The 57671-nt window shown below is 41.9% G+C and carries 48 protein-coding genes (2 of these 48 cut by a window edge); 18 read left to right on the forward strand and 30 right to left on the reverse strand.

Annotated features, from left to right (window positions below):
- The 8 genes from yaaA to bla all read left to right on the forward strand — a co-directional run.
- Nucleotides 1-17 carry the 3' end of a peroxide stress protein YaaA gene (yaaA, locus tag BM386_RS13485; RefSeq protein ID WP_091695175.1) on the forward strand. 736 nt of this gene lie to the left of the window's left edge, so 17 of the gene's 753 nt are visible here — the last part of the coding sequence; its start codon lies beyond the left edge, outside the window; its stop codon occupies nt 15-17.
- A gap of 102 nt (nt 18-119) precedes the next feature.
- The gene (locus BM386_RS13490) at nt 120-3614 is read left to right on the forward strand and encodes a T9SS type B sorting domain-containing protein (protein ID WP_091695178.1); all 3495 of its coding nucleotides are present in this window, start codon (nt 120-122) and stop codon (nt 3612-3614) included.
- 140 nt (nt 3615-3754) lie between these two features.
- Complete coding sequence (locus tag BM386_RS13495; RefSeq protein WP_091695180.1) at nt 3755-6484, forward strand: hypothetical protein; 2730 nt, start codon at nt 3755-3757, stop codon at nt 6482-6484.
- Nucleotides 6485-6598: 114 nt separating this feature from the next.
- Nucleotides 6599-7825: an MFS transporter gene (locus BM386_RS13500; protein WP_091695489.1), complete on the forward strand. Its 1227-nt coding sequence runs from the start codon at nt 6599-6601 to the stop codon at nt 7823-7825.
- A 145-nt stretch (nt 7826-7970) separates the two neighbouring features.
- Complete coding sequence (locus BM386_RS13505; RefSeq protein WP_091695183.1) at nt 7971-10976, forward strand: PVC-type heme-binding CxxCH protein; 3006 nt, start codon at nt 7971-7973, stop codon at nt 10974-10976.
- A gap of 163 nt (nt 10977-11139) precedes the next feature.
- Entirely contained in the window at nt 11140-11439 is a 300-nt protein-coding gene (locus tag BM386_RS13510) for a nucleotidyltransferase family protein (protein WP_244545527.1), read from the forward strand.
- Nucleotides 11429-11767, forward strand: a complete 339-nt coding sequence (locus BM386_RS13515; RefSeq protein WP_091695188.1) for a HepT-like ribonuclease domain-containing protein — start codon at nt 11429-11431, stop codon at nt 11765-11767. The genes BM386_RS13510 and BM386_RS13515 overlap by 11 nt, the downstream gene beginning before the upstream one ends.
- An 18-nt stretch (nt 11768-11785) precedes the next feature.
- The gene (gene bla / locus BM386_RS13520) at nt 11786-12532 is read left to right on the forward strand and encodes a subclass B1 metallo-beta-lactamase (protein ID WP_091695191.1); all 747 of its coding nucleotides are present in this window, start codon (nt 11786-11788) and stop codon (nt 12530-12532) included.
- Between the two features lie 257 nt (nt 12533-12789).
- Here the strand turns inward: bla and BM386_RS13525 are convergent, their stop codons facing one another.
- The 5 genes from BM386_RS13525 to BM386_RS13545 all read right to left on the reverse strand — a co-directional run bounded on the left by BM386_RS13525 (nt 12790) and on the right by BM386_RS13545 (nt 21002).
- On the reverse strand, nt 12790-14355 hold the full coding sequence (locus tag BM386_RS13525) for a calcineurin-like phosphoesterase C-terminal domain-containing protein (RefSeq protein ID WP_244545528.1): 1566 nt from the start codon (nt 14353-14355) through the stop codon (nt 12790-12792).
- Nucleotides 14356-14363: 8 nt separating this feature from the next.
- The gene (locus tag BM386_RS13530) at nt 14364-15800 is read right to left on the reverse strand and encodes a SusD/RagB family nutrient-binding outer membrane lipoprotein (protein WP_244545529.1); all 1437 of its coding nucleotides are present in this window, start codon (nt 15798-15800) and stop codon (nt 14364-14366) included.
- 12 nt (nt 15801-15812) lie between these two features.
- The gene (locus tag BM386_RS13535) at nt 15813-19298 is read right to left on the reverse strand and encodes a SusC/RagA family TonB-linked outer membrane protein (RefSeq protein ID WP_091695197.1); all 3486 of its coding nucleotides are present in this window, start codon (nt 19296-19298) and stop codon (nt 15813-15815) included.
- Nucleotides 19299-19384: 86 nt separating this feature from the next.
- Nucleotides 19385-20356, reverse strand: a complete 972-nt coding sequence (locus BM386_RS13540) for a FecR family protein (protein WP_091695200.1) — start codon at nt 20354-20356, stop codon at nt 19385-19387.
- A gap of 118 nt (nt 20357-20474) precedes the next feature.
- Complete coding sequence (locus BM386_RS13545) at nt 20475-21002, reverse strand: sigma-70 family RNA polymerase sigma factor (RefSeq protein WP_091695202.1); 528 nt, start codon at nt 21000-21002, stop codon at nt 20475-20477.
- A gap of 174 nt (nt 21003-21176) precedes the next feature.
- On the opposite strand from BM386_RS13545, the gene BM386_RS13550 reads away from it, so the two are divergent.
- From BM386_RS13550 to BM386_RS13570, 5 genes are all read left to right on the forward strand, one after another.
- A complete protein-coding gene (locus BM386_RS13550) occupies nt 21177-22388 on the forward strand; it encodes a hypothetical protein (protein WP_091695205.1) in 1212 nt (403 codons plus the stop codon).
- 131 nt (nt 22389-22519) lie between these two features.
- Nucleotides 22520-23242, forward strand: coding sequence for a 3-ketoacyl-ACP reductase (locus BM386_RS13555; RefSeq protein WP_091695208.1), 723 nt, complete (start codon nt 22520-22522; stop codon nt 23240-23242).
- A gap of 68 nt (nt 23243-23310) precedes the next feature.
- On the forward strand, nt 23311-24216 hold the full coding sequence (locus tag BM386_RS13560) for an NAD(P)/FAD-dependent oxidoreductase (protein WP_091695211.1): 906 nt from the start codon (nt 23311-23313) through the stop codon (nt 24214-24216).
- 214 nt (nt 24217-24430) lie between these two features.
- Nucleotides 24431-25723, forward strand: a complete 1293-nt coding sequence (locus BM386_RS13565) for a parallel beta-helix domain-containing protein (RefSeq protein WP_091695213.1) — start codon at nt 24431-24433, stop codon at nt 25721-25723.
- Entirely contained in the window at nt 25723-26814 is a 1092-nt protein-coding gene (locus BM386_RS13570; RefSeq protein ID WP_091695216.1) for an SO2930 family diheme c-type cytochrome, read from the forward strand. The genes BM386_RS13565 and BM386_RS13570 overlap by 1 nt, the downstream gene beginning before the upstream one ends.
- A gap of 439 nt (nt 26815-27253) precedes the next feature.
- Here BM386_RS13570 and BM386_RS13575 read toward each other — a convergent pair whose 3' ends face one another.
- The 9 genes from BM386_RS13575 to BM386_RS13615 all read right to left on the reverse strand — a co-directional run bounded on the left by BM386_RS13575 (nt 27254) and on the right by BM386_RS13615 (nt 36306).
- Entirely contained in the window at nt 27254-27847 is a 594-nt protein-coding gene (locus tag BM386_RS13575; protein ID WP_091695218.1) for a porin family protein, read from the reverse strand.
- A gap of 59 nt (nt 27848-27906) precedes the next feature.
- Nucleotides 27907-28989, reverse strand: a complete 1083-nt coding sequence (locus tag BM386_RS13580) for an alanine racemase (RefSeq protein WP_091695221.1) — start codon at nt 28987-28989, stop codon at nt 27907-27909.
- A 1-nt stretch (nt 28990) separates the two neighbouring features.
- The gene (locus BM386_RS13585; protein WP_091695222.1) at nt 28991-29431 is read right to left on the reverse strand and encodes a GNAT family N-acetyltransferase; all 441 of its coding nucleotides are present in this window, start codon (nt 29429-29431) and stop codon (nt 28991-28993) included.
- Nucleotides 29428-30864: a sodium:solute symporter family protein gene (locus BM386_RS13590; RefSeq protein WP_091695224.1), complete on the reverse strand. Its 1437-nt coding sequence runs from the start codon at nt 30862-30864 to the stop codon at nt 29428-29430. The genes BM386_RS13585 and BM386_RS13590 overlap by 4 nt, the downstream gene beginning before the upstream one ends.
- Before the next feature lie 284 nt (nt 30865-31148).
- Nucleotides 31149-31739 (reverse strand): HD domain-containing protein, encoded by a 591-nt coding sequence (locus BM386_RS13595; protein WP_091695226.1) that lies wholly within the window; start codon nt 31737-31739, stop codon nt 31149-31151.
- Between the two features lie 232 nt (nt 31740-31971).
- A complete protein-coding gene (locus BM386_RS13600) occupies nt 31972-32535 on the reverse strand; it encodes a hypothetical protein (protein WP_139235914.1) in 564 nt (187 codons plus the stop codon).
- 273 nt (nt 32536-32808) lie between these two features.
- Nucleotides 32809-33558 (reverse strand): succinate dehydrogenase/fumarate reductase iron-sulfur subunit, encoded by a 750-nt coding sequence (locus tag BM386_RS13605; RefSeq protein WP_091695231.1) that lies wholly within the window; start codon nt 33556-33558, stop codon nt 32809-32811.
- Between the two features lie 119 nt (nt 33559-33677).
- On the reverse strand, nt 33678-35612 hold the full coding sequence (locus BM386_RS13610) for a fumarate reductase/succinate dehydrogenase flavoprotein subunit (RefSeq protein ID WP_091695234.1): 1935 nt from the start codon (nt 35610-35612) through the stop codon (nt 33678-33680).
- A gap of 13 nt (nt 35613-35625) precedes the next feature.
- Entirely contained in the window at nt 35626-36306 is a 681-nt protein-coding gene (locus BM386_RS13615; RefSeq protein WP_091695237.1) for a succinate dehydrogenase cytochrome b subunit, read from the reverse strand.
- 298 nt (nt 36307-36604) lie between these two features.
- Here BM386_RS13615 and BM386_RS13620 point away from each other — a divergent pair, with 298 nt between their 5' ends.
- From BM386_RS13620 to fabD, 3 genes are all read left to right on the forward strand, one after another.
- A complete protein-coding gene (locus BM386_RS13620) occupies nt 36605-39382 on the forward strand; it encodes a T9SS type B sorting domain-containing protein (RefSeq protein WP_091695492.1) in 2778 nt (925 codons plus the stop codon).
- On the forward strand, nt 39379-39816 hold the full coding sequence (locus BM386_RS13625) for a thiol-disulfide oxidoreductase DCC family protein (RefSeq protein ID WP_091695240.1): 438 nt from the start codon (nt 39379-39381) through the stop codon (nt 39814-39816). The genes BM386_RS13620 and BM386_RS13625 overlap by 4 nt, the downstream gene beginning before the upstream one ends.
- Nucleotides 39817-39889: 73 nt before the next feature.
- The gene (gene fabD / locus BM386_RS13630; RefSeq protein ID WP_091695242.1) at nt 39890-40765 is read left to right on the forward strand and encodes an ACP S-malonyltransferase; all 876 of its coding nucleotides are present in this window, start codon (nt 39890-39892) and stop codon (nt 40763-40765) included.
- Nucleotides 40766-40972: 207 nt separating this feature from the next.
- Here fabD and folK read toward each other — a convergent pair whose 3' ends face one another.
- Nucleotides 40973-41455: a 2-amino-4-hydroxy-6-hydroxymethyldihydropteridine diphosphokinase gene (folK, locus tag BM386_RS13635; protein WP_091695244.1), complete on the reverse strand. Its 483-nt coding sequence runs from the start codon at nt 41453-41455 to the stop codon at nt 40973-40975.
- Between the two features lie 71 nt (nt 41456-41526).
- Here folK and sppA point away from each other — a divergent pair, with 71 nt between their 5' ends.
- Nucleotides 41527-43293, forward strand: coding sequence for a signal peptide peptidase SppA (gene sppA / locus BM386_RS13640; protein ID WP_091695247.1), 1767 nt, complete (start codon nt 41527-41529; stop codon nt 43291-43293).
- Between the two features lie 24 nt (nt 43294-43317).
- On the opposite strand, the gene BM386_RS13645 is transcribed toward sppA, so the two are convergent.
- A complete protein-coding gene (locus BM386_RS13645) occupies nt 43318-44211 on the reverse strand; it encodes a flavin reductase family protein (RefSeq protein WP_091695250.1) in 894 nt (297 codons plus the stop codon).
- Between the two features lie 158 nt (nt 44212-44369).
- Between BM386_RS13645 and BM386_RS13650 the strand changes: the two genes are divergently transcribed.
- Nucleotides 44370-45227: an endonuclease/exonuclease/phosphatase family protein gene (locus BM386_RS13650; RefSeq protein ID WP_091695252.1), complete on the forward strand. Its 858-nt coding sequence runs from the start codon at nt 44370-44372 to the stop codon at nt 45225-45227.
- Between the two features lie 19 nt (nt 45228-45246).
- Here the strand turns inward: BM386_RS13650 and BM386_RS13655 are convergent, their stop codons facing one another.
- The 14 genes from BM386_RS13655 to BM386_RS13720 form a co-directional block, all read right to left on the reverse strand.
- Entirely contained in the window at nt 45247-46035 is a 789-nt protein-coding gene (locus BM386_RS13655; RefSeq protein ID WP_091695255.1) for a DUF1828 domain-containing protein, read from the reverse strand.
- A gap of 2 nt (nt 46036-46037) precedes the next feature.
- On the reverse strand, nt 46038-46520 hold the full coding sequence (locus tag BM386_RS13660) for a hypothetical protein (RefSeq protein WP_091695257.1): 483 nt from the start codon (nt 46518-46520) through the stop codon (nt 46038-46040).
- A gap of 161 nt (nt 46521-46681) precedes the next feature.
- The gene (locus BM386_RS13665; protein ID WP_091695260.1) at nt 46682-47881 is read right to left on the reverse strand and encodes a phosphoglycerate kinase; all 1200 of its coding nucleotides are present in this window, start codon (nt 47879-47881) and stop codon (nt 46682-46684) included.
- Nucleotides 47882-48003: 122 nt separating this feature from the next.
- Nucleotides 48004-48969: an L-threonylcarbamoyladenylate synthase gene (locus BM386_RS13670; RefSeq protein WP_091695263.1), complete on the reverse strand. Its 966-nt coding sequence runs from the start codon at nt 48967-48969 to the stop codon at nt 48004-48006.
- Nucleotide 48970: 1 nt separating this feature from the next.
- A complete protein-coding gene (locus BM386_RS13675) occupies nt 48971-49684 on the reverse strand; it encodes a tetratricopeptide repeat protein (protein WP_280141012.1) in 714 nt (237 codons plus the stop codon).
- Between the two features lie 41 nt (nt 49685-49725).
- On the reverse strand, nt 49726-50163 hold the full coding sequence (locus BM386_RS13680; protein ID WP_091695266.1) for an acyl-CoA thioesterase: 438 nt from the start codon (nt 50161-50163) through the stop codon (nt 49726-49728).
- Nucleotides 50163-50714 (reverse strand): NUDIX hydrolase, encoded by a 552-nt coding sequence (locus BM386_RS13685; protein ID WP_091695268.1) that lies wholly within the window; start codon nt 50712-50714, stop codon nt 50163-50165. The genes BM386_RS13680 and BM386_RS13685 overlap by 1 nt, the downstream gene beginning before the upstream one ends.
- On the reverse strand, nt 50701-51309 hold the full coding sequence (locus BM386_RS13690; protein WP_091695270.1) for a hypothetical protein: 609 nt from the start codon (nt 51307-51309) through the stop codon (nt 50701-50703). The genes BM386_RS13685 and BM386_RS13690 overlap by 14 nt, the downstream gene beginning before the upstream one ends.
- Nucleotides 51302-53224, reverse strand: coding sequence for a RecQ family ATP-dependent DNA helicase (locus BM386_RS13695; RefSeq protein WP_091695272.1), 1923 nt, complete (start codon nt 53222-53224; stop codon nt 51302-51304). Before BM386_RS13695 ends, BM386_RS13690 begins: the two co-directional genes overlap by 8 nt.
- On the reverse strand, nt 53225-53998 hold the full coding sequence (locus BM386_RS13700; protein WP_091695275.1) for an enoyl-CoA hydratase/isomerase family protein: 774 nt from the start codon (nt 53996-53998) through the stop codon (nt 53225-53227).
- 62 nt (nt 53999-54060) lie between these two features.
- A complete protein-coding gene (locus BM386_RS13705) occupies nt 54061-55995 on the reverse strand; it encodes a ComEC/Rec2 family competence protein (protein ID WP_091695277.1) in 1935 nt (644 codons plus the stop codon).
- Between the two features lie 458 nt (nt 55996-56453).
- Nucleotides 56454-57026: a DUF3575 domain-containing protein gene (locus BM386_RS13710; protein WP_091695280.1), complete on the reverse strand. Its 573-nt coding sequence runs from the start codon at nt 57024-57026 to the stop codon at nt 56454-56456.
- Between the two features lie 35 nt (nt 57027-57061).
- On the reverse strand, nt 57062-57496 hold the full coding sequence (locus tag BM386_RS13715; protein ID WP_091695283.1) for a GNAT family N-acetyltransferase: 435 nt from the start codon (nt 57494-57496) through the stop codon (nt 57062-57064).
- On the reverse strand, nt 57465-57671 hold the 3' portion of the coding sequence (locus BM386_RS13720) for a PhoH family protein (RefSeq protein ID WP_091695286.1). The gene runs 783 nt beyond the window's last position; only the last 207 of its 990 coding nucleotides appear in the window; the start codon falls outside the window, past its right edge; the stop codon is at nt 57465-57467. The genes BM386_RS13715 and BM386_RS13720 overlap by 32 nt, the downstream gene beginning before the upstream one ends.

A 57671-nucleotide genomic window follows, 5' to 3' on the forward strand; every position in this document is an offset into this window, starting at 1 on the left:
GGATATTTGTACGGTAATCACTCAACCACCTTTATCACAAAGTGTTGTAGCCATTCTTGGTTTTTCACCTATATAAAATTGTAACTTAGGGGTTGTAAAAAAAATTTTATAACCCTACTTTGATCCCAACACGCCTAAAAACTGTAGTATTTACCTTTATTTCCCTTTGGGTTATATTTTTTGCTTATGCTTCATTGGAGAAGCTGGATAAAAGAAATTTCCCATACTATTTTAAAGAACAAGCCCAAGTTGATCCTGAATTGACAGGTCCTGATAGGTTATGTAACGTTTTTGGCAGTGTGGTAGGGACATTCTCAGGAGGAGGAGATCCTGCTACTGATGTTTACAAATGGACTATTCTAGCACCGGATGGAAGTGTGTTATTCACACGACCTCAGGGATCCTTTCCAACAATCGAATACACATTTGAGCTCTTAGGAACACATAAAGTAATGCTTCAGGTTAGTCGTGGAGGTATAATCATTGCGGATTTAGAAAAAGAAGTAGCGATTATAAAAGGCCCTGAGTTTACATTGGCAGGTAGCTACAAAGTTTGTCCCGGACAGGCAATAGAACTACAAGCCATCGCTCCATCGAGTTCTAATTTTTCGAACTATATTTTTGAATGGAAAGATGAAAATGATCAAGTCGTAGGCACAGCCAATACGCTCAGTGTAACTACCCCAGGTTCCTATTCTGTTAAATTTTACTTTCCAGATGGTGAAGGCAATCCGGTGTGCAACAATACGCTGAATACACGTGTAGAAATTTTAGAATCTATTTCTATTGTAGAAAGTTCCTCCACAGTTTGCAGAGATGGGAGTATTACTTTCACTGCTGAGCCATTAAGTGTAGGGCGGTGGTTTCTGACAATTCCAGGCGAGTCAACCCCTGTTGATCTGGGAAATTCATCTTCTGTGACCCTTTTGCCAACTAGAGATTTACCGACTTTTGGGGAGTACAGTATTGAGCTTATCATTGAAAACTCACAAAATCCATCCTGCAGTCCAAAGGCTTTCAGCACATTCAGCTACAAAGAGCAGCCTGTAATAGCTGTATCTTCAGTCATTAGTTCAAGTGGTTGCTTCAATCCGGATGGAGGGTTGGAGCTTATTGCAGAAACTGATTTGGACTTGGTGAGAGTTGGTACTTCCGGATCCATTTACGGTCCATTCCTAGCCGGGGAAACGATAACTATCACTAATCTCAAATCCGGTGGCTACACGCTATACTCCTATCTTAACGGCTGCCAAAATACCTTGGGAGCGGTAGTTCCACTGAATGACCCGCCTTCTGTTTTAGAGTTTGAAATAGAAAATATCACTCCAGAATCTTGTACTACAACTGGGAAAATAAAAGGTTCATTCGATGTAAAACTCGAAAACGGACTAACAGAAGGCTCATTTCGGGTCATCAATGAAAGAGGTGAAGTAGCTATTAAAGATGCCTTACCCACTGCCAACCCATTCAAAATAGAATTGGGTGGAGGTAAATATTTCTTTGAAATTTTGGACAAAGACAGTTGCAATCTGCCAACAAGGGAATTGATTGAGATTCCAAGCAAGCCTCAGGTTTCCTTCTTTATTCCAGACTCTCTCACGATTTGTGGTTCTTTTGACCTGCTTCCAGAAACCTCAGAAAGCCTGCTTTTCACATTGACAGATCCTTCTGGGAATGTTAGCTCAGCTAGTACGGGAGAACCTTTCACACTTACCGAGGCAGGCGAATACAGTCTGGTCGGGATACTGCCCGATCAGGATGATATTTGCCCATCCGAAAGAAAGCTAATTTTAAGTACTACAGCGCCTATTCCATTTGAACCAAGACTTAAGAGTGAAGATTGTGTGATTGGTAATCGAGTCTTTGAAGCAGACATCGATGGATATGATCCTAATTTGGCAGAATTTTTCTGGAGAAATGCAGTAGGAGATACGATAGGCACAGGACAAAACCTATTTTTATCCCCTACTACTATTGGTACGTTTTCCTTGGAAGTGCAACCCAAAAACTCTGAAAGCTGCCCTATTTCTCCAAAAGAATTCATAGTCGAAGAACCTGTGCTATTTGTAGATGCCTCGATAGTTACCACCAAATTATGTGAATTTGGCCCGGAAGCGATAGTGGAATTAATCACCACATCTCCAGAAGCAGTCACTGACATCCGCTGGAGGCGATTTGATGAAGCCGGGGAAATAGTCCCTTTACCTGAATTCGATAATCAAACGATCATCAACACAAGAATTGGTGGAACCTACGAGGCTTCTGCTTATAGCATCATACCTCAAATCAATAAAAACTGCGAGCTTGGAAGAGCTACTTTTCAGTTGGACCTAACTCCTGACAAAGTGCAGTTTGACATACCTGAGGAACTGGCTATTTGTGATTACCACGAAATAACTCCCCAAACTAATCAAGCGTTAGAGTTCTTTCTCACAACTCCATCAGGGGCTGTTATTGAAAAAACCTCAGGTCAATCTTTCACCCTTGAAGAAGCTGGAGTCTATACATTTCTTGCATTCGACAGCAATAGCCCGACTGCATTTTGTCCTGAGCAAAAAGAGCTAGTAGTCACCTTAGCCGATGCTGTGGATTTCCAGCCAGTTTTGTCTGAAGAGTTTTGCGATGGAAGCAGGAGATATCAGGCATCTATTTCCAATTATGAGGTAGAAGATGTGGAAATCACCTGGAAGGATCAAAGTGGCAATGAAATCGGAAATAATGAGTTTTTAACGATTAGCACACCGGGGAACTACAGTCTAGAGGTGCAGCCAGCGAATGTCATACCTTGTCACATCACACCAATTTCATTTGAAGTTTTGCCTCCGGTATTGGAAGTTGATGTGAGTTTGTTCGCTGAGCCTCTGTGCCCAGATTCCCCTTCTGCTACTATTCGGGCGGAGGCAGATTTCAGTCTAGTCACCTCGATAGAATGGTGGTTTACCTCGCCTACAGGAGAACAGTCTGAGTTAGTTGAAAATCGTAACAAGGAAGAAATTTTAGCTATCAATGAAGGAACCTATGAGGTACGCTTGCTGAACCAAATCCCTTGTTTACTGGGACTTGACCAAGTACTGATTCTTAGAAGTACAGATCCAGTTCGTCCAGAAGTGAATGATAACTATCAAGTATGTCCAAAATATGAAATTGGCCCTACGATTAATCCCGGAAACTTTGCCAGCTATGAATGGTACATGGGAGATCAACTGGTTTCTACCAATCCAATATATAAACCAATAGCTGTGGGGAATTATCAGCTAATCGTATATAGTAACGAAGGCTGTGCATACCAGGCAGAATTCACAACAGAAGAAGAGTGTGAACTAAGGGTAATTTATCCTAATGCCATTCAGCATGGAAATCCGGATAAGGAATTTTTACTTTATACAAATTACCTGATCGACGAATTGGATCTGGTGATTCTGAATAAGTGGGGACAGGTAATCTTCCAATGTTCTCAAACCAATCTAATATCAGAAGAGTCAACATGTGCCTGGGATGGAACCTACAATGGAAAAGCAATACCTAATGGTAATTATGCCGTACGTCTCAACTTTAAGAATTATGAAAAGAACATTTCCAAGTCCGAGTTTGGCTCGATTTTGATCATAGAATAGCTAAGAAACCTAGACTTGAAATCGGATTGGAACATTTTTTGAACCAAGCGGGGAGATATTACTAGTTAGGTGACAAGTCTATCTAACTTTATGCACACCCTAATTTGATTCCCTTGAAGTCCAATAACCAATTTTCTACAATGAAGATTGGGATGATTCTGGTTTTGATTTTACTTAATTTGACTCCACTTGTTTTGGTTGGAGAAGAAGTAGCGAAGCCAAATAAACCCGAACTCTCCTATTTAAAAAATATTGCCGCAGGAATAGCTGGTCCTACTGAATTATGCATTGTACTCGGCATAGCTACCGGCGAATACAGCATCACAGCACCCACTTCAGCGGAATACACCTGGGTATTACAAGACCCTAACGGCAATTCATTTACCATTGCTAAAGGCGGTGCCAACAGTGTAGGAACGATTCAGGTCAGATATACAGTCACTGGTACATACCAACTCATTCTAGAAGAGCGATCCAGTCCAAATGCTAGCCCAAACACCTCTACTATTACTGTAGAAGTGAACGAAGGGCCAGCAATTGTGCTTAAGCCTGATTATCTCCTTTGTGGGGAAAATATCCCCACTCTTCAAGCTCTGGACTCCACAAATCCAGAGTTAGGCAGATATGAATTCACTTGGGCGCGGGACGAGGAGTTTACTACTATAGTAAAGCAAGGCGTAGGGGCTGCCGGAAATGAACTTACACCAACTGAAGAAGGATATTATTACGTAATGCTCAGACCAACCCTAGCAAACTCAGCTTGTATAGCAACCTCAACAACCTATGTTGGCCCTCCAGTAGATTTTGAGTTTGTGCAGAATAAAGAAGAAATCTGCGAGGGAGAGTCTGTCAAGATAGAACTGGATACACCTATCAGCGGAGAATGGTGGTATAGAAAACAAGGTGAATCTACCAAAATAACTTTAGGCAATACCTATTCAGTTACATTGGGAAGCAGCCAATTTACTGAGCCGGGGATCTACGAAGTAGGGTTCATTGGCAGTGATCAAAATTCTTCTTGCACCTCAGAAAGAATCACGACAGTCAGACAAAAGGAAGGGCCTAAGTTAGAAACAGCAGATCTAGTGCAGCCTTCAAGCTGCGGGGCAAGTGATGGTTCTTTCCAGATCACTGCGGAGAATGACCTGATATCATTAAGAATTGTTGAACTAAACCTGGATTTAGGCCCTCAAGCAGCCGGGACAGAATTAACCATTCCCAACCTTGAGCCAGGTGTTTATACCATCGAAGCAGCAACTAGTGAGTGTGGTGGATATTTTTTCCATGCGCTCAATCTGCCAGCAGCACCCGACGAAACCGATATAGTAACTTTTAAGGAAGAATGCGTGCTGAATGGGATAAATCTGGGCAGGGTGGAAATCACCTTCCCTAATGGAAATGTCAGCGGTGACTACCGGATTTTATCCGGCAACAGTGGAATCTCCACGACAGGGACTTTGACAAATGAAGATTTCATCGCTGAAGATCTTCCCGGTGGGATTTATTATTTTGACTTTGAGTATTCAGATGATTCCTGTCATCCGCTCATTGAGACATTTACCATAGACCGAAGAAGAGATGTTCCTTTCTCTTTGCCAGAAGTAATAGAGCTTTGTGATACCTACGATCTTTCGCTGAAAAGCAGTTTAAATCTCAACTTCGAACTGACACGACCCGATGGAACGGTGACTTCCGCTACTACAGGAGAGTCTTTCTTACTCTCAGAGGAAGGTGAATATAGTTTATATATTGAGCCTGTAGATCTCACTGGAGACTACTGCCCTGTGATTCGAGAATTCTCGGTAAACAAGCTGGATTATCAAATTGAATTTGGCTATGAAATCATTGATGAAAACTGCCTGGGAGATCAAATATGGGGAGCAGTAATGGAGAACCTTGATATCGAAGACGCAATATTCAGATGGTATAATGGCGCAGGAGAAATAGTGGGTCGTTCCCAAGAATTTCGCCCGATCAACTATGGGGAAGTTTATCAGCTCACGGTGCAGCCCAAAGCAACTGCTGCCTGTAACATCACCCCTTTGGATATCCAATTCAATCAGCCGATTTTGAGTGTTCCTGCGGCGCTTACTTATGAGGAGGAATGCGAGTTGTTTATAGTTAATCTAGAGGTTCTGGAAAATGAAGAGCTAGTTAAATGGATCGAATGGACTCTCTTTTTGGAAGATGGCAGCAGGGTGGAACTTGATGAAGGAACCGATTTATACGAAATAACTGACGACAGAATCGGGGTGTACGAAGCAATACTATACCGGGACAAAGAATCCGATGGAAGATGTGAAGTCGCACGGGTAAATATTTCAATTGAAGAAAGGACAATCACGCCTCCTCCAACCCTTGAGGAATCTTATCCATTTTGCTCCAAGGGAAACGGAATCCCTCCGATTGCTCCAGGTAAATACGAAAGTTACTCCTGGCGGTATTTAAATGGAGATGTGGTAGTAGGTACTGATTCTACCTTTTATCCTGCGCAGGCTGGCAACTATGAATTAACCGTGCTCACAGCAGAAGGCTGTATCTATGAAGAGGAGTTCCGGGTGTATGATGTTTGTGAGATAGACTATGTTTTTCCAAATGCCATGATATTGGATGACCCAGACCGGGACTTTAGAGTGACCGTTAGTGAAGGAGTTACCGAAGCCGAATTGTATGTGATTAACTCCACTGGAGAATTAATTCACCAAGCCGAAGTATCTGATATAAGTTATCATACTCCTATACTGATCTGGGATGGGACAGTTGGCGGAAACCGGGTACCACAGGGCACCTATGCCATAGTTCTAATTATGAGAAACCCAGACTACGGTCTCAATGAAAAAGTAACAGGATCCTTCTTGGTTTTGGAATAAAGGGCATTTCCAATGAACATTTTTTATTAGTGGGAAAGTGGAATGCAATATTTTCCCTATTTTTCCACCTTTAGAAATCTATTGTTCACAACCCAAAATTCAAAAACCTATCATATGACACAAACAATCAACAGAAGTGCGCTCTTCAATGGAAGCTGTTTTGCGCTAATTACCACAGGCTTATCTTTTTCCATTAGAGCTGGGATTCTATCTCAGCTGGGCGCGGAATTCAATCTTTCTGGAGAGCAACTTGGACTTATTAATTCCATGTGGTTCTTTGGTTTTCCAATCTCTATGATCATTGGAGGTATTTTCTACCATTCAATTGGCCCAAAGAACATCATGAAGATTGCATTTGTGATGCATACGCTTGGAGTTTTACTTACCATTTTCGCAGGTGGATATGTTGGGTTGCTAATTTCTATGCTTTGTATCGGGCTTGGAACAGGCTGTACTGAAGCTGCTTGTAACCCAATGATTGCTGACATGTATTCTGGAGTAAAAGTAGATAAGATGCTTAACCGGTTTCATATGTGGTTTCCTGGTGGGATAGTGATGGGAGCTTTGATTTCGAAATTTATGACAATCATGGAACTTGGATGGCAAGCCCAAATGGCAGTAATTATGATTCCTGCCATTACCTATTTTATTTTGTTCTACGGTAAGAAATTCCCAGAATCAAAAGTTGATGAGGCGACTTCCCTTGGTAGCAACCTAAAAGCCATGTTTTCTCCACTCTATTTATTCCTGATTGTGTGCATGGCCTTGACAGCTATTTCTGAGTTTGGACCTGGACAGTGGGTTGAAGTAATTCTGGGAAGTAGTGGAGCAGATCCAATGATTATCCTAGCGCTGACCGCTGGTTTAGTAACAATTTTAAGGTTCTTCGCTGGTCCAGTTGTAGGATCTTTAGGTCAAACAGGAGTCTTATTAGGAGGTGCGGTATTTACTGCTTTAGGAATTTACCTATTTAGTGTTGTCACAGGGCCGATTGCCTATTTAGCTGCAATAATCTATGCCTTAGGGTATGCTTACTTCTGGCCAGTCATGGTAGGTGCGGTAGCCAAGAGAGTTCCCTTAAGTAGTGCGTTAGGCATGTCTGTAATCGGAGCAGTTGGAATGTTTTCTTCTGGGATATTTCAACCTATAATTGGTAATTGGATTGATAATTCAACTATTGACAACACCGCAAAAGGTCTAACAGGTGAAGCCTTACAGCTTGCAACTGGACAAGATACACTTCAGAAAATGATGATATTCCCAATCATTTTGATTGTTTTATTTACCATATTTTACTTCTGGCAAAAAGGAAAGAACTATTCAGGAGCATCCGCTCACTAAACTTAAAAAAAGCAGCTTTCGGGCTGCTTTTTTTTGGCTTCAATTCTTTTATGTGAATTCTCTAATGTGAGGAATCCAGTTCATATTTAGATACTTTTCCTTAATTTGAATCTCATATCTTGAAACCCTATTAACCTCTTACCTTATGTTTAAGAAATTTACTGTGATAAGTCTGCTGGGACTTTTACTTTTTTCCTGCGAGAAAAAACAAACAGCACTTACAGATGAAGAATACTCCAAGCTCACTGACGAGCAAAAAAGATTACCTGAACACGCAGTAGACGGAATTGTAGTGGCAGACGATCGCTTAGAACTAACCCTTTTCGCCTCAGAACCTATGATGTCCAATCCTACCAACATGGACATTGATGATCGAGGAAGAGTCTGGATAGCTGAAGCATATAATTATCGCACTACTCTTAATCCAAGGAACCCCACTCGTGCCGAAGGTGATAGAATCCTGATCATGGAAGACACCGACGGTGATGGGGTCGCAGATGAATCTAAAGTTTTTTATCAAGGAAATGATATCAATGCTGCTTTGGGAATTGCTGTGCTTGGTGACAAAGTGTATGTTTCTGTAAGCCCTTATGTCTATGTTTTCACAGATGCTGATAGAGACGACGTTCCTGAGAAAAAAGAGATTCTATTTGAAGGAGTAGGCGGTGAGCAACATGACCATGGTATGCACTCTTTCAACTTTGGCCCCGACGGAAAATTGTATTTCAATTATGGTAATGAAGGCAAGGGAATTCATTATGCAGATGGTTCTCCAATTCTGGATCCTCTGGGCAGACCTGTAAATAGCGAAACTCAGCCCTATCGTGAAGGAATGGTTTTTCGTATGAATCCCGACGGATCAGACGTGGAAGTGCTTGGTTGGAACTTTAGAAACAACTACGAAGTCGCCACCGACAGCTACGGTAGAATGTGGCAATCCGATAATGATGACGATGGTAACCGAAGTACTCGGATCAACTACGTGATGGATTACGGAAACTACGGTTTCAAAGACGAAATGACTGGAGCCGATTGGAGAGCCAGAAGAATCAATATGGAAGACTCCGTGTATCAACAGCACTGGCACCTGAATGACCCGGGCGTGGTACCTAATTTACTTCAAACCTATGCCGGTTCACCAACAGGAATCTTGGTATATGAAGGCAAACTACTTCCTGAAGAATATCAAAACCAAGTAATCCACTCAGATGCAGGACCAAATATTGTAAGAGCATATCCAACAGTTCCTTCAGGTGCAGGATTCGATGCAAAAATCATCAATCTCTTAGACGGAAATCCTAGAGACAATTGGTTTAGACCTTCGGATGTCACCGTTGCTCCTGACGGCTCTTTATTTATTTCCGATTGGTATGACCCAGGCGTAGGCGGCCATGCCATGGGAGATTTGGACAAAGGAAGAATCTACAGGCTTGCACCTAAAGACACTGATTATGAAGTAAGCAAGCCAGATTATACAAGCATTTCTTCTCTAATTAATTTACTCCAAAGTCCAAATCGGGCGACACACTTCAAAGCTTTTATGGCTTTGGTAGAAAAAGGTGAGGAAGCCAAAGATGCACTAGAAACATTATATGCAGAAGGTGAAAGTAGAATGAAGGCAAGAGCTTTCTGGGTTCTTACCAAACTGCCAAACGGCAACGATTACATTAAAACCGCGGCATCAGATTCAGATGAAAACATCAGAGTAGCAGCTTTGCGTGCTTACAGAAATAATAAAATGAGCGATATCTCCTTCTTATTGGAAATGGCAAGCGATGAATCCGCGCAAGTACGCAGGGAGGTAGCCTTAGCTATTCGATACAAGTCAAGTCCTGAAGTGTGGCAGAAGCTCACCGAAGGATATGAGAGTGGCGATCGCTGGTATTTGGAGGCTTTAGGAATTGCAGCTGAAGGATTTTGGGATGATTACTTACCCAACTACCTAAAGGCAGTTGGTTCTGGATGGATGGAAAGCCAGGAGGCAAAAGATATTGTTTGGAGATCCCGTGCCTCGAATACAGCAGAGTTACTAGGTAAAATAATCCTTTCACAACCAGGCCGAAACAATCAACCCTACTATCGTGCGCTAGACTTCCAATCTCCACAAGCAAAAAACCAAACGCTAAAATCACTTTTGGCAAATGCTCCTGAGGAAGATCAATTAATCATTTTGAGACAGATCAGCTTTGATCCTCAAAATCCAGACAATCAAATCCTAAGCCTTGCCAGACAAACTGCCGGCAGCATCGCGGATGACAGAGACTTTATGGATATTGTCAGCAAATATAATTTGACAGACCAGAAAGACCGATTAGAAAAATTGGTTTACCAATCAGATAGCAGACAGCATTCGCAGATGGCGGCAAACATTTACGCCTCTATTTATGGCATGACAGCTATCCAAGCATCTTTTGCTGATACAGACCAAGCCAATGCCATCAACTCAATTGAGAAGTTCGGCACTATTGATAACGAAGAAATGGCAAAAGCACTTTCGGAAATTTACCTGGATGAAACCAAGCCATTGGAAATAAGAACTGCAGCAGCGGAAGCTGCAAGAGGCTACAATTCTGAACCTTACCTTTGGGAGCTCGCCAAAGCAGATAAAATCCCTGCAGACTTGCTTCCTATTGTAAAGAAAATCCTTCTTTCCTCCTGGAATGGAAATATTAGAGCTGAAGCAAATGAGAAATTCGGAAACGACACCGCCTCCAGCGTGGACCTTCCAAAGCTGTTGACACAGCAGGGAGATGTTGAAAAGGGACTTCTACTTGCAGACAATTATTGTCTTTCCTGCCACAAAATCGGTGAGAAAGGGATTGACTTTGGACCTGGGCTCACTGAAATCGGAGACAAACTTTCTAAAGAAGGGCTTTTCAATGCCATCTTAAACCCTTCCGAAGGCATGGGGTTTGGCTATGAAACCCAATTGGTAAAAATGAAAGACGGCACGCAATTTACCTGCATTGTCAATTCCAAAACAGAAAATGATTTGGTGGTGAAACTAGTTGGAACTGCTGAACAAAAGATTTACAAGCTGGCAGACGTTGAGAGCGTCACGCAGTTAGATGAATCACTTATGCCAAAATTCCCGCTTTCAGAGACTGAACTCGTTGATTTGGTTAGTTACTTGGAAACGCTCAGGAAATAATATTTGAGTTATTTCTCTCCCAAATCCCAGCTTGTGAAAATAGGCTGGGATTTTGTTTGAAGTGCTTTTATACTAAAACCAAATTTGACAAAAACTAAAGGTCTGTAAAAACGTCTTAAAAGTTTGATTGGAATTATTATAACTTTGAAAAGCTATGATCCCAATGATTAAAAAGAAACTCCAGCAAATTGAAACTTTGTGTAAGCAGCACAAAGTGGATTCATTTGCCCTTTTTGGATCAGCTGCAAGCGGGGAATTTGATCACTCTAGTGACTTAGATTTTCTAGTGAAATTTTCCAACACTATCGAAATTCTAGATTACGCGGACAACTACTTTGATTTTTTGGGGAATTTAGAAAAGCTCTTTGATATGCCAATTGATTTGGTCTCAGAAAAATCGCTGAAAAACCCAATTCTTATCCAGGAAATAAACAAGTCAAAAATCCGGCTTTATGAATGCTAAGGATTTAAAATACATTTTGGATATTCAAAGTATCATTGAAGAATTAGAGATTATCAAAAACCGAGTAAGCAATAACTTCATTAACTACAAAAATGATTTTATTGTGAAAAGAGCAGTAGAACGGGATCTGGAGATCATAGGGGAAGCTGTCAGAAAACTTACTGAGCAAAATCCAAACATGGCGTTATCTTCCATTAAAAAAATAATAGGACTAAGGAATATGATAAGTCATGCATATGATTCTATTGATAATGAACTGATTTGGGCAATTATTCAAAAGGACATACCTATTTTAAATGACAAAATTAAAAAATTAAGAGATAACTAAAACATAGATAAAACTCTGATGAAGCGCTTTTTTACACACACATTTTTTTTGCTTTTACTCTCAGTGACTCTGGCATATTCTCAACACAATGACTTAATCTACAATTCCGAAACCCTCCAAATTCAGCAAATCAGCCCAAACACATTCGTCCATGTTAGTTATTTGAATACTGATGATTTTGGAAAAGTGGCCTGCAATGGAATGATCGTTATCAATGAGGGCGAGGCCTTGGTTTTTGACACACCGGCAAATGATGAAGCAAGCCTGGAATTAATCAATTGGATAGAAAAAGATCATAAAGCAAAGGTCAAAGGAGTAGTTGCAACTCATTTTCACTGGGATTGTCTGGGTGGATTGAATGAGTTTCATGCTAAAGGAATACCATCGTATGCTTCCTCCAAAACCATTGACTTGGCAAAAGCTGCTGGCTATCCCCTTCCTGAAATTGGTTTCAAAAAGAAAATGAGCCTTAAAGCAGGTGATCTAAAAGTGACAAATCAATTCTTTGGAGAAGGACATACGAAAGACAACTTCGTGGCCTATGTCCCGTCAGACAAAGTCATTTTCGGAGGATGTATGATCAAAGCGCTAGGTGCCGGAAATGGAAACCTCGAAGATGCCAATGTAGCCGAATGGTCTACGACAGTGAGAAAGGTGAAATCAGCTTTTCCAAAGGCTGAACTAGTAATCCCGGGTCATGGGGAAATTGGAGGAACAGAGTTGTTGGATTATACGGCGGAGATGTTTGAGAAGCAGGGCAAATAACTTTAAAAATATGAATACCCGCAATCTGGCCAGTAGCAGAAATTTCTATGCTAACCCGGTCAGAAGACCGAAGACGTCCCGATGGCTATCGGGAGACAGAAGCGGCCAAATTGATAGTGTTAAGTAAACTCAATTTCACTTAAGCTTAATTCCTACCTGTGTGCTCTGTCTAATTCTCTTTGAACTCAGCGGTTAAAATAGTAAAAAAGCCCTCACAGATATCCGCAAGGGCTTTCCAATTTCAAACCATAATTAATTTACTTTCCTTCTACTATTCTTAAGGTTGTTTTACCAGTATGAAGCTGTCCAAATCTATCTGTTGCCTGAATGTGAATCACATGTTCACCAGCTTCTAAACCCGCAGGAATACCTCCACGCCAGAGATGCTTACTTGCTGCAGGATTGGAAGGCCTGCGACCGTCAATCAACTCCTCTGTCACATCCCACTGATACAAATCAACCAAATACGCAGGATCGTAGTCTTCGACCTTAGTTGCCTTTTTCCATTCTCCATCATCCACTTTGATCAGCACCTCGTCTCCTTCGCTTCCCATGAAGAAGTTTACAAAGATGCCTGCGGTAGTCCGCTTGTCCTTTTCTAGCACTTTCGGCGCAAAAATCTCCATCTGATAGTCGCTTGACTTTCCTGCTACTTGATAGCGGATTTTATACTGATTTCCTTCGAAATGAATCAACGCATAGCCTTTCGGCGTACCATCTCGCATGGTGGACACGGGGATTCCCTTTTCATCCAACGTACCTTTATACCAGTCGCCGGAGGTCGTTCCTACATTGTAATGATGATGCGGCTTATCCTGTCTCCACCCATCCTTTTTGTAAAACAAATCCTGCTTCTGCAAATGGGTATGGGCAGAAAGTGAAAGTGTATTTGGGAAATCAGCCAACAAATCAAATAACTCCTGACGATCCTCGTCCCGGAAAGAATCCCCCTCTTCAGCCAATGGAATGTGCATAGAAATTACGATCAGGTGATCCTTCGGCACAAACTTCAAATCGTTTTTGAAGAAGTCCATTTGATCGGCTCGCAAACCTCCCCAGTATCCTTGCTGATCCCGAGGATCTGGCCATAAGATGTCATCAATAACGATAAAGTGCACCTTACCCACATTGTACGCATAAGCACTGGGACCAAAATGGGCTTCGAATGCCTCGTCGGCAAACTCATCATTTTCCACATCATAATTCTGATCGTGGTTACCCATAACGTTGTACCAAGGGAGACCAACTTTCGCCACAGCTTTGGCATATGGAGTGAATAAACTCAAATCATCTCCTACCAAATCTCCCAAAGAAAGACCGAAAGCTACATCCTGAATTCCCTCCACTTCGCTGACAATCCCTCGATCGAAGAAGTCAACCTCCTCCAATGTATAAGGCTGGGGATCTCCGAAGATCAAGGCCGTAAAATCATCAGCTTCTTCCACTGCAGTCATAGCAAAGTTGATTTCTTTAGGAAGCTCCCCTGTGGGAGCAGAGCCTGCAAATTTTAATTCAGGTGAACCACTTGGCTTGTGGATATAGTAAAACTGCGGCTTGTTCAATGAATCCAACGGCACAGTATAACCTGTGGGTTTGATCACAAACAACAATTGTCCGTCTTTCAGTCCTATCTCATAATAGCCCTTTTCATCAGTCTGGACTACTTCTTGGCCGTTCGAAACACTAACCCCCGAAAGTCCGGCTTCCCTACGTTGCTTTTTGCCGTTTCCGTTAACATCGTGATAGACATAGCCTTTGGCCAGTTCTTGCGAAAAAGCAGTCAGACTTGTTAATCCCAAGGCTAGGATCAGGCCTGTTTTCATTAATTTACTCATTTTTCCCACCATACTTTTGTATTGATATCGTCAGCACCCATTCTGGCTACCGCTGCATTGTAATTATCCGGATTATTAACTTGAACACTTACTGGGTAGCGAAATCTCACCGGCACTTGTTGGTTGTTTAGCATTCCCTCATTTTTTGGAAGTACAGGGTATCCCGTTCTACGGTATTCGAACCACTGCTGATAGTCATTAAAGTACAATCCAATGTACTTTTGAAGCATAATTCGCTCCAGCGTACCATCGTAAGCAGCTTCAGGATTAGCAAAATACTCCTCAGTCATTTCTACTCCCCACTGTTCCATGGCTGCTTTTACGCCATTTTCATAATGCATAGCCGCCTCTGATTCTATCACTCCCCGTTGAGCTAATTCAGCTTTGATAAATTCCACTTCAGCATAAGTCAAAAGCAAAGAGATCATCGGAGCTTCTACCAACATGCGGTTGTGATTGCTCGGGATAAACTGAAACTGATTTTCATTTCCATCAAATCCACTAGGTATTCCCTTATACCCTATCGCTGTCGTTCCATCAACGCTCCTTGCCTCTGTCATAAACCTTTCTCTTCGAGGGTCTTCCAAGGAATTCAGCTGATCTACAAAAAACTCAGAAATAGAACGGAACGTAGTGAAGTCAATCGCCCTTCCCCAAGGAGAAAGATTTGGTGTCACGCCGGTAATCTGAAGAATCGCCGACTCCGCAGTGTTTTCAAAAACAGGATACTGCTCAGGATTATTGATCATGGAAGCCATTTTCGCAAAAGAGTTCATTTCAGCTCTTCCCGAAACTCTAAGCAATAATCGTAAATGCAGGGAGTTGGTAAACTTTCTCCATTTTTCTACATCATTGTGAAAAAGGATATCATCTCCGTAGATCATCGCTTGCGTGTCGTCATATAATGTATTCGCACGTTCCAAATCCTGGAAAATCTGGGAGTAAACTTCCTCCTGTGTATCGAAGACTGGTTGGAAAATCCCATCCTCTGCCCTGCTCGCCTCTGTCATAGGAATATCGCCAAAGCTATCTGTCAATTGACTCAAGCTGTACGCTCTCAACGTCAATGCGATAGCCTCATAGTTTACATCTGAATTTTCCACAGCAGATGTTTCCATCTCCTTGATATTGATCAGCCATCTGTAATAGGTACTCCAGGTAGAATTCCCCGCACCCTCGGAGATATCATAGCGGTGAACACCCCCATTGGCACTAGGAAAAGGTAATGCTACCTGCATAACCTGAAAGGTCCAGGCATCCGCTCTGTCAGTTCCAAAACTTGCTATCCCATAGATAGTGGGATTAAGCAAAGTTCCCGGACTAATCTGGTCAATTCTGTTTGGATCCGTGTTGATTTCTTCAAAATCATCCGTGCAGGAAACTGAAGCCCAAGCCAATGTTCCCAGCAAAAGTGTTGCGATATATTTGTTCATACTGTTCATCGATTAAAATTTAAGGGTAAGATTCACGCCCATATTTCTTGTGGTTGGCAACTGCCCCATTTCCACGCCCGGAAGTAAGGTACCTCCATTCAAAGCGGCAGTTTCCGGATCAAACATTGGGAACTTTGTCCACATTGCCAGATCTCGCCCATAGAGTGCTATGGACGCTTGACGAATACTGGTTTTCTGTAAAAATTTGACCGGAACACCATACTCCAATCTCATTTCCCGAAGTTTAATAAAGGAAGCGTCAAAGGAATTGGACTCTACGTTTGCTCTTCGATAATAATCAGCATAGTAGCTGGCCAGATTGACCTCGGTGGTGTTTGGAGAAAAAGTCCCATCTCCATTATCCACCACACCTTCACCCACGATAAATCCATCTTCTCTTCCCTTCAAGGTATGCGTAAGCTTTCCTTGCTCAGACATTTTATGGTGTGTCTGGGAATAAACTATCCCTCCATACTGACCGTCAAAAAGCACACTCATCCGAAGGTTTTTATAGACGAATTCATTCCTAAAACCGCCCTTCCATTTCGCATAAGCATTACCTTGGTATTCGATTTCAGCAGGTCTAGCAGGAAGTCCATTGCTGCCATATACAATTTCTCCTTCAGGCGATCTCACAAAACCAAACCCGTAAATATCACCGGTAGTCCCGCCCACTTTTGCAATAATGGTCGCGTTGCCCCCAGTTCCAATCACCTGACTTCCATCCACTTCATCAGGAAGAGAAAGAACTTCATTCTCGTTTTTAGCCCAGGTGATGAAAGAATTCCACTGGAAATTGTTCGTTTTCAAAGGACTGCCGTTCAGCACTAGTTCTATGCCTCGGTTCTGTACCCTTCCTGCATTCAAGATGGCACTGGAATATCCGGTGGTGATATCCACAGGAACCTGAAGAATCTGATTCTTAGTTTCAGAGATATAGAAATTGATGTCAAAACCCAGCCTTCTGTTGAAGAAAATCATCTCCAGCCCTGTTTCGAAACTTGTGGTAATCTCAGGTTTGAAGTTAGTATTGTAAAGAGTAGAAGGCACAGAAGCAGAGCCGGGAAATTCACTTTGACCGTAGTATTTCGAAGTACGGTAAGGATCAGTATCATTTCCCACTTGAGCCCCTGATACTCTTAACTTGGCAAAGGAAATCGGTTCTGGCAAGGTGAAAATATCAGAAAGCACAAAACTGGTACTTACCGATGGGTAGAAGAAGCTGTTGTTTTGAGTAGGTAGCGTACTTGACCAGTCATTTCTTCCGGTGATGTCCACAAATATTTTTTCATCAAAATCTAAGGTCATCAAGCCGTAAATTGAGTTGATCACGCGATTGTTACTGTTCGTGGAGAGCACTGGATTGTTTATACCGTTAGCAAGTTTGTAAACACCAGGAATCACCAAGCCGTCCACATAGGCAGACATCATGCGGTATTTTCTCGACATGTGGTTTCCTCCCACACTTGCTCTTAAGGAGATTTTCTCCGCTAATTTCCCGGTATAGGTGAAAAGGAAATCTGAGTTCTGCTCGTAATTAGTGATGTTTTGCTCTTTGTAATATCCTCTTTGGAAATTAGCCGTGCTGTAGGGTCTCTGTTGCGCACGCTCTTCCTGACTCATCGCCAAACTGGTGCGAAGCATCAATTCAAAATGATCATTGAAGGTATAATTGGCCGATAGATTACCAAACATTGAATTGTTGTTCACCGAATTGGTCATCTCATAAGCGATCAAATAAGGATTGTCTATGAAGGAGCTAAACGGGTGAATTTGATCTACATTTTCCTGACCTTCTTTCCAGATTGGTCTGTACCATTCTAGGTCGATACTCGGATTTTGGAAAATCATGAAATAAGCAATGGACTGGTTGTTATAGCCAGTTGCAGGAAGGTTGTCTGAGCTCTTGTTAGTATAGTTTACTTTAGCATTTAGCTTCAGCTTTTTGCTGATTTGCTGGGAAGCGGAAAGTGCGGCTACCAAGCGATCAAAACCTGTGTTCGGCATGATCCACTCATTTTTTGTCTGTGTGATAGATGCTCTCAGGGAACCTCCTTCGTTAGCTCCTTCCAGTGACACAGAGTTTACCATATTGAAGCCAGTTCTCCAGAAACCTGTCACATTATCTTCATAAGGTCTCCAAAGCTGGCGCTCTGCAGACTGACCTTCTAGCGTAGGATCATATTGGAAATAGGATTGCCCATCAAACTTTGGCCCGAATGCGCTACTGGTACCACCTGTATTGGATCCATCTTCAGAAACTCCATAGCTATAAAATAGATCCCCTTCTTCATTAAAAGCTCTGCCTGTTCCTTGACCATATTCGTATTGTCTGTCCGGCCACTTGAGTGCATTTTGGAAGCTGAAATTAGAATTGATAGTTACACCCAATCCTTTAGTCCTTTGAGAACCGCTTTTGGTAGTCACGATCAAAGCTCCATTAGCTGCCCGACTTCCGTAAAGTGCAGTGGCACTTGCTCCCTTCAGCACGTTGATTGACTCGATATCATCCGGATTCAAATCGGCAATACCATTTCCAAAATCGATTGGAACGTCATTACCCGATCCAGCCCCATAGGCATTGCTTACTCCGGAGGAAGTCAAACCAGAATTCATCGGAACTCCATCGACTACGATCAGGGCAAAGTTGCCATTTGGATTAAGGGAATTATCTCCTCTCAGACTGATCTGCGAGGAGTTCATCGGTCCAGAACCTGCAGAAAGCACATTCAAACCGGCTACCTTACCACGTAAAGCATCTGACCAGTTATTCGATCTCGCATCAAGTAATTCTTCTGAATCCACTTTTTGGGTAGCATAACCCAAGGCTTTTTCCTCTCTTTTGATACCCAAAGCAGTCACAACCACTTCGCCAAGCACATCGCTGTCCAGCCTTAATCTGATGATTAATTCTGTTTGGTTTTGTGCAGTAACTTCTTGCTTATCATAACCTACGTACGAGAATACCAAAACCGCTCCTTCGTCAACAGTAATTGCAAACTTGCCATCCAAATCTGACGTGGTTCCTTTGGTAGTGCCTTTAATGATGATGTTGACTCCGGGAAGGGTTTCGCCTGTTTCTTCATCCACGACAATTCCTGAAATCTGCACTTTATCTATCTGCAAAGATTGCATGACAGATTTCTTCTTTGTGCTGACAGCAATAGTAGCGTTGATTTGTTTGAATTTCAGATTGGACTGAGCAGAAATTTCCTCCAGGATAGTCTGTAGATCAGTTTTCCTGTTGGTAAAAGTGATTTTGGAATTAAGGTTTAATCCAGTTTCATAGGAAAACTTAAATCCTGACTGTTTTTCTATCTGTACAAATGACTCGGATAGCACCAATTCATTAGCGCTTAGCGAGACAATCGTCTCTTCCAGCTTCTGGGCATTGACACCATTGGCAAACACCATGGAGTGCATCCAGCAACTGAGTAGGCAAGCCGTAAATAATCTCATAGCCAAGGTTTTTAAGGCAGGTGGTAACTTTTTTTTCATAGATTTGAAGTGTTCATGTGATAAAATGTCTGAATCGTTTTTTTACTCGAACTGAATGGATTCGTTGGCGCGGATCCATTCGCTTTTTAAGGGCAATTTTTGAAGGTTAGTGTTACATCTTTGGCAGCTATTTCATAGGTCATCGGAATAGAATATTGAATCAATTGTAGTAGGTTTTCCAAACTTTGCTTCTCGTACGTCCCGGAAATCTGGCAGCTATTTGAAGCGGTGAGATCAGTAGTGATTTTCACTCCATACCACTCCTCCAGCGTCTTTACCATCTCTTTCATGTCCGTATTTTCAAAAACAATGATGTCCTCCGTCCAGGCGAAAAGCGGGTCGGATTTGGGTATAGTGGAGACAGTTCCCCCTTGGTCAGAATAATCAAGGCGAAGATTCGGAGTAAGCATAAAAATTGAATCCGTTGGATCGGACACCTTTACCAAACCTGTTTTCACAGCTACTACTTCCTGCTGCTCAGGCTGATTTCTGATGAGAAAAGAAGTCCCTAGAACTTCGGTAGTGAGCGTGGCAGTCTCTACCCGGAATGGACGGAGTGTGTCGCGCTTTACTTCGAAAAATGCTTCACCGGAAAGTTTTACCAATCTGTTTTCAGAGAAACTTTCTGCAACCTGGATTTTGGTATCATGAAATAAACTGACTGTGGAACCGTCGGGTAGTCGGACTTTTTTGATCATCCCCTTCCCATTTTCGAAAGTCAATAACTTAGCCTCCTGCTTTGCCGGAGTGTCAGACGGAATTCCCTTAATAGCAAAAAGCCCAATTCCAATTAGGATGATAATAGATGCTGCTACTTTCCATCCCAAAAAGCTCTGTTTCGTGGAAGAATCAGGTATTCGGGAACAAGTAGCTTTCCTGATGTTCTGTAGCATCTCAGATTCTACCTGTGCTTTATTCCGCTTTTTGTGATCCTGAATATGCCAGACAGAGTCAATTCCCTTGGTGTACCAAGTATTGAACTTTTGAATTTCTTCTTTGGAAGCTTTGCCTCGCAGGATTTTAGATACAATGTCCAAAAGGGCAGATGGTAATCTCATGTATTGTCGTCTTTCTCTTATTAAGTACCGAAACGACTACTCGACTACCGCTCCATTTGATTATGTAATCGTGAATAATGCGCTATGAAAAATTAATCTGTCGGTAACAAAACTTTACTTACGCGACCAGATAGATCGCTAATGCCGGCGCCAGATGCTTCAGCTCTCCGCGCAAAATTTTGAGTGATTTGGAGAGTTGATTATGAACAGTTTGGGGGGAAATCTTGAGTTTATCGGCTATCTCATCCACCGAATATCCTTCCAACCGACTCATCCGAAAAATAAGCTGAGATCTCGCAGGAAGCATCTCAACAGCAATCTCTATTTCCTTGTAAAGCTCATCAAAGCCAAAAATATCCTCTTCATAAAAGGATTCAGGCAAAGTATCGCTTCTAGTTGCCCTGCTTTTCGCCAGTTCATCGAAATGCCTCATTACCTGATACTTTACCGCTGTAAGCAGATAGCCTTTGATCCCGGACTTGATTTCCAGCGAAGCGCGTCTCTGCCAGATATCTATAAAAATTTCCTGAAGCATATCCTCCACGATGGATTGATCCCCAATTTTACTGTAGGCACTTTGGTACATCAATTCCCAATTGTCCTTGAAAACCTGTTCGAAATGCGCTGTACTCTGAAAAGTGGACATAATCCTATGTAGGGTATGTACCAAAAATAATTGGCTTGGGACTAAAAGGTGAAAATGATAGGTTAAGATATTATTAACAGATCGAATGGGAATCCAAAAATGAAAACACCTTGTTCACTAAATTATTATTAGAACAACAAACCTTTTTACCATACCAACACATATTTTTGCCGAATGAAAAGAATCCTGCCAGTAGTCATTTGCGTTTTATCATTCCTATCCTGTGTTGAGGATGAGAATCCAGATTCTCCATCATCTGACAAATTCAAAGTTCAATCCGTGGACTATATAGATGAAAATCAAAAAATGTATATCATCCAACATGATTCAATTGGTAAGGCTATAGCTTACAGTGCAATTCAAAATGGTGAAACCGTCGAATTCTTGGTGGACAAAGACAGAAAGTATTTCATAAGTATCTACACGATCACAAAAGGTGAATATGGTCATCAGGAACATATGAGCACATTTTCTAATCAAGATTTGACTTTCGGAATGGTTTTAAAAAAGGACTCATCAAAAGCGCCAGTTCAGACTGGCACTTTCAAAGTAAAAGTCACTGATGATGAGCAAGTCGGAGCGTATGTAACAGCTGAGGGCTGGATGTCTGATTTTTCTGTTTACACGAATCTCTATGATGAGAATGCAAAATTGTTTTCAGGAGTAAAGCATTACATGGCTATAGCAAGCCGAGATTCTGAAAGACGGTATTCCTATATCGATAATCCTCAAAAAGATAAAACTTACAATCTGGATTATAAACAAATGAAGGCGTTTGACATCATTCTGGAAGTTCCAAAAGAAGATTTTTTATTTTTTGGCTACAGAATCCTAAGTTTGGATAAGAGAGATGGGCGAAACTTCCCAAATTATATTCTCGGAGATAGGGGTTTTTATAATGCTCAGGAAGACCATTATAAACTGGAATATATTGGTGACTTAAAGACTTATGCGACTAGTATCACCGCCTATAAAGCAGCAAATCAAAATCTATTCTATTACTATTCGAAAATTGGAAGTCCACCAGATAAGATTACTTTCCTGGATATAGATGATGTAAAGATTGCTAAAAATACGATCTCTGATTTTCAATTTGAAACCACAGTTGAAGACGCTTGGCATTACAGTGTGGGTTTCCAGTCATCTAAGAGTGTTACAAATGGGCTGCCTACTTCTCGCTCTTTCATTTGGAGCATAAATGGGCCAGCAAGTTCATTTTCTATCACACTTCCAGAAGAATTAAAGGAGGCTCATCCTCATTTCCTTTCTGATCTGTCTCACCTCTACTTAGGAGGTGCAGGAATCACTAAGAAAATAAACCAATCAAACTCCGAAGGTATGACAGAAGATGAATCCATATCAGTATATCAACTGTATAATAATTAACATCTTTTAGTTTTACTACCTTTCTCCCCCTCCTTTCTTAATAAGAACTGGATTTTTCTAGATAAAAACTATCCTAAATAGAACTCTATTCCTTGCTAGCTGTTTTGTCACTATTCAAGAAAAAGAAAACTATGCAATCACTTAAAGGAAAAAGCGCGCTGATCACTGGCGCAGGAAAAGGATTAGGTAAAGCTATTTCCCTGGCTCTTGCCGCAGAAGGAGTTCACTTGGCCATTTTATCCAGAACAGAATCTGATCTTTTAAAGGTTAAGGATGAAGTCGCTGCCATCGACTCCTCGCTGAAAGTCGCAATAGCTGTAGCGGATCAGTCGGATTTTACGAGTATCAGAACTGCAATCGCTTCATTGATCTCCGAAGTCGGCGTACCTGATATTTTGGTGAATAATGCCGGAACAGGCAAATTTGGTAAATTCCTCGATCTGGAAGTTAGCGAATGGGAGCATATCGTGAAGGTCAATCTTTTTGGCGTTTACTATGTAATCCATGAAGTACTTCCAGGAATGCTGGAAAGAAAATCAGGAGATATTGTAAATGTTTCTTCTACTGCCGGACAGAAAGGAAATCCGATGACCAGTGCCTACAGCGCTTCCAAATTTGGACTGAATGGGCTGACAGAATCACTGATGATGGAAGTAAGAAAGTCAGATATCCGCGTATTTAGCATGAGTCCTAGCACAGTGGCAACTGACTTAGCTAAAGACAACAATCTGACAGATGGAAATCCTGACAAAGTATTGCAACCAGAGGATTTTGCGGAATTGCTGGTAGCTCACTTGAAACTGCCAAAAAGGGCTTTAGTGAAAGAAGTGGGACTTTGGTCCACTAATCCATAAAACTCAGTTTTAAATGCAACTTAATTGCATTTAGTATGGTTGCTTAACTATCACAAAACTCTTTAAAAATGGAAAGCAATCAATTCGAAGTAATCATCATCGGCGGAAGCTATGCAGGACTTGCAGCGGCAATGGCCTTGGGCAGATCTTTACGAAAAGTTCTGGTCATTGACGCTGGCAAACCCTGCAACAGGCAAACACCACACTCCCACAATTTTTTGACTCAGGATGGAAGTACACCTGCAGAAATCTCAAGGATTGGCAGAGAGCAGGTGGCGAAATACGATACAGTGACTTTTCTTGATGGTTTTGCCATCGAAGGAAAAAAGATCAATTCAGGTTTTGAGATCCGAACTGAAAAAGGAGAAGTATTCCACTCCAAAAAGCTGATTTTCGCCACTGGAGTGAAAGATATTCTTCCGGCAATCCCAGGTTTAGCAGAATGCTGGGGAATTTCTGTCATCCACTGTCCTTACTGCCATGGCTATGAAGTCAGAAACCAACGCACGGGTATTTTGGCAAATGGGGAATTTGCTTTTGAATTTGGAAAAATGATCACTAACTGGACCAAAGATTTGACTTTGTTTACCAATGGAGAATCTACGTTGACCAAAGAACAAACAGCATTGCTCAAGTCGAAAAATGTCAAAATCATTGAAACTGAAATTGAGAAAATTCAGCATCAGGAAGGCCGGATTCAAAGTATTAACTTAATAGATGGAAGCTCAGTTTCCCTAAATGCCCTATACGCCAAACCTGATTTTGAACAGAACTCTTCCATCATTGCCTCACTCGGATGTGAGCTGAAAAGCAATGGATATCTGGAAGTAGATCAGCTTCAAAAAACTACTGTAGCGGGAGTTTTTGCCTGTGGCGATAATACCAACATGTTCCGATCTGTAGCATTTGCGGTTTCTTCAGGAACTATGGCGGGAGCAGTCTGCAACAAGGAATTGATTGACGAGGAGTTTTAGAAAGACTGATTCCTCCCTTTAGTGAGAACCAATTGGGAGTCTGATGAAGCGATTTGACAAGCGAATGAGTGAAGCCAATTTGCATTGAGCTGCAAACATTTGCTTGTCTTTTTGATGCTTTACCATGTATAATTCTATTTTTTGACAAAAGTCAAGGCATAAGCTTTCCTATGTCCTTAGCTTTGAAGGAATTATTAAAATCAATTCACGCCCCATGACTCAACTCAAGCATTTCAGTTTATTTTTAATTTCAATAATTGCTTTCAGCTGCAGCAGCTCTTCCAATGAACAGACATTTGACAGTTCTGCGCTTCCAAGAATGTCTCAAGAGCAGACAGAAAAAGTCATCGAAGACTTTATCATGGCTGAAGATGGAGCGACGATTGAGATTCCAGGCGGATTTTATGAATTAAACACCCAATTGATTCTTGACAATAAGTCAAACATCACCATCAAGGGTGCTGGAATGAAGGAAACTGTCCTTTCATTTAAAAACCTCAAAACCGGTGGAGAAGGCATCAAACTAGTAGGAAATAACCTGACTATCCAAGATCTAACTGTAGAAGATGCCCCAGGAGATGGAGTGAAAGTACAGCATACCGATGGCATTACTTTTCGCAGAATCAACGTCACCTGGACGAATGGCGACAAATCAAAAAATGGCACTTACGCCATTTATCCTGTGCAGTGTAAAAATGTGATGATAGACGAAGTAATTGCCTCTCACTCTCGTGACGCAGGTATTTATGTAGGCCAGTCCGAAAACATTATTGTCAAAAACTCACTTGCCTTCGGAAATGTAGCTGGTATAGAAATCGAAAATTGTGACAATGCGGAAGTATTCGGCAATGTAGCCCGTGACAATGCAGGTGGGATTTTGGTTTTCAACTTACCAGGCTTGCCAAAAGCTGACGGTGCAAAAACCAAAATCTACGATAACGACATCATCGAAAACAACCACGAGAACTTTGCTACAGCTATCGGAGAAGGACCAAATGGCAATACCGTTACTATGATCCCTCCAGGATCCGGTGTGATTCTTTTGGCAGCAAAAGAAGTAGAAATCTACAATAACCGCATCCTTCGCAACAAGACTACAGGAATTGCGATTGCCAGCTATCAGATCACAGGCTTTCCAAGTGAAGCCCCAAACTGGTCACCTTTCACCAGCGACATTTACATTCATGACAATGAGTATGATCGTACTAAGGGCTTTCCAGATCTAAGCCGCGAGTTGGGACAATTGATCAGCATTTATAATGCGCATGGCAAAGCCAAAACCCAGGACATTATTTACGATGGCATTTGGGATGAATCTATCAGCAAAGACATCACTTCTAACCCGATGAACCTGTGCCTTTCGGAGAAAAATATAGCAGATCTATTCTTTACCAGATTCGATCTATCCAAAGGAGAAGATAACATTGAAGCGTTTGCAGATGCTACTCCTTTCCAAAACTGCTCAGTCCCTGTAGAAACCAATGTCAGCGCTATAGCTGAAATGTAATGAGAACTAGTAAAATTTTCTGGGGGCTCAATCTTGTTTTAGTAATTACAGTTTTAATCGTTGCCTGTAAAACCGAACCCGAAACAGCAGCTGTACAAGAACCTACTTTAAAAGAAGAATCGGCAGATGGCGTTTTCCCATACGGAAGGCTTTCCACCTATGGTTTCTTTTCTGGTGAATTGAATGAATTGAGCCCAGTGGAAGAAGTGATTCCTTACAAACCTGCCTCTTCGCTTTTCACAGATTATGCCTTGAAAATTCGCTTTATTTTCTTTCCAGAAGGGGAAAAAGCTTCTCTTACTTCGAATGAACTTGATTTCCCTCAAGGCACTGTTCTCATCAAGAACTTCTATTATCCGGAAGACTTCAGAAAGCCCGAAGGTGCCAGAAGAATCATAGAGACAAGACTATTGATCAATGAGGAAAAAGGCTGGGTAGCCTATCCTTACATTTGGAATGAAAGCCAAACTGAAGCGATCCTAAAAGTAGTAGGCGGAGAAATCGAGGTATCTTTCACAGATTATGATGGGAAAGACCAGGTAATCAACTACCTCGTTCCAAACAAAAATCAGTGTAAAACCTGCCACAACAAGTCTGAGGTATTGGCTCCAATTGGAGTAAAAGTTCAGCACCTGAATAATGAGCTGGAATTTAATTCAGGAAAAGCTAACCAATTGGCGTACTGGACAGAGTTAGGAAAACTGGAAGGTTTTGAGGGAGAAAAAGCCCACCCAGCGATGATTAACTATGAGGATGAAAACCTTCCTCTGGATGACAGAGCCATGGCTTACCTAGACATCAATTGCTCGCATTGCCATAGCGCAGAAGGTCCGGCAAGCACTTCTGGGCTTTTCCTTACCTACGATCAAACTGATCCAAGAAAACTTGGCGTGAACAAAATCCCCGTTGCGGCGGGCAATGGTGCGGGGACATTTGATTTTGATATCGTGCCTGGAAAAGCAGATGAATCCATCATTCCACATAGGATGAACTCCACGGAAGTAGGAATCGCAATGCCGGAGCTGGGAAGAACGACCGTCCACAAGGAAGGCGTCCAGCTAATCAAGGATTGGATTAATGGGATGAAGTAGGGATTACCCTCAAAACTCAGGCGGCTATTTTCGTTCCATCGGAACGATTCGTTGGTAGCAATAAAATATGTCTGTGTATTATCGTTCCTTAGGAACGAATGGTAATTTTAATCAAACGTTCCTATGGAACGTAAAACATAAATCCAATACTCCAAGACTACCAACCAGATGTCCCTCTGGGACAAAAGAACCGCGCTCCAATTGTGCGGTGAACTCAGTGGATCAAAAAAAATGCCTCCGGTTTAAAGTCGGAGGCATTTTACCTTATTAAATATGTATATCCTCTTTTCTGCCAGTAAGGAAGCAAAAGCAGCATAGGATATGTTAAACTTAAGAATTGAGGGTACTTCGGTCTTCGGTCATCGGTCTTCTGGCCGCTTGAGCAGAGAAATATTGGTTATTGGCATCATTCCGTATATTCATATTATCACATTATTCCTTAGAAAGTATATCCAGCAGAAAGCTTAAATCCCCTGTTATACACATCAGCATCACTATCTTTAAAGATAGGTGTAAAGCCATAGTCATAGGATGCCTGCACGTTGAATCCCTTAGGTAGATTGTAGCCCAAACCTAATACCAATCCAATATCTGTCTCCTTGATCGCCTCAGAATCGTAGGAAACTGTATTTCCAAAGAAATCACCTTCAAACTTAGAACTTGCCAAGAATGAGATCTGCGGTCCTGCAAAAACATTAAATCCATCGGATGGATAAAGTCGAAATAGTACAGGAATGTCAACATATCCTAAGATCGCTCGGCTATCCACAAAGTCGTCATTCTGAGTTCCTTTCACAGAGTAATAAACTCCTGGCTCCAAAGCCAATCTATCCGTCATAAATAACATGGTGTATCCACCGACATGGAAGCCTACCCGATTGGTGTAAGAATTTTCAGAGACATCATCTCCCCCAAAATTGAATAAGTTGGCTCCGCCTCGAACACCGAACCCGCCTGGTTTTTCAGAAGACTGGGCTTGGGAAAGCTGGACCATTCCAAGTCCAAGGGCGATAATTAAGAATACTTTTTTCATAGTCAAATACTAGTTGGTTTTCCCCACTGTATTCCCACGACCATGCCAAAAACAATTCTCTAATCTAATTTCTCGATTACTTTCTTATCGATGTAATCCGAATTAAGCAAGCTAAGTGCACCCATATATTTCATGTCAAAGTTGAGGGTGTCTCCGACTTTATAGCCATTTGGATTCTGCCCCAAATTGATAATCAACATGTCCGAACTACCGCCTAAAATCTCATAATCTCCATCGGCTGGTATAAGGTATTTAGGATCTACGTCAAGCAAACCTATATCAATAATGGCTCTGAAAGAACTTTGTCCATACAGCGTTTCATCGATCTCAGCAGTTTCTCCCTGAGGGTTAGCAGCCAGATTTCCAACGGGTAAAAGAGGCTTTTCCTGCATTTCGATAATCTCCGCATGCAGCTCAAAAACATCTCCGTTCATCCCTTCGATTACCTTTTCCTCAAACAAATCAAGCCCAAAATAAAGGGTCTCACCTACCCTGAAATGATTGATTCCTTTGGGAAGTTGGTGGGTTAACATCAACGGAATTGTTACTGAAGTTCCGGCAGAAACCCAAGGGATTTCCTTATTGAATTTGAGTTCGATAATCTGCTTGTAAAGCGATAACTGAATAAGCTTATCTGTCGATGGCATCACACCATTCAGGCAATTCAGGTTGGTACCCAAGCCAATGATTTCTATGTTTGGAAGATGGAAGATTTGGGAATAAAATTCCACTAATCGCTCACCCATTACTCCTTCGCGAAGATCCCCTGTCTCCACCATAATAATAATCTTGTGCTTCTTTCCCTGCTTTACCGCTTCCTGACTTATCCAACGAATAGTTTCCAGCTCGCTATTCAAGCTGACGTCAGCAAACTGCACCATTTTACGCACATATCTTTTGGATACAGGCTTGATATAAACAGTTTGTAGGTTGGGGTCGAGACTTTTGGCAATTTCAAGGTTACCTATCCTACTGTCATGGACTTCCTTTACGCCAAGATCAATTAGTTCCTGAAGAAAAAGTTTGTTGCCACAAAGCAATTTGGAAACTACTCCCCAGGAGATATCGCTTTCTGCAAAGGTCTTTTTAAGAAACTCAAAGTTTTCTTTGAGCTTAGGTCTATTTAAAGTCAGGTAAGCCATGTCACTTAGTCAACCTCATTTCAAGGTATTTGTTGGTAAAGCCTATTCTTTCGTATAGCTTCTTGGCAGGATTGTCCGGCTCCACGTGCAAGGCAATAGAACCATTAGCCATTTTGATAGCCATATCCATAATTTTTCCCCCAATTCCTTTTCCTCTTTGTTCAGCATCTACAGCGATGTAAACGAGGATATTTTCAGGGATATATCCTGACATTCCAGTTTTATTCATCACCAAAACGCCAAGCAATTTGCCATTTTCCCTGGCCATCACCACAAAACCTCCGGCGTGGAGACTTTGATCCAAGGCATAATCAAGGCACTTCATAATATCCTCTTTCGGATCACCATATTGGCCAAGGTGAACAAAGAGAAAGTCTGCGATTTCATTTTTTTGCAAATACGTCGCAGAGTCAATAGTGGATAGAGTTTCTAGTTTGATCATATAGATTTTAACTTTGAACTGTTATTTTTTTCGAAATAAATCACTGACAAAAACGTCAGCAAGGAGAGCGTGAGCCCGAATAAATTGGCATCTAAGCCAAAAGGAAGCGCGACTTCGGCGATAATTAATCCAGCTGTCAGCGAACCTCCAGTAATCATAGATGCAGTGGCTGCTGTAGCACTTGATTGCTTGAAAAACAACCCCGCAACTACTGGAACCAACAGCCCAGAAACCATAAAGGCATAGGAATATAGCATCAAACTGAGTACTTCTGTCATTTGCCAAGCAATTATTATCGCCACGATTCCTATCAACAAAGTCAATAGCTGTGAAATGCGCATCTCTTCTTTAAGAGATTTCCCGATAAAGAATTTACCCAAAATATCGGTAGTCAAATTTCCCGAAGCTGCCATCAAGCAGGAATCTGCTGTAGATAATACTGCTGAGAAATATGCTGACATCATCAAGCCTAAAATACCTGCTGGCAAGATCTGACTAAGCAAAACCGGAAGCCCCATCTCTGGATCCATCGCGGTCGTGAAACCTTCCAATGCACCCTGCTCCACTGCCACTCTGGATAGTAAACCCAAAGAAACGCCTAAAAGTGCCATGATTGGCCATTCAAATAGCCCAGCGATAAACCAAGCTTTCTTGGCAGACTTAACATCCCGAGCTGCGAAAATCCGCTGATATAATGTCATACCCACAAACCAGATTGGGATAATCGTAATCCCCCAGTTGGCGAGATCCTGCCAAGTAAGGTTAGTAAAAGAGAAAAATTCCTGAGGCAACGTGCTTTGTATGCCTTCCCATCCTCCCACATAATTATAGGAAATCGGAATTCCGATAAACATCAAACCTGCCATCAAGACAATCCACTGTATGGTATCGGTATAGATTACCGCCTTTAATCCGCCCATCACGGTATAAATCACTGCCACCGCCCCCATGATCAAAAGCGCATAAGAAAGGTCTAGCTCTTCGAAAGTCCCAGAAGCGAGCTTTGCACCAGCTAGAAGCTGTGAAGAGGTAAAACCTAGGTATCCTAGAAAACAGATGACTGCAGCTACTTTGGCAGTGGTGGAATTATAAAGATGTCCGATGATCTGCGGAAAGGTAAAAAACTTAGAAAATGCGGAATCAGACTTGACCCTGGGAATTAACACTACAGCTGCGAGCCAAGCTCCCAAAAGTCCTGTGAAAAGCATCCAAGAACCGGACATTCCCATCACAAATCCTAGTCCACCAAGACCTATAGAGAAACCTCCTCCTACGTCAGTGGCTACTACTGAAAGTCCTATGTGCCAAGGCCCAATACTGCGACCTCCCACATAATAATCCTCCTGACCTGAGTTCTGTTTCATGTAAAAATATCCCACACCCAGCATCGCCAGCATGTAGGCCACAAAGATCCCCAGATCTAAATAACTCATATCTATTTTCTATTTGTAACAAAAGCTTTTTGAAATATAATTTTTCAAAGTTAAGCAATAAGCCTCATATTCAAAATTTTAATTGGTATTAAGGGTAATATTGATCCATCAGTGCAATTTTTGATTGGAATAGTTCTAAAAACAAGAATGAGAGCTGTTGACATTTTGAAAATGGCAAATGAAAATCCCTCCAAAACCTAAAAAAGCCAACTCTCGTCGGCTTTTTCATTTATTATAAACATCACCATTCACAAAAGCGTTGTAACAAGCTTTGTTTAATCCCCTCATTTTTTCAGAATTCCCTTTTCTAGGCTTTCGTTAATCAAGTTCTCTGCATAATTCCAAATAGCTGTAGAACCTTCTCTAATTGCCTTTTTCTTGTCGTAAACTTGTTGATATGGAACATCATATTCTGCCCAAGTCCCACCATTATTTGAGGTGTTTTGTAGCAAAGGTTCAAAGCGATCCATTGCTTTTGCAAATTTTGCTTCATCAGTCTCACCCGCTTCAAACTCTTCCCAAACCGCTATAAATTCCTCCGCTTGCTCCTTCGGTAAAAGCCCAAAAATCCGCTTAGCGGCAAGAAGTTCTTCTTCTGTATTGGTATGGTTCTTTGTGGAATCATAGATAAAAGTATCACCGGCATCGATTTCAACGATGTCATGGATCAAGACCATTTTCACCACCTTAAGCACATCGATAGGCTTATCGGAATGCTCTGCTAATACAATCGTCATCATCGCCAAATGCCAACTATGCTCCGCATCATTTTCCTGCCTATCGCTTTTGAATAAGCGGGTTTTGCGCTGAATGTATTTCAGCTTATCTATTTCTTTGATGAAAGCTACTTGTTGTAATAGATTAGAAGGGTTCATGGTAAAGATGATTTTTAAGAGGCAAAGAAGTTTTGGAGAAATTACCGCTAACGCCACAGTATGAATCGTGGCGGTTTGATATCGTTAAAGTTTCGAGTACAAAATAGCCAAATCTGTGATTTGGCCAACCAATATTTGTTCGACACATCGGCGATATCGCAGATTTGGCGAGGCTTCCAGAAAGCAGAAAAGTATCGTGTTCCGCTGAACCGCCATGATTTCATACCGAATGTTATCTGTCGGCTTCTGCTTTCTTTAGATAATATTTTCTTCGAGTTAGGTAGCTGTCACCCCAAAACAAAAATCTCTTTGTTCTGCTATAGCATTGTTCACGCTTAAATGTTTTTCCCTCTTCGTTCATCCGATAAAGTTTGTTTCCTGAAATCTTAAAGTAGGTTGGTCTAGAAGATTCGGCATAGTTGATATTCATGTCATAGTAGACTGTATCAACGTTCCCCAGAGAATCAGTCAAAGTATAAGATCCAATCATTTCTTCTTGAGGTTCTTCTATAAAACTGAGTTCAATAGTTCTACCGTTAACAGAATATGTTCCGATGGCTCGGTCGCTCATTAAATCACCAGCATAACTATATTCAAATGTTGAGTCTGGCTTGAACTTTATGGTTGTTCCAAAAAACCCAATTATAGGGCAGTTATTATGGTAGGTTCCTTCAAGAATTTGCGTTGACTTACATGCAGCTGTCAGAGTAATAATAGCAATTAAAAGGAAAGTTTTGCTCATGGGATTCCTGCTGACAGATAACGTATTATATCCGCAATTGCGGTTATTTTTCATATATCCAGAGAATTCTAATCATTTAGAACTGACTTGCTATCGATGCCTCAAATTAAGAGAAAACCCTTACTAAAACGCATACCTGGCCTCGTAACAACTAACTTTTCATCATTACTGACAAGAATCACTTCTAGTTCGACGATTGAATCTCCTTATCTTACCAGTTGCGGGTATTTCTCTATAGGCTGGATATCCGCAACTCGCCCATTCCCAAAACCAAAAAAAGCCGACTCGCGCCGGCTTCTTCAATTCTATGTGAATTCTCAAATTCAATTATACATTCTCGCTTTTCACAGAAGCTGAGAAATACTCTCTGTTCATTCTAGCGATATTCGTTAAGCTGATACCTTTAGGACATTCTGCTTCACAGGCACCTGTATTGGTACAAGCTCCGAAACCTTCGGCATCCATCTGCGCAACCATCTTCTCTGCTCTGGACATACGCTCGACTTGACCTTGTGGAAGCATTGCCAACTGAGAGATTTTTGCAGAGGTGAATAGCATAGCAGAAGCATTCTTACACGCCGCCACACAAGCACCACAACCTATACAAGTCGCAGAATCGAAAGCCTCATCTGCAATTCTCTTTGGAATAGGAATCTCATTTGCATCCGGTACACCGCCTGTATTCACAGACACGTAGCCACCAGCTTGGATGATTCTGTCAAATGCTCCACGATCTACCACCAAATCCTTTACTACTGGGAAAGCTGCAGCTCTCCAAGGTTCGATCGTGATGGTATCTCCATCCGAGAAAGAACGCATGTGTAGTTGACAGGTAGTAGTCTGCTTAGGCCCATGGGGATGGCCATTGATATAGAGTGAGCACATACCACAGATACCTTCACGGCAATCGTGATCAAAGTGCACCGGATCGTCTCCTTTGACAGCTAGTTCCTCATTCAAGACATCCATCATTTCGAGGAATGACATGTCAGTGGAAATACCATCTATTGGATAGGTGACAAAACCGCCTTTATCGCTGGCGTTTTTCTGTCTCCATATTTTTAATGTCAGTTTCATATGATTATTATTTGTCTTTTAAAGGTCATATAGAATCTCGCTTGACCGATAATTGTCTCACAGTATGTCGTTTGTGCAATGCTCGATTTCATATTATTCTATGAATTAAAGTCTTGAATTTATTTGTAGGATCTCTGAGTCAACTTCACGTTTTCAAACACCAACGGCTCTTTGTGAAGTGTTTCTGGGGCATTTTCAGCCATAAACTCCCAAGCTGCTGCGTAAGCAAAGTTCTCATCGTCTCTTAATGCTTCCCCTTCTGGAGTCTGGGATTCTGTTCTGAAGTGTCCACCGCAAGACTCATTTCTATTGAGTGCATCATCTATCATTAGTTCGCCTAACTCCAAGAAATCAGCTACTCGACTTGCTTTTTCCAAAGTCTGGTTGAGTTCCTCATTTGCACCAAGCACTTTCACGTTTGCCCAGAAATCTTTTCTCAGCTCTTGAATCATTCCTTTTGCTTTGGTCAATCCTTCAGCATTTCTGGCCATACCACAGTATTCCCACATGATACGTCCTAGCGCCTTATGGAAGTGATCGACGGTTTTGCTACCGTTAATAGTCAATAGCTTTTGGATCGCATCTTTTACACCCTTTTCTGCTTTCGCAAATTCAGGATGATTAGCATCTACTGGCGCTGGGCCGATTTGTGCCAAATAATCACCGATAGTATAAGGTATCACAAAGTAACCATCAGCCAAACCTTGCATCAAAGCAGAAGCTCCCAATCTGTTTGCTCCGTGATCTGAGAAGTTGGCTTCTCCAAGTGAATAAAGCCCGGGAACGGTAGTAGATAAGTTATAATCAACCCAAAGTCCACCCATAGTATAGTGAACTGCTGGATATATTTTCATTGGAGTCTGGTAAGGATTTTCACCCGTAATCTGCTGATACATGTCAAATAAGTTGCCGTATCTCGCTCGGATCGCATCCTCACTGTCACGATTGATCGCATCACGGAAATCCAAGAACACTGCTTCACCAGTTTCATTTACACCTCGACCTTCGTCACAGACTTCCTTCGCATTTCTGGAAGCCACATCACGAGGAACCAAGTTACCGAAGGAAGGATATTTTCTTTCCAAGTAGTAATCTCTGTCTTCCTCCTTGATATCCTTTGGCTTGATTTCTCCTTTACGAAGTTTCTCTGCCGTTTCTTTGGTCTTTGGCACCCAAACCCGACCATCATTTCTCAAAGACTCAGACATCAAAGTCAACTTGGACTGATGATCTCCTGACACTGGAATACAAGTTGGGTGAATCTGCGTGTAACAAGGATTGGCGAAGTAAGCACCTTTCTTATGCGCTCTCCAAGCAGCAGTCACATTCGATCCCATCGCATTGGTAGAAAGGAAAAATACGTTTCCGTAACCACCGGTACACAATAGAACTGCGTGAGCAGCGTGAGTTTCGATAGCGCCGGTAATCAAGTTTCTGGTCACAATACCTCTTGCATGTCCGTCGATAGTTACGACATCCATCATTTCGGTACGTGGATAAAGTTTCACTTTACCATTGGCCACCTGACGACTCAATGCAGAATATGCTCCAAGCAACAACTGCTGTCCTGTTTGGCCCCTAGCGTAGAAAGTTCTGGACACTTGAGCTCCACCGAAAGAACGGTTGGCAAGCAAGCCACCATATTCTCTGGCAAAAGGAACGCCCTGCGCCACACACTGGTCAATGATATTTACAGACACTTCTGCAAGACGATAGACATTGGCTTCACGGGAACGGTAATCACCACCTTTGATAGTATCGTAAAACAATCTGAAAACCGAGTCACCGTCATTTTGATAGTTTTTGGCAGCGTTGATCCCGCCTTGTGCAGCGATAGAGTGCGCACGCCTAGGGCTATCCTGAAAGCAAAAAGCCTTCACTTTATAGCCAAGTTCGGCCAAAGAAGCAGCCGCTGAGGCTCCGGCAAGACCGGTACCTACAACGATAACTTCGTATTTTCTCTTATTTGCTGGGTTCACCAGCTTACTGTTAAACTTATGTTTAGTCCACTTTTCGGCTAAAGGTCCGATTGGGGCTTTTGAATCTAGTATCATAGGGGACTATTGATTAGCTCTGTGTGAAATAGATATAAACTGGCATGCTGGCAAAAAGAATTGGCACCAGAATGCAATAGATTTTTCCGATCACCGCGATGGCTGGAGAATATTTAGCATGGTTCAAACCCAAGGTCTGGAATGCACTAGCGAAGCCATGAGAAAGGTGGAAGGCAAGGAAAGCCATCGCCACTACATATCCAATTACCATCAGTTCATTTTGAAAGGCAAAGGAAACTATGCTAAATAAGTCTTTGTATTGTTCTCCTTCATAAGTTACCACAGGAAGATCTCCCCAGTGCATTTGAGCCCAGAAGCTCTGCATATGCACTACGATGAAAATCAAAATAATCGTACCTAAGATCCCCATGTTGCGGGAAGAAAGTGTGGTAGAGGGAGGAGTAGAAACGCCATAACCAACTGGCCTTGCTGCTTTATTTCTTCTAGAAAGCCAAATGGAAAATACCACGTGGCCGATAATGGAAATATAGGTCAGATAAGAAAGCAACTTTACTGCGGGATTTGTAGTCATGAACTTGGCATAAATATTAAATGCCTCACCTCCGTCATCCTTAAACAACAGTAAATTACCCGAAACGTGACCTGTCAAAAACAGGATCAGGAAAAGTCCGGTCAATGCCATGATCAGTTTCCTGCCTATTGTGCTACTCAAGGTTTTTGTAACCCAGCTCATACAATTTTTGCGATTAGATTAAAACGAAATCTTTGATTAATTGTGCCAAATTTACATTTGGAACTACTAGCAAACAATCCATTCAAAAACACTTCTCTTATTTTAATCAGTTCTAAATAAAGATGTGTGACTTTTGAATTCTTTGTGGCTATAACCATATGAAGAGATTTTATGTTTGATTTTGCGGGGTTTTTCTACTTACTTCCATTTATTTCGTATAGGAAGAAAATGTAAGCTAAAACCTTAGAAGAAGATAAATTCGTACATTCTATCCTAGTTACTAATGAACTTGACCAATATGAAGCTGAATCTCACCCTTGGACTTTTTTTATTCTTCCTGATTGCAGGGATTTCTGACGCCTGGGCGACCCACATTAGAGCAGGTGAAATCACTGCTGAGCGGGTATCGCCTTCATCCTTGGAATATAGAATCATCGTAGTGGGCTACACAGATACGCGATCAAATGTGATTTTTGGCCCTGGAGAAATCGACTTTGGCGATGGAAGGTTCACTGAATTGAACACCGAGAATGATTTTGAGATGGTAGAAGATCTAGGAAATCTAATCGAAAAGAACACTTTTGTAATATCACATGTTTTTCAAGGCCCTGGAACTTATACCATCAGATTTCAGGAATTTAATCGAAACGACCGAACTCTGAACATGGACAATTCGGTTGACACTCCGTTTTATGTAGAAACTCAGATCACTATCGACCCATTTATCGGAGTAAACAACTCGCCAGTCCTGACAATCCCTCCTGTTGACAATGGAGCTGTCAACGTTCGATACATTCACAATCCTGGTGCTTATGATCCAGATGGAGACAGCTTAGCTTATGAAATGGACATACCTAAGCAGCAGTTTGAAAGACCGGTAAATAATTACAGAAGTCCTGCTTCTCCAGAATTCAGCTTTAGCCAAGAAGATGGTACTACACCAGCATTCCTGACAATAGATGAGCTGACCGGAGATTTAATTTGGGATGCGCCTGGCACTGCTGGCCAATTCAACGTGGCCTTTCGAATCAAAGAATACCGAAAACTCGATGGTGAATGGGAATTGATTGGATATGTGGTCAGAGACATGCAGATCATTATAGAAAACTCAAACAATAGGAGGCCTGAGTTAATTTTGCCTCCAGACCTTTGTGTAGAAGCAGGTACCTTAATAGAAGAAATAATCCAAGGCGAAGATCCGGATGGCGATCCAATAAAGATTGAGGTTTTTGGCGAACCAATTGAAATAACTACCTCACCAGCTTCTTACTCTCCTGAAGGTGATTACCAGCCAACTCCAGGAATTGTGAATTTCGATTGGCAAACTGTCTGCAATCACGTGAGAGCGAGGGAGTATGAGGTCCGAGTGAGAATCACAGATGATCCAAGTTCCGGCCCTGCACTGGTGGACATTAAAACCTGGCGCATCAAAGTAGTTGGGCCACCGCCAGTCTTTGACGAAATCGAACAAATGCAAGGCAGAGAAGTGGAACTGAACTGGGATCCTTACGTCTGCGCCAACTCAGCCAGCGAAATGCAGATCTGGAGAAGGATAAACTCAGATCCTTACCTTCCAGACAGCTGTGAAACAGGAATCCGTGCAGGCTATGAATTGATAGGAACCACCGATATGCAAACGCTGGATTTCCTCGATACAAATGGCGGGGAAGGTTTGGCTCCTGGCAACACCTACTGCTACAGATTAGTCGCTGCTTATCCTGAACCTAGACTTGGTGAAAGTATAGTGTCAGAGGAAATCTGTGTGACAATTGATGTGGATGTGCCGATTATCACTAATGTAAGCGTAGAGGAAACTGATCCTAGTAATGGGGAAATTTTTGTAAAATGGACTCCTCCATACGACATTGACAAAGTGCAATTCCCTGGACCTTACAGCTATGAACTTTTGCGCAGCACAGGTTTCACCGGCAACTCTGGACAAGTATCCTTGGGAATCACTTCTGATACACTCTTCACTGATACAGGTTTAAACACCCAGAATCTAGTTTACAATTACGAAGTAGTTCTTCTTGACAGAAATACAAAAATTGACACATCCTCAAAAGCCTCCTCAGTTTGGACTGATTTGACTATTATCAATGAGGCGATTGAAGTAAACTGGGAGTTTACAGTCCCATGGAATAATTCCGTCAGCCAATACAAGCACGAGGTTTATAGAAACAGAACAGATGCGGCTGCAGCAGATGATACGACTTTTGAAAAAATAGCAGAGGTGGATGTGACCACTGAAGGTTTTACTTACTTGGACGACGGTAGCTTCAACGGTGTTCCGCTGGAAAAAGAAATAGAATACTGCTATTACATCATTACAAAAGGCTCTTATAATGTAGCTGGACTAGTCTATCCTCTTGAAAACAAATCACAAATCGCCTGTGCAAAACCAGATGACAACCGATTGCCATGTCCTCCGGTATTGACCTTCGAAGGTCCAGAATGCACAGAGTATGTAGCAGAAGTTCCATGCAACAATTCCACTTATGAACATGACTTGAGTTGGGATCCAGACTTCTCAGGCGAATGTGACGATGAACTCAGCGGCTATAGACTTTATTTTACTCCTGACGGTGAATCTGGCCAATTTGAATTGGTAGCAGAACTTTCTTCCCTAGACCTTGAAACCACTATTTCAGATCTTCCAAACTACCGTGGCTGCTACTATATCACAGCTGTAGATCGGTCTGGGAATGAATCTGAGCCAAGTAATATCGTCTGCGTGGACAACTGTCCAAGGTACAATCTTCCAAATGCCTTCACTCCAAATGGAGATGGTGTGAATGAGACCTTCATGGCTTTTGATAATCCGTTTGCGCAATGCCCAAGGTTTGTATTGGGAGTTGACATCTTCATTGTCAATCGTTGGGGAGCGGAAGTTTACTCATACAACAGCCTGGAATCCGCTGAAAACGACATCTATATCCGATGGGACGGTAGAGATAAAAACGGGAATGAGTTACCAGCTGGAACCTACTATTATTCTGGCAATGTTGTATTTGACGTTCTTGATCCTGCACTAAAAGAGCAGACCCTAAAAGGAACGATTCAACTTATTCGATGACCAAAGTAAAATCTATCATATTCTTTGATGGGGTGTGCAATCTCTGTAATACTTCCATAGATTTTGTAATCCAGCGAGACAAAAAGAATCACTTCCTAGTGGGGGCATTGCAGGAGAGTTTCAGTAAGCAAATCCTTGCCAAATTTGATGTCAGGGAAGACTACCTGGATTCTATCGTGCTTGTAGAAGCTGGAGAAATCTACTACAAAAGTACCGCCGCACTTAAAATCGCCCGTAACCTCTCAGGACTCTGGCCGACTTTGTATGTTTTTATGATAATACCAACATTCCTCCGAGACCCAATTTACGATTGGATAGGAGCTAACAGATACCGTTGGTTTGGGAAGAAAAACACATGCAGAATTGCTAGTCCTGCGGAAAAAGCCAAATTTCTTTCCGAAGAAAACCTAAACCAAACAGGCTTCGCTCTTTGATCCGTAGATTTTCTGAGGAGCCCCACATTTAGGAAAAGGCTTATATTTGCCCCGAACAAAAAATACCAGTTAAATGAAGGCATTTGTTTTTCCGGGCCAGGGTGCCCAATTCCCAGGAATGGGAAAAGAATTTTACGAAGAAAATCCAAAAGCAAAGGAATTATTTGAGCGTGCTAATGAGATATTGGGCTTCCGTATCACAGACATCATGTTTGAGGGAACCGCTGAAGAACTGAAGCAAACCAACGTCACACAACCTGCTGTATTTCTTCATTCGGTGATTTTAGCCAAAACAACTCCTGATTTTGCTCCTGACATGGTTGCAGGTCACTCTTTGGGAGAACTTTCTGCTTTGGTTGCCAATGGAACGCTTGCCTTTGAAGACGGCTTGAAATTGGTTTACCAGAGAGCGCTTGCCATGCAGGAGGCTTGTGAGATCAACCCATCCACTATGGCAGCAATTCTTGGATTGCCAGACGAAAAAGTAGAAGAGATATGTGCCAGCATCACCGAAGAAGTGGTCGTGCCAGCAAACTATAACTGTCCAGGTCAATTGGTAATTTCTGGTTCCATTAAAGGAATCGAGATTGCCTGTGCAAAAATGAAAGAAGCCGGGGCAAAGCGCGCCTTACCTTTGCCAGTAGGTGGAGCTTTTCACTCACCCCTGATGGAGCCCGCCCGTGAAAAATTGCAGACAGCTATCGAAGCAACTACTTTTCATACGCCAAGCTGCCCAGTTTATCAAAATGTGAGCACAACGGCGGTGACCGACATTTCTGAGATCAAAGCCAATCTCATCGCTCAACTCACTGCGCCAGTGAAATGGACGCAGTCAGTTCAACATATGGTAGCTGACGGCGCCACAGAATTCGTGGAATGCGGACCAGGAAAGGTACTACAGGGTCTAGTCAAAAAGATTCATCCTGAAGCGGAGGTTTCAGGAGTTTAACCGCAGGAGGCAAATAGAGCAATAAATTATAAGCTTGGTTCAAATCATGAAGATTTGGACCAAGCTTTTTTGTTTGGAAGAAAAGGATTGTAAATCATAAATAAGTCAAGTTTGAAAGTAGAATCCTTTGACAGCATTTATCTAAACCTCTGAATAAACTTAACACATTTTACTTTTCCCAGTCACAAACGGTACTAATCACTTCTTTTACAAAAACTCTTTCACCTCACTCCTATCCTCACAGACTTCCAACATTTGCAAACTGCTTTTCCCCAAAACAGGATGAACAAACTCTGGCAAAATCTCAGCCAACGGAACGAGCACAAACTTCCGCTCTGCCAAAAAAGGATGAGGGATTTTCAGCGCGGAAGTCTCTATGACCTTACCGCCAAAATAAATTATATCAATATCCATCGTCCTATCCCCCCAGTGTTCTTCACGTTTTCTTCCGAGTTTTTTTTCGATTTGCTGCGCAAAAACTAGAAGTTCTGGTGCTGAATACGCAGTCTTGATTTCTACAACTTGATTCAAAAAAGGCCCTTCGGCTACTCCTCCCCAAGCTTCGGTTTCATAAACCTTTGAAATAAGGGTCAACTCCCCAAGCTTTGAAACTTCCCTCACAGCAGACTTCAATAGCTCACTTCTATCTCCTTTGTTCCCTCCTAAAATCAATACAACTTTCTCAAACATTCTCTCCGTATTATTGCTTTTGTAAACATGGTCCAAATTAGGTTATTTTGGAGCTTCAAATAATTTAGCTTATGAAATTCTTAGGAAATGTACTGGCGGTGATCGTTGGTCTTTTTGTTTTTAGCATACTGAGTGTGCTTCTGATGTTTGGTTTGATCGGCATAGTAGCCGCAAGCGGAGATGAAGAAGTGACTGTAAGCGAAAACACAATTTTGCACCTTGACCTAAATGGCAGAACTATCGTCGAGCGAACATCTGAAGATGATCTGGATCTTTCCATGTTTGGAAATCCATTTGGTCAGGAATTCAACGCTGGCCTGATAAACCTCAAAAAAGCAATTGCTGAGGCCAAAACAAACGATAACATTAAAGGAATTTACCTGAATACCGGATTGGTTTTCGCCGGACAGTCAAGTTTGCTTGAACTTCGGCAGGCATTAGAGGATTTCAAAACTTCAGGGAAATTCATCATCGCATACGACGAGGCCTATACAGAAGGAGGATATTTTGTCGCTTCGGTAGCTGATGAGATTTACCTCAATCCACTGGGAGGCATCGACTTCAATGGGTTATCTTCAGAAGGTATTTTTTTTAAAGGACTTTTTGAAAAAGTAGGAGTAAAACCTGAAATCTTTCGAGTGGGAGAATTCAAATCTGCAGTAGAGCCATTTATCCTAGAGAAAAACAGCCCCGAAGCCAGACTTCAAACCCAATCATTTTTGGATGACATGAATCAATTTGCTCTGCACGGAGTGTCAGAGTCCAGAGGAATTCCTTACGACAGCCTGAAGAAAATCAATAACATGATGCTGGTTCGCAAGCCTCAGGATGCGGTCGTTTATGGTCTGGCGACAGAATTACTTTATATGGATCAGGTGCTTTCCAAGTTGAAAGAGAAACTGGGCATAGACGAAGACGATGATATCAACTCAATCAACGTCACAGACCTGAATAAAACTGTGAAATCCAAAAACCTGACTTCCAAAAATAGAATCGCTGTAATCATCGCTGAAGGAGAAATCGTCGGTGGAGAGGCTGAGGGCGTGATCAGCTCTGAGAAGTTTGCTAAAGAAATACGCAAAGCCAGAAAAGATGATAATATCAAGGCTATCGTACTTCGAGTGAATTCTCCTGGAGGATCGGTGGTCGCTTCGGAAGTGATCTGGAGAGAAATGGCCGAAGCCAAAAAAGCTAAGCCTCTTTACGTATCTATGGGTGAAGTAGCAGCATCTGGTGGATATTATATCTCAGCACCTGCAGACACCATTGTTGCGCAGCCAAATACCATTACAGGATCAATCGGCATTTTCGGAATGATGTTCAATGCGCAGGAATTATTGAACGATCACCTTGGTATAACAGTGGATGTGGTAAAAACCGGTGAGCTTTCTGACTTTATGAACCCTACCAGAGAAATGACCGAGGTGGAGCGTAATATCATTCAAAGCACCGTGGAAGATGGTTATGAGACTTTCGTCACCAGAGTATCAGAGGGGCGAGGAATGTCTCTAGAAGCCGTAAAAGAAGTAGCTTCAGGCAGAGTTTGGACTGGAAATCAAGCCAAAGAAAGAGGACTGGTCGATGTGCTTGGAGGCCTAGAAACTACCATCGATCTTGCTGCAGCTAGAATTGGAGCTGGGGATGACTACCGAGTAGTTTATTACCCTACCAAAAAACCTTGGTTCGAAACTATCATGGAAGACTTGGGGAATAACGTTCAGATAAAAATGCTCCAAAGTAAATTGGGATCAAACTACGAACTCATCAAGCAAGTAGAAAAATTAAAAACCTACGAAGGCATTCAGGTGAGAATGCCACAGGATTTCATCATAAAATAAGGAAAGCGGCTCAGGCCGCTTTTTTTATGACTTTTGCATCAGTATCAACCAAGCTCTCTCCACTTCATCTTCATCCAACGCTTCTTTAGCCAATAAATGTAAATGATCAATTAGGGAATCAGGATCATATTTGAAGCGAAGTCTCATCTCTTGAATTTCTGCGCTTTCCCCGAATTTTGCTACTTCTGAATCACTTGGAAATGCCTCTACATTCCCTAACCTTCCTAAGTTATTCCCGCTCAGAATTGTGCTGTTCCTCACCTCAGCTGGCATTTGGTCAATCCCAACACCAAGTGTTCGCAAGGGCTTTGGAATCTGAAAGAGCGAGGCTCCGCTGGCACGACTATACCAGTTCCCACCCAGTCGGGCGACAGCATCAAGCTTACGAGGATCAATCACACCCGCATCATCCAGGATCGCTTCATTCACATGCGCTACCAGAACCTCGCAAATCACCAAATTGCCAGCTCCTCCGCTATCGCCTAGGGATTTCACCTCATTTACCTTGCACTCAAAAGCCACATGTGCTTCTTTGATTCTTGGAGGCTTCACTTCGTTTGATTTCACTTGGGTAAATCCCGCTTTCTCAAACTCATTTACCCCTTTCTCATACTCTGTACTTGCTAGGGACATCTGCTCCACTATGCCAAAATGAACCACATGAATCACCACTTCAGGCACCTCCAGTACATTCTGCAACGTATGCTTAGTTGTATTGTCACGCACACGCCTTGATGGAGAAAAGATCAGAATCGCAGGATTGGTACTGAACAGATTGAAAAAACTAAACGGACTCAGGTTAACATTTCCGGCTTTATCAATTGTACTGGCAAAAGCGATTGGCCGTGGAGCAACTGCTCCTTGAAGCAATCCATGAAATTCTTGAGTAGTGAGGTCTTTGGGATAAAAGGTTTTCATTTGATAATTAATAGTTGGATGTTCGGTGTCGGATGTCCGATGAATATTGAAAATTCGAATCCACGAAGCTAAAGTCTTAGCTCTTCACCTTGGTATTCATAAAATTAGGACTCAATTTTATATACTTAAACCAATTCGAAAGAATAAGTTCTAAAATCATGACAAAAACCCTGATAATTTTATCAAAAAAATGCCTTTTCTTTTTGGCTCTCTCTTTGGGAATTAATACGATTTCCAATGCCCAAACTCACAATTTCGCGACTTTCAATATTCGGTATGCGAATCCAAATGACGTGGGAAATCTCTGGGAGGATCGTCTTCCTCAGGTAGCAAGCCTGATCCAATTTCACCAAATCGAATTGGTTGGAGTACAGGAAGCCCTGCATAATCAGCTGGTAGATTTGAAATCAGAACTAGGCTATTCATTTATCGGCGTCGGTCGTGATGATGGAACCGATAAAGGTGAATATGCTGCCATCCTTTACAATCCTGAGAAGTTTGATATGCTGGATCAAGGTACTTTCTGGCTTTCTCCCACTCCTGAAAAGCCAAGTAAAGGTTGGGATGCTTCGCTAAACAGAGTCTGTACTTGGGGGAAATTCAAAGACGAAGCAGGAAAAATATTTTATGTTTTCAACATTCACTACGACCACATAGGCCAGCAAGCTCGGGAAGAAAGCAGCAAGCTAGTCATGGCTCAAGTATCAATTATCAACAAAGAAAATGCACCTGCTATCCTTATGGGCGACTTTAACGTCACCCCAGAGAATGCCGCATATTCCACTATCACTTCCAGTCCAGATTGGAAAGATGCTAGACTTATTTCTCAAATCCCAACTTATGGACCTTCGGGAACTTTCACAGGTTTTGACTGGGAAAGAATGCCTGATGGCATCATCGATCATGTGTTTGTTAAAGGGAATCTTAAGGTAATCCGCCATGGAATCCTGACTGACAATTATGGAAAAAAGTATCCTTCGGATCACTTTCCAGTGCTAGTAGAGGTTGAGTTTTAATCATTCCTTGGATTTATCTTCAAGCAACTCTTTTGAGGATTTTTCGACTTAAATCTTCTTTTGCATCCAATGAGCTTATCATTTCTCCAGCCACATTCATTAATCGTTTTGCATCATTCTTGGGAATACTATCAAAGTCTTGAAATATGATTAATGACTCAAAAGAAGCTTTGTGCCGAATAAGCCTTTCTAAAACAATTGTCGTTAACCTCGCTTTGTCTCGATTCCCTATTCCAAACAAAAATAAAGGCTCCTCCTTCCCTGGTATCATATAATCGATAGGATAGTCATCTGCATTTTCCATGTTATAATAGACATAATCCTGAACCACTTTTTCTGCATCCACGATATGATAAAGTCGCTCCTCAAGATCTTCATAAAATGTACTTTCCACTCTTGCTCGATTCAAGAAAGTCAAATCCTGAATTTTGGTGATCCCTTGGCCTAATTTTAAAATATTTTCTGGGATATCTTTCAAAGTAGAGTTCAAATAAAATGCTCCATCATCTTCTTGTAAACCAAGCTCTAATTTTATCTGACTTAAAAGAGTTCCTCTTGTACCTTTTCGCAAGAGATCAATATCATTTTCATAGCTCATCTGCATTAAGGTATGTCCCATATCAGTGACTCTGAAGCCACCTGTTTCAATCTCTGAGAGATAAATTTGATACGGGTCACCATCTGAAAAATAAAAAGGTGTTTCTACCCTAATCAATTTATCGTTCTTTTTGCTGACTTTGATATCAGCACAAAACTGCTGGCATAGGGCTGCTTGGAGTTCTTGAATATTGGTGTCTATAATTTTCATAATTATATAAATAAGCTGGGTTGATCTGGATTAGCAGTCAATCCAGTAACATTACAATCCTTCAATAAACAAGCCAAGGCTCCCTCTTGTGTACGAAATCTGTCAGTGCCTTTTGCAAATCCATCTGCTTTGCCAGTCTCATCTAGATAGCGTCGTGAGGAAGTATGAATATGCGGAACATAACCGATACGCTCTTTTTCTAATTTATTAGGATGATCGTGACTGGGGCCGTTATACCTCACTAATGTAAATGCCTCTCCACTAGGAAGGATATATGACAAACCGCAAGAAAAAGCATCCTCCATGCCCGGCTTATAATTTTGTCTCAAATAAAGGTTAAAGCGATTTCCTTCATCATCTGACACAATATAAGTAACCCGCTCGTTTCCTGAATCGGTCTTTTTTCTAGCTTTTGGATTCTCAACCCGTTTAGGAGTTTTCAGTAAATGCTGAATCAACTCATCTGTAATAATTTCTAGTCCCATAAACAAAAATTTTTTCAATAGGAATTCCCCTTAAAAATATACTCGTTTCCTTTTTAAAGGAAATGCTTAATCCTCACACTTACAACATTTTCTTTTAAAAGCAAAAAAGCCTGCTTAAAAAAAAATTCCAAGCAGGCTTTTCAATAAAAATTAAATTCTTCTTAAGGTTCCAATGCCGCAACACCTGGAAGCACTTTGCCTTCCATATGCTCTAGCAATGCTCCTCCGCCTGTGGAAACGAATGAAACATCTTCTCCATAGCCAAACTTATTAACCGCAGCAGCAGAGTCGCCTCCACCGATTAGGGAGTAAGCACCAGCTTTGGTCGCCGCTACTACTGCTTCGGCAACAGCCTTTGTTCCTTTGTCAAATGATTCCATTTCGAACACACCCATTGGGCCATTCCAAAGGATAGTCCTAGAGTTAGCGATTACTTCAGAGAACAACTCACGCGTTTTTGGTCCGATATCCAAGCCCATCCAGCCATCAGGAATTTCTCCTTTGTTAGCCATTCCTTGCTCAGCATCATTTGCAAAAGCCTTAGAAATAACTGTATCTACAGGAAGGATGAGGTTAACACCTTTTGCTTTGGCAGTTTCCATCAGCTCAAGGACGAAATCCATTTTATCAGCCTCCAGTAATGAGTCGCCAATAGTTCCACCTTGTGCTTTGGCAAAAGTATAGGACATACCTCCACCGATGATCAAATTATCAACTTTGTTCAGCAGTTGCTCGATGATCAAAATCTTATCAGCGATTTTCGCTCCACCCATAATTGCTGTATAAGGTCTCTCAGGATTTCCAAGCACTTTATCTGCGTTTTCAAGCTCAGAAAGCATCAAGTATCCGCAAACTTTATCATTGAAAAACTGTGCAATCACTGCCGTAGAAGCGTGCGCTCTGTGAGCCGTGCCGAATGCATCATTCACATATACATCACCCAGTTTGGAAAGCTTCTCAGCAAAGTCCTTATCGCCTTTTTCCTCTTCCTTGTGGAAGCGAAGGTTTTCAAGCAGCAAAACTTCTCCTGGTTTCAAGCCTTCAGCAAGCACCTCTGTTTCACGCCCAATACAGTCAGGAGCAAATTTTACTGGTCTTTCCAATGCTTTCTCTAAAGCAACTACGATGTTTTTTAGAGAGAATTTATCCTCAGGTCCAGACTTTGGTCTGCCCAAGTGGGACATTAAGATTACTGATCCGCCATCTTTCAAAATCTTGTTGATCGTCGGAAGTGCGGCCTGAATTCTTGTGTCGTCAGTTACGTTCAATTTATCGTCCAAAGGCACATTGAAATCCACTCTCACGAGCGCTTTCTTGCCTTCAAAACTGAGGTTATCTACATTTTTGATTCTAGAGTTCATAGTAAGGTTAATAGCTTTTGATTAATTAAATAGATAAAAATCAGGTGTGAATTTATCAAAGATTACGGCAAAAATCGACTTTCGACTGTGATCAATTTGCTAAGAAGTACAGGAATGGAAATTTATCCTTTCGTAGCAGCCCGCTTTAAGCGATCATTTATTGCTTTACCGAGCCCTTCTTCAGGCATTAGTTCTGCTAAAATCACGGCTGCATTTGACTGATCCAAGGCTCTCATTGCTGAAAAAAGATGTGTTGCTGCCTCTTTCAAATCAGCATTTACACTCAGAGCGATTTGCTTTTCAGCAGGTAAACTTGAAAATGTTTGCGAAAGCGAAAGCACAGCATAATTAACTCCACGACTTTGGTATGCTGAAATCAAATCATTCAAGTCGCCCAAAATAAAAGGTTTGGTCGGTGCATAATGGCTTTCCAGCAATCCTGGAGCTTGGGGATTGGATGAGCTATGGCTTTTGACTTTCACTTCTCCAACTAGAGATTCTATTTCCGAGATCTCTAAACCACCCAATCGGTAAACTACGATTTCGTCACCTTCCATGCCTACAATCGTGCTCTCCAGTCCTACTTTGCATTTCCCCCCGTCCAGAATGTAAGAAATCTTTTCTCCCAACTGAGCATCCACGTGCTGAGGAGAAGTGGGACTGATGTATCCAAAAGGGTTTGCGCTGGGTGCTGCTAAAGGAAAATCAAGTTGACTTAGTAGTTCTAAAGTCAGCCGGTGATCAGGAACACGAACGGCCACCCTGTCCAAACCAGAAGTCACTATATCAGGAATCTTGTTTTTTCTGGGAAGAAGCAAAGTCAAAGGACCAGGCCAAAAATGCTCGGCTAGCCTTCGAAGTGGCTTAGGTATCTCGCTCACATAGTTTTCCGCTATTAAAAGCGAAGGAACATGTATAATCAAGGGATCAAAACTAGGACGGTTTTTTGTCTCAAAAATCAATGCAACGGCCACAGGATTCAGCGCATTTCCAGCCAAACCATACACAGTTTCAGTTGAAATAGCAACCAATTCACCTGCATCCAGAATTCTTTTCGCCTGCGATATGTCCTGCCCTATCACTGCCATTTTACTCGCAGAAATCGTCTATCCAAGTTTTTGCTTCTGTGTAACCCAGCTGAAGAGCCATCTTCAGATCTGCGCAGCCCTCTTCTTTTTCAGACTCGCCTAAGGCAGACATTCTTGTCACACCAAGCAAGTAATAAGCGGCACCATTATTACCATCCAAATTGACTGCGTCAGTCAAGGCTTTCATGGCATTACCTGGATCATTATTTCCTAAAAGCGCTTTTCCACGATTAAAGTGAACCAGCGCTTGATTTGGTTCTACCTGAAGTGCTTGGTCAAAATCCAGCAATGCATCTTCGTATTCTTCCATGCCAAGCAATGCCAGGCCACGGTTGTAGTAAATATCGGTTTGAGAAGGGTCGAGCAGGGTCGCCATATTGTAGTCAGAAACGGCATTTTTGAAATTCTCCAATTTCAAATTGGCATTCCCTCTATTGAACCAAGCTTTGTAACTAGCCGAGTCAGCTTCTATAGACGCAGTGAATACAGGCACCGCTTCTTCATATTTTTCCTCTTGGAATAATGCAGCTCCTTTGGCGTTCAACGCCAATGCATTGTCTGGATTGATCTCCAGCGCACGATCAAAAAGCGAGATAGCTCCCTGCCAGTTTTGGGCATCCATTTGTAGGATTCCCTCTTGTACCAATTCTTCTTCACTTGGGCTGCAGCCCAACAATCCTGCACTAAGCAAGGCAATTATCCAAAGTTTTTTCACAGCTTAAATTTTGCGCAAAGATAAGGATTGCGGCTTTGTTATCAGGATTTGGGCTGAAGTTTTGCCCTATAGTTTTCCGGAAGCGGCATGGGCTTCATGGTATTCATATCTACCGAGACGAGTATGCATTTACTTTTTGCGAAGGTGAACTGCGCTCCAGATTTGGTTTCTCCCACCAAATACTGCTCTAAATCAAAAGAAGAATTCCCTATTCTACTGCATTTCACCAAAGCTTTGATCGTATCATCTATGTGAATCGGCCTGAAATAATCCATTTCTATTCGGCCAACTACACAGCCTATTTTCATCACATCCCACTGACAAACCTGATCTAGGAATACAGCTCTAGCATGCTCGAAATAATTGAAATAGATCCCATTATTGACATGCATATAACCGTCAATATCCGAGAATCTGATCTGAATCGGTAGGAAAAAATCTATCTCTCGCTCCAACTGAGCGGGGTCAGGAACATTCATTACAAAAGGATTTCGGATTTACTGGTTTTCTCCAGCATTCTTAAAATGGAAGGATTATATCCAATCACATCCTGAACGGAGTCAAAAGCAACCCAAGCTAAGGAAATGCTCTCGTCACTTTTAACCAACGGCTCATAAAGATCCGCTTCCAAAATGTATCGCACATCGTAATGAAAATGCTCCGGTACATGTGGACGCTGAGGAATAATGTGCTTATCCAAGTCAAAAATTGTTTTATCAACAAATTCTAAACTCTTCAATCCACTTTCCTCTTCAGCTTCTTTCATAGCAACTTCCAGCAAATCCTCATTTCCATCTGCATGTCCACCCAACTGAAGCCATCTGCCAAGTTTTCGGTGAAGGGTAAGCAATGTATGGGTACGTTTGCGATTCACTATCCAGGCAGAAGCTGTAAAATGACCTTCCAATCGCTCACGATCATATGCAATCGGATCTTCGGTCAAATCCAAAAAGTCCTGAATAAACCCAGCCTCTTCCTCATAAGGTGTCCGATATCTTCCTAGTTGCTCTCTTAAGTTAATTCTGTCCATCATTGGTTACTTCAAATAAGTGATCAAGAAATTGATCGAAAGGTTCTGGATCCTGGTATAGCCTATCCGAATAAAACGTCGCTAATACCTTGAGGTAATTGGGCTGGTTGTTTACGGTGATTTTCTCTATAGCAATATTGCCAAATAACTGAGAAATCAACTCATTCTCGCCAAGTGCTTTGAGCGGAGGTTTGAAATAATACTTGTCGGTGATTTTCACCTGCTCGTTTATTTCTTCCATTTTCCTATCCAAACTCACTTGCCTATATCCCAAAGCTAGAACTCGCTGCGCAAAAGCCAAGAAAAGCAGTGAAAATGTCTGCTCATCCAAGGGATCATCATAGGTAATCGCAAAACCTCTGGCGTACTTAGAATCCAGAATATGAATTTGTGGACGCTCTTCGATTTGGATAGTTTTGAAATGGTATGACTTGGCAATCTTAGCAATCAACTCCTTGCCTTCATTCGAGTTGATCCATTTTCGTGCATCTTCTATCTCCAACTCCTTATGCACAATATTTTCCTTATGTGTCATCGGAGTTTTTTCCGAAGGCTTAAATACTTTGTTGAATAAATCGTCGAGAAAATTACTCATGAGTTGAAATTGCGTAGTTGCCAGACGTCAGTTGTGTAATATATCCCTGATCCTGCAAAATGCGCAATACACGAAGGTTTTTTTGCGATGCTGGCAGCCGAATACTTTCAAATATCTGCTTCTCTGTCAACTCGCCAGTACTGCTTAAAGTTTCGAGAATCTTGTTTTTTAGCTTGTTTTCAGCCTTTTTCGGGTCATTTGCTTTGCGATTTGCGATGCAAACATCACATACTCCGCATTCTTGATCGGTGCTTTCTCCAAAATATTCCTGAATGAATTGGGTTCGGCAAAGCTCATTTTGCTGACCATATGTCACCATACTTTTGGCCTTTTCCAAAGTCAAGGCACGTCTAAGTTCTATCCTTTTAAAATTAAGAGGCAGTTTCCCAGCGTCATATCGTGGCGTCAAAAAGGTGATCTGAGGCTTATCCTTTCGCTGATCATAGACCATCACTTCCAGTTGTTCCAGCTGCTTCAGTGACTTGATGACTTCACTTTCGTAAATATTCAGAGACTTGGCAAGCTTAGCTTCCTGGATTTTGATGTATTCGGAAAAGACATTGCCTCCATACGTTCGCATGATGATTTTCACCAGAGGATCCAGCTTTGCATAAGCAATCTGAATCTCATAAAGGCGAGATGGATCAACTGTGAAATGAATCTTGGAAGGAGAATAATAGCTTTCGCTAAGCCCGATGAAACCTTCCTCTTCCAGAAGTTTTAGTGCATAGAAAGTCTCCAGTACACCCAATTCATAGGTATTGGCAAATTCATTCCATTCAAAATCAAAGCTGCTCAGCATATTACTTCCTACAGCTATTCGGTAATAATTTGCCAGACACTGGTACACTCGCTTTACAAAATCTATTGGTGGATATACCAATTCAGCTCGCTTTAAAACCGTTTCAAAATCCTGATTATTAGCCAGCAAAACTCCATAGGCTTTTTCTCCATCTCTTCCTCCACGACCTGCTTCTTGATAGTAGTTCTCCACGTTTTCGGGCAAATCACTGTGAATCACGACACGCACGTCCGCCTTGTCGATCCCCATCCCAAATGCGTTTGTGCTCACCATCACCCGAACTTCATTTTTCATCCAGGCATCCTGTCGCTGAGCCCTGTCCTGCATGGACAATCCTGCATGATAAGCAGAAGCCGAAATCCCAAGCTGCCCGAGAGCCTTGGCTATTTGATGGGTTCCTTGCCGATTTCTAACATACCAGATGGCTGAACCTTCTATTCGCTTAAGTATTTCCAGTCCCTTCTCAAGTTTGTTTTCTACCAAACGCACAGAGTAACTGAGATTTTTCCTTGCAAAACTCTGGTGAAACTCTCCAGCCTTTTTCATCTCCAGCTTCTCCATGATATCCGCACAAACCTGCGGAGTAGCTGAAGCTGTTAGCGCCAAAACCGGGACTTTCGGATGATAAGGCCGCATCAAAGCTATCTCCAAATATGGCGGGCGGAAATCATAGCCCCATTGGGAAATACAATGTGCTTCATCCACTGCAATCAAATTGACATTCATTTGGCGAAACCGTTCCACAAAAAGCTCGGCTTTCAACCGCTCGGGAGAAACGTACAGGAATTTATAGTCCCCATAGATGCAGTTGTCCAGTGTACGATCGATCTCCCGGTAACTCATCCCCGAATAAATGGCAGCAGCTTTAATTCCTTTGGATTTAAGCGCGTCCACCTGATCCTTCATCAGCGCAATCAGCGGACTCACCACCAGGCAAATCCCTTCTTGAGTCAAAGCTGGAATTTGATAGCAAAGCGACTTTCCTCCGCCAGTAGGCAAAAGCGCAAGCGTATCCTTTCCAGCCAGAACTGACTCGATAATTTCTTTCTGGACTGGCCGAAAATCAGCGTGTCCAAATACTTGATGAAGGATTTCTGTTGCCCTATTCAGCATTTACCAGTCTGGCGAAGTTTTAGTTAAGAACGCAGCAATTCCCTTTTTGCAATCTTTATGGGCTCTGGCTTTGGCGTTCGTTTCTGCCGCCAGATCCAGAGATTTACTTCTGCTTTCTTGGTTTAGCTCGCGCAAAAGTGTCTTGGTTTTCCCCATGGAAAAAGAAGAATTCTGGGTAATCAGTTTGGTCGCGAATTCCATCACATATTTTTCTAAAAACTCCGAGGGTTCTACTCCGGTGATCAACCCCAATTCTGCAGCTTTGCTGGCAGAAATAAACTCCCCGGAAAGCAATAATTCCTGGGTTTTGGCAGCACCAATCTGCTCCTGCAAGAAGACGGAAACTAAGGCTGGAACAAAGCCGATCCTCACTTCAGTATATCCGAAAAGTGCATCGGGCACAGCAAACGCAAAATCACAAACCGTGGCTAAGCCACAACCTCCAGCCAATGCATGGCCTTGAATTTCTGCGATCACGATTTTAGGCAGGCAATAAATCAGATCAAACAATGCCATCAACTTACGGCTATCTTCCAGGTTCTCTTCGTAAGAAAAATCCTGTAGCTGCTGCAAATAGGCCAGATCTGCTCCCGCGCAAAAAGCTTTTCCTGTAGATCGAAGCACAATGATTTTTACTTCCTCATTAGCATTCATCTCCATAAAAGCCTGATGTAATCCTGCAATCAGCTCAGGGCTAAGTGCATTCCGCTTTTCAGGTCTATTCAACCTGATGTATCCAATTCTATTGTTGATCTCTGTGAGTACAGCGCTCATTTGTCTTGCAATTTGGGTTTGGGATCAAGTTACTTTCAATAGCAGGCATTGCAAAATCAATCTCAGAAAAGTATGCGGTATGCTATGGAATCAATCAACAAAGAATCTGAAATTGGCAACGCTCTCCAATTACCTTCTGACCAAAAATTGATGGAATTCGGAGCAGCTGAAAATCTTAGTTTTTCTTCCTTAGGAAATAACTTAAACTCTGCCTCCAAAAATTCTAATCCACCTGTTGAATCCTGAATTCCAGACATACTTTTAGAAATCTGAGGCCAATGATTCTTTACCCGGTTTGGATCTACTGAATAGCTTATTTCCCCTTCTTCAATTCCTTGATTCCAGGAATACACATCTCCAGAAATTGAAAAATCGAACAACTGAGATTTCTTACCCTGATAAATGATCAGCTCTTTAGAAGGAACTTTCAACTCTTGGTAAAGTTGTGTTCCAGCCCAGACAAAAAGGAGAAACAATCCCATCCAAGTCAATTTCCTTTTGGAGCCATATTCCCAGCTGGCAATGATCAGCAACATTCCCCAAACCAATATCATCCCCGGGAAATCCATCGTGAGCCTATCCATTTTTCCGCCGGGAATGAGTCTAATAGCCTCAGCAATCCAATTTTGTAACCAGATCAACCAACTCAGAACCAAACCCAGCCCATCTCCCAAAAAAGGAATCCATCCAAAAATCATCAAAGGAACTCCAACTTGCATTATCAAAAAAGCTAGCGGAAGAATCAACAGATTGCCTAGCAAGAAATAGGTGGGAAAAACATGGAAATAGTACAGAGACAATGGAAAAGTCACTAGCTGGGCAGCTAGACTAACCGACGTGAGTTGCCAGATATATTCCAAAACTTTATACCTCGGCAACCACAAATTCAGGATCAAAGGCTGAATAATCACAATGCCCAACACCGCCAAATAAGATAACTGAAAGCCAACTTCATAGATCACGTCCGGATTAATGGTAATCATCAAGATCGCCGAGAATGCCAAAATATTGTAAATCGATGGTCTGCGCTCCCGCATCTGGCCAAAGGTGAGCAAGGAAAACATCGTAGCCGCCCGAACCACTGAAGGCGATAATCCGGTAAGAAAAGCGTAAAGCCAGATGATTAGAATGACGAAAAGAAGATAAATTCTGGCCTTGTCTTTCTTCAACTTCAGTGGCTTCAGTATCAAAATAAACAGCGCGTAAATAATCCCAACATGAAGACCTGAAACTGCCAAAATATGCATGACTCCCGCTTGGGTGTATGCCTCACGGATTGTCGGATCAAGTTCCTTTTTCTGTCCAAGAAGCAATGCAAGCGCAATTTGTGAGGAATTCGGATCCGGGATTTTTGTTTTCAGCATTTCTCCAATTGTATGCCTGAGATGGACCAAAAAATAACCAAAACCACTATTCCCAACTGAATCAATCACCAGAAAATCCTTTCCCAAAAACTGCCGATAATAAATCCCCTGCCTAGCCAAATATTGCCTGTAATCAAACTCATGTGGATTTTTCGGTCTTTCTATTCCTTCAGGTTTTTTCTTCACCAAGAGAATTTGTCCTGGGACTAGAGGATTATCACTTCGATGATAGATTAATACTTTTCCTTGGGAATTCTGCCATCCACCATTGATCTGCACAGATTTCACTTCCAGCAGATTCTCAAAGGAGTTAGGCTTTTGCTGGTCGTACATAGTGACCTCAGCCAGATATGACTCAGCATTGGAAATGGATGGGCTGAATTCAGAATGCACTTGCTTATTCTGAACCAGTAATGCTCCAAAAGCAATCAGTGCCAGGTAAGCCAAAGGACTAGGATTAAAAGCAATTCTACTTTTTAACTGAATAGAAATGACTATCAAATAGGCTAACCATAGCAAGCCGAGAAGAAGTGACAGAGATTCTAAACCTGGTGACCACCCCGTTTGACCCCAGAAGATCCCCGCTAAAATAAAGGGCAAATACCTCAAAAATGGAAAATCAGCAAATCTCATCTTCTAAAAAATTAAAGACTTAATTTACTTCATTTTTTTGAAAAATTGCAGGAGCAGGTGGTTTAAAAATCAAGTTTCAATACAAGAATCCGGTTACCTGCACGAAGGTGCTTTGAATTAATTCTAGAGGTTCAAATTTGGTAATTCCCCCTTTCTTAAAGGGGGCTATGGGGGTTTTCAAGCTAGAAACAAACTTAATTCTAGTAAGTGCATTCAGACGAATACACCTAACTTTCAAATTCAGTAGCCCACAACCTTTGCATACTTTATGTCTTTTCTGCTAAAATCTTTCCACCATAAAGTAACAAAGTGCATAAAGCTTTGGGATGAGAATAAAGTCCGTGAGTGGAGACATTTACGGCAGCACGAAAAACTCCCCGATCTCTGCGATTAATTTTTTGACATAAAAAAAGAGCCCAAAAAGGGCTCTCAATAGTACTTTCGTTGTAATTGGATTATTAAAATCTGTATCCTAAGTTAAAACCAGCGTTGAACTCTATTCCGCTAAAACGATCTGTCACATCATCGCTGAAGTTTCTTCCAATACTTGCAAACGGACCAAAAGCAAAATTTTGTGACAATTCCCACTTATATCCAGCACCTGCACCTAAGATAAACGCTGTCATATCTGTGGTTTTCACGCCAGTTCCTTCAGGCTCTTCGAAGTCTCCAAAACGCAATTTGGCTAGCGGGAATAAGAAAAACCTTCCTTTGCCATCGTCCCCAAAATAAAAATTCATGGATGCCTGAACCGAATTGGTTTTATATTTTTTCCCGTTTTTCTCATTGTTAAAACCAAAACGATCATTGATAAAAGCCTTAAATTCTATGGATGAATCATCTGTCAAGTAACGCTCATAGCCTGCTTCCAAGGAACCAAACCAAATTAGAGTAAGAAAGTTAACGTGTATTTCATTTGAAAAACCGCCATTACTTGGGGTCGAACCGCTGCTGCTTGAGATCACGTCCTGTGAATATCCCGACACTACCAATGTCAGAATAAAGGCTAGGGTAAAAATTGATTTTTTCATAGTTCTATAATTAGTTGGCTTATCTGTGGCAATACTCAGGCCAATTGCATTTTATAATGATTTATATTACACTCTTCAAATATATCTCCTACTTTTTTAAATCCAAATTTTGAATAGAGCGGAACCGCAGAAAGCTGGGAATGAAGGTATTTAATAAGCCCTTCAGTTTCAGGAGTTGAATTAATATCCTTCAAAACTATAGCAACTAAAGCCTGCCCGACACCTTTGCCCCGGGCTGCCTCCAGCACTGCAAATCGTTCTAATTTCACACCATTTGGGGTGATTCTCCATCGAGCTGTTCCCACAGGTTTTTCATCCAAACAGGCCAGAAAATGTGCTGAGCTACTTTCATGCTCATCGTATTCAGCATTAGGATCTACTCCTTGCTCCTGCACAAAAACCTGAGTCCGAATCCAGAACGCGGATTTCAGCTGCTCGTCACTGGTTATTTTTTCTACTTGCAGACTCATCTTTTTCCAGTTCTTTTTTATAATGGTCTTTTTCATAAGCCTCTATGATTGACTTCACCAATCGATGTCTGATCACATCTTTACCACTCAAATTCACAACCCCGATTCCTTTCACATCTTTCAGGATTTTTAGTGCCTCAGCTAAGCCGCTTTTTTGCCTTACCGGCAAATCCAC

Source organism: Algoriphagus locisalis, assembly GCF_900116615.1.
Taxonomy (GTDB): domain Bacteria; phylum Bacteroidota; class Bacteroidia; order Cytophagales; family Cyclobacteriaceae; genus Algoriphagus; species Algoriphagus locisalis.

Bases quoted from the DNA above. Each gene is read 5' to 3' on its own strand.
- BM386_RS13495 (WP_091695180.1), top strand. From the start codon at position 3,755: ATGAAGATTGGGATGATTCTGGTTTTGATTTTACTTAATTTGACTCCA.
- BM386_RS13500 (WP_091695489.1), top strand. From the start codon at position 6,599: ATGACACAAACAATCAACAGAAGTGCGCTCTTCAATGGAAGCTGTTTT.
- BM386_RS13505 (WP_091695183.1), top strand. From the start codon at position 7,971: ATGTTTAAGAAATTTACTGTGATAAGTCTGCTGGGACTTTTACTTTTT.
- BM386_RS13510 (WP_244545527.1), top strand. From the start codon at position 11,140: ATGATTAAAAAGAAACTCCAGCAAATTGAAACTTTGTGTAAGCAGCAC.
- BM386_RS13515 (WP_091695188.1), top strand. From the start codon at position 11,429: ATGAATGCTAAGGATTTAAAATACATTTTGGATATTCAAAGTATCATT.
- bla (WP_091695191.1), top strand. From the start codon at position 11,786: ATGAAGCGCTTTTTTACACACACATTTTTTTTGCTTTTACTCTCAGTG.
- BM386_RS13525 (WP_244545528.1), bottom strand. From the start codon at position 14,355: ATGAAAACAGGCCTGATCCTAGCCTTGGGATTAACAAGTCTGACTGCT.
- BM386_RS13530 (WP_244545529.1), bottom strand. From the start codon at position 15,800: ATGAACAAATATATCGCAACACTTTTGCTGGGAACATTGGCTTGGGCT.
- BM386_RS13535 (WP_091695197.1), bottom strand. From the start codon at position 19,298: ATGAAAAAAAAGTTACCACCTGCCTTAAAAACCTTGGCTATGAGATTA.
- BM386_RS13540 (WP_091695200.1), bottom strand. From the start codon at position 20,356: ATGAGATTACCATCTGCCCTTTTGGACATTGTATCTAAAATCCTGCGA.
- BM386_RS13545 (WP_091695202.1), bottom strand. From the start codon at position 21,002: ATGTCCACTTTTCAGAGTACAGCGCATTTCGAACAGGTTTTCAAGGAC.
- BM386_RS13550 (WP_091695205.1), top strand. From the start codon at position 21,177: ATGAAAAGAATCCTGCCAGTAGTCATTTGCGTTTTATCATTCCTATCC.
- BM386_RS13555 (WP_091695208.1), top strand. From the start codon at position 22,520: ATGCAATCACTTAAAGGAAAAAGCGCGCTGATCACTGGCGCAGGAAAA.
- BM386_RS13560 (WP_091695211.1), top strand. From the start codon at position 23,311: ATGGAAAGCAATCAATTCGAAGTAATCATCATCGGCGGAAGCTATGCA.
- BM386_RS13565 (WP_091695213.1), top strand. From the start codon at position 24,431: ATGACTCAACTCAAGCATTTCAGTTTATTTTTAATTTCAATAATTGCT.
- BM386_RS13570 (WP_091695216.1), top strand. From the start codon at position 25,723: ATGAGAACTAGTAAAATTTTCTGGGGGCTCAATCTTGTTTTAGTAATT.
- BM386_RS13575 (WP_091695218.1), bottom strand. From the start codon at position 27,847: ATGAAAAAAGTATTCTTAATTATCGCCCTTGGACTTGGAATGGTCCAG.
- BM386_RS13580 (WP_091695221.1), bottom strand. From the start codon at position 28,989: ATGGCTTACCTGACTTTAAATAGACCTAAGCTCAAAGAAAACTTTGAG.
- BM386_RS13585 (WP_091695222.1), bottom strand. From the start codon at position 29,431: ATGATCAAACTAGAAACTCTATCCACTATTGACTCTGCGACGTATTTG.
- BM386_RS13590 (WP_091695224.1), bottom strand. From the start codon at position 30,864: ATGAGTTATTTAGATCTGGGGATCTTTGTGGCCTACATGCTGGCGATG.
- BM386_RS13595 (WP_091695226.1), bottom strand. From the start codon at position 31,739: ATGAACCCTTCTAATCTATTACAACAAGTAGCTTTCATCAAAGAAATA.
- BM386_RS13600 (WP_139235914.1), bottom strand. From the start codon at position 32,535: ATGAAAAATAACCGCAATTGCGGATATAATACGTTATCTGTCAGCAGG.
- BM386_RS13605 (WP_091695231.1), bottom strand. From the start codon at position 33,558: ATGAAACTGACATTAAAAATATGGAGACAGAAAAACGCCAGCGATAAA.
- BM386_RS13610 (WP_091695234.1), bottom strand. From the start codon at position 35,612: ATGATACTAGATTCAAAAGCCCCAATCGGACCTTTAGCCGAAAAGTGG.
- BM386_RS13615 (WP_091695237.1), bottom strand. From the start codon at position 36,306: ATGAGCTGGGTTACAAAAACCTTGAGTAGCACAATAGGCAGGAAACTG.
- BM386_RS13620 (WP_091695492.1), top strand. From the start codon at position 36,605: ATGAAGCTGAATCTCACCCTTGGACTTTTTTTATTCTTCCTGATTGCA.
- BM386_RS13625 (WP_091695240.1), top strand. From the start codon at position 39,379: ATGACCAAAGTAAAATCTATCATATTCTTTGATGGGGTGTGCAATCTC.
- fabD (WP_091695242.1), top strand. From the start codon at position 39,890: ATGAAGGCATTTGTTTTTCCGGGCCAGGGTGCCCAATTCCCAGGAATG.
- folK (WP_091695244.1), bottom strand. From the start codon at position 41,455: ATGTTTGAGAAAGTTGTATTGATTTTAGGAGGGAACAAAGGAGATAGA.
- sppA (WP_091695247.1), top strand. From the start codon at position 41,527: ATGAAATTCTTAGGAAATGTACTGGCGGTGATCGTTGGTCTTTTTGTT.
- BM386_RS13645 (WP_091695250.1), bottom strand. From the start codon at position 44,211: ATGAAAACCTTTTATCCCAAAGACCTCACTACTCAAGAATTTCATGGA.
- BM386_RS13650 (WP_091695252.1), top strand. From the start codon at position 44,370: ATGACAAAAACCCTGATAATTTTATCAAAAAAATGCCTTTTCTTTTTG.
- BM386_RS13655 (WP_091695255.1), bottom strand. From the start codon at position 46,035: ATGAAAATTATAGACACCAATATTCAAGAACTCCAAGCAGCCCTATGC.
- BM386_RS13660 (WP_091695257.1), bottom strand. From the start codon at position 46,520: ATGGGACTAGAAATTATTACAGATGAGTTGATTCAGCATTTACTGAAA.
- BM386_RS13665 (WP_091695260.1), bottom strand. From the start codon at position 47,881: ATGAACTCTAGAATCAAAAATGTAGATAACCTCAGTTTTGAAGGCAAG.
- BM386_RS13670 (WP_091695263.1), bottom strand. From the start codon at position 48,969: ATGGCAGTGATAGGGCAGGACATATCGCAGGCGAAAAGAATTCTGGAT.
- BM386_RS13680 (WP_091695266.1), bottom strand. From the start codon at position 50,163: ATGAATGTTCCTGACCCCGCTCAGTTGGAGCGAGAGATAGATTTTTTC.
- BM386_RS13685 (WP_091695268.1), bottom strand. From the start codon at position 50,714: ATGGACAGAATTAACTTAAGAGAGCAACTAGGAAGATATCGGACACCT.
- BM386_RS13690 (WP_091695270.1), bottom strand. From the start codon at position 51,309: ATGAGTAATTTTCTCGACGATTTATTCAACAAAGTATTTAAGCCTTCG.
- BM386_RS13695 (WP_091695272.1), bottom strand. From the start codon at position 53,224: ATGCTGAATAGGGCAACAGAAATCCTTCATCAAGTATTTGGACACGCT.
- BM386_RS13700 (WP_091695275.1), bottom strand. From the start codon at position 53,998: ATGAGCGCTGTACTCACAGAGATCAACAATAGAATTGGATACATCAGG.
- BM386_RS13705 (WP_091695277.1), bottom strand. From the start codon at position 55,995: ATGAGATTTGCTGATTTTCCATTTTTGAGGTATTTGCCCTTTATTTTA.
- BM386_RS13710 (WP_091695280.1), bottom strand. From the start codon at position 57,026: ATGAAAAAATCAATTTTTACCCTAGCCTTTATTCTGACATTGGTAGTG.
- BM386_RS13715 (WP_091695283.1), bottom strand. From the start codon at position 57,496: ATGAGTCTGCAAGTAGAAAAAATAACCAGTGACGAGCAGCTGAAATCC.